This window comes from Reyranella sp., assembly GCF_030651995.1.
In the GTDB taxonomy this organism is placed as follows: domain Bacteria; phylum Pseudomonadota; class Alphaproteobacteria; order Reyranellales; family Reyranellaceae; genus Reyranella.
The window spans coordinates 1-57671 of record NZ_JAUSBN010000009.1; the positions used below are offsets into that span (position 1 = coordinate 1).

48 protein-coding genes and 1 pseudogene are annotated in these 57671 nt (G+C 67.2%); 32 read left to right on the forward strand and 17 right to left on the reverse strand.

All coding sequences use genetic code 11. The features are described from left to right. The 4 genes from Q7V45_RS02595 to Q7V45_RS02610 form a co-directional block, all read right to left on the reverse strand. Positions 1 to 521: ABC transporter substrate-binding protein (locus tag Q7V45_RS02595; protein ID WP_304846489.1), on the reverse strand; the 521-nt coding region annotated here is incomplete at its 3' end. Between the two features lie 65 nt (positions 522 to 586). Then, entirely contained in the window at positions 587 to 1471 is an 885-nt protein-coding gene (locus Q7V45_RS02600; protein WP_304846492.1) for an ABC transporter permease, read from the reverse strand. Further along, entirely contained in the window at positions 1468 to 2406 is a 939-nt protein-coding gene (locus tag Q7V45_RS02605; RefSeq protein WP_304846495.1) for an ABC transporter permease, read from the reverse strand. Before Q7V45_RS02605 ends, Q7V45_RS02600 begins: the two co-directional genes overlap by 4 nt. A 143-nt stretch (positions 2407 to 2549) precedes the next feature. After that, positions 2550 to 3284, reverse strand: coding sequence for an SDR family oxidoreductase (locus Q7V45_RS02610; protein ID WP_304846498.1), 735 nt, complete (start codon positions 3282 to 3284; stop codon positions 2550 to 2552). A 25-nt stretch (positions 3285 to 3309) separates the two neighbouring features. Between Q7V45_RS02610 and ubiE the strand changes: the two genes are divergently transcribed. The 10 genes from ubiE to rho all read left to right on the forward strand — a co-directional run bounded on the left by ubiE (position 3310) and on the right by rho (position 12173). Then, positions 3310 to 4107: a bifunctional demethylmenaquinone methyltransferase/2-methoxy-6-polyprenyl-1,4-benzoquinol methylase UbiE gene (gene ubiE, locus Q7V45_RS02615; RefSeq protein WP_304846502.1), complete on the forward strand. Its 798-nt coding sequence runs from the start codon at positions 3310 to 3312 to the stop codon at positions 4105 to 4107. Continuing rightward, positions 4108 to 5634, forward strand: coding sequence for a 2-polyprenylphenol 6-hydroxylase (gene ubiB / locus Q7V45_RS02620; RefSeq protein ID WP_304846505.1), 1527 nt, complete (start codon positions 4108 to 4110; stop codon positions 5632 to 5634). A 4-nt stretch (positions 5635 to 5638) separates the two neighbouring features. Further along, positions 5639 to 6379 carry a sulfite exporter TauE/SafE family protein gene (locus Q7V45_RS02625; protein ID WP_304846508.1) on the forward strand — a complete coding sequence of 247 codons (741 nt, stop codon included), beginning with the start codon at positions 5639 to 5641 and terminating at the stop codon, positions 6377 to 6379. 13 nt (positions 6380 to 6392) lie between these two features. Beyond that, a complete protein-coding gene (gene coaBC, locus Q7V45_RS02630) occupies positions 6393 to 7619 on the forward strand; it encodes a bifunctional phosphopantothenoylcysteine decarboxylase/phosphopantothenate--cysteine ligase CoaBC (protein WP_304846511.1) in 1227 nt (408 codons plus the stop codon). A gap of 15 nt (positions 7620 to 7634) precedes the next feature. Then, a complete protein-coding gene (dut, locus tag Q7V45_RS02635) occupies positions 7635 to 8117 on the forward strand; it encodes a dUTP diphosphatase (protein WP_304846514.1) in 483 nt (160 codons plus the stop codon). A gap of 17 nt (positions 8118 to 8134) precedes the next feature. Further along, positions 8135 to 8596 (forward strand): Rrf2 family transcriptional regulator, encoded by a 462-nt coding sequence (locus Q7V45_RS02640; protein WP_304846517.1) that lies wholly within the window; start codon positions 8135 to 8137, stop codon positions 8594 to 8596. Between the two features lie 36 nt (positions 8597 to 8632). After that, positions 8633 to 9067 carry a carboxymuconolactone decarboxylase family protein gene (locus Q7V45_RS02645; protein ID WP_296333097.1) on the forward strand — a complete coding sequence of 145 codons (435 nt, stop codon included), beginning with the start codon at positions 8633 to 8635 and terminating at the stop codon, positions 9065 to 9067. 143 nt (positions 9068 to 9210) lie between these two features. Then, positions 9211 to 9684 (forward strand): GNAT family N-acetyltransferase, encoded by a 474-nt coding sequence (locus Q7V45_RS02650; RefSeq protein ID WP_304846527.1) that lies wholly within the window; start codon positions 9211 to 9213, stop codon positions 9682 to 9684. Then, positions 9681 to 10589, forward strand: a complete 909-nt coding sequence (locus tag Q7V45_RS02655) for an NAD(P)-dependent oxidoreductase (RefSeq protein ID WP_304846529.1) — start codon at positions 9681 to 9683, stop codon at positions 10587 to 10589. The genes Q7V45_RS02650 and Q7V45_RS02655 overlap by 4 nt, the downstream gene beginning before the upstream one ends. A gap of 204 nt (positions 10590 to 10793) precedes the next feature. Beyond that, positions 10794 to 12173, forward strand: a complete 1380-nt coding sequence (gene rho / locus Q7V45_RS02660) for a transcription termination factor Rho (protein WP_304846532.1) — start codon at positions 10794 to 10796, stop codon at positions 12171 to 12173. A gap of 97 nt (positions 12174 to 12270) precedes the next feature. Here the strand turns inward: rho and Q7V45_RS02665 are convergent, their stop codons facing one another. Next, a complete protein-coding gene (locus Q7V45_RS02665) occupies positions 12271 to 13170 on the reverse strand; it encodes an NAD-dependent epimerase/dehydratase family protein (protein ID WP_304846535.1) in 900 nt (299 codons plus the stop codon). A 393-nt stretch (positions 13171 to 13563) separates the two neighbouring features. Here Q7V45_RS02665 and Q7V45_RS02670 point away from each other — a divergent pair, with 393 nt between their 5' ends. After that, positions 13564 to 16629 carry a calcium-binding protein gene (locus Q7V45_RS02670; protein WP_304846539.1) on the forward strand — a complete coding sequence of 1022 codons (3066 nt, stop codon included), beginning with the start codon at positions 13564 to 13566 and terminating at the stop codon, positions 16627 to 16629. 237 nt (positions 16630 to 16866) lie between these two features. On the opposite strand, the gene dinB is transcribed toward Q7V45_RS02670, so the two are convergent. From dinB to Q7V45_RS02685, 3 genes are read right to left on the reverse strand one after another with little or no spacing between them, the layout of a single operon-like run. After that, the gene (gene dinB, locus Q7V45_RS02675) at positions 16867 to 17946 is read right to left on the reverse strand and encodes a DNA polymerase IV (protein WP_304846542.1); all 1080 of its coding nucleotides are present in this window, start codon (positions 17944 to 17946) and stop codon (positions 16867 to 16869) included. Between the two features lie 54 nt (positions 17947 to 18000). Then, a complete protein-coding gene (locus Q7V45_RS02680; protein WP_304846545.1) occupies positions 18001 to 19362 on the reverse strand; it encodes an ATP-binding protein in 1362 nt (453 codons plus the stop codon). Next, positions 19359 to 20042: a response regulator transcription factor gene (locus Q7V45_RS02685; protein ID WP_304846548.1), complete on the reverse strand. Its 684-nt coding sequence runs from the start codon at positions 20040 to 20042 to the stop codon at positions 19359 to 19361. Before Q7V45_RS02685 ends, Q7V45_RS02680 begins: the two co-directional genes overlap by 4 nt. A gap of 159 nt (positions 20043 to 20201) precedes the next feature. Here Q7V45_RS02685 and Q7V45_RS02690 point away from each other — a divergent pair, with 159 nt between their 5' ends. Further along, positions 20202 to 20996, forward strand: a complete 795-nt coding sequence (locus Q7V45_RS02690; protein ID WP_304846551.1) for an alpha/beta fold hydrolase — start codon at positions 20202 to 20204, stop codon at positions 20994 to 20996. Positions 20997 to 21038: 42 nt separating this feature from the next. Here the strand turns inward: Q7V45_RS02690 and Q7V45_RS02695 are convergent, their stop codons facing one another. Next, on the reverse strand, positions 21039 to 22037 hold the full coding sequence (locus Q7V45_RS02695; RefSeq protein WP_304846554.1) for a tetratricopeptide repeat protein: 999 nt from the start codon (positions 22035 to 22037) through the stop codon (positions 21039 to 21041). Positions 22038 to 22161: 124 nt separating this feature from the next. Here Q7V45_RS02695 and acnA point away from each other — a divergent pair, with 124 nt between their 5' ends. From acnA to Q7V45_RS02725, 6 genes are all read left to right on the forward strand, one after another. Next, a complete protein-coding gene (gene acnA, locus Q7V45_RS02700) occupies positions 22162 to 24849 on the forward strand; it encodes an aconitate hydratase AcnA (protein WP_304846557.1) in 2688 nt (895 codons plus the stop codon). 20 nt (positions 24850 to 24869) lie between these two features. After that, positions 24870 to 25424 carry a DinB family protein gene (locus Q7V45_RS02705; RefSeq protein ID WP_304846560.1) on the forward strand — a complete coding sequence of 185 codons (555 nt, stop codon included), beginning with the start codon at positions 24870 to 24872 and terminating at the stop codon, positions 25422 to 25424. After that, positions 25424 to 26545, forward strand: coding sequence for an alpha/beta fold hydrolase (locus Q7V45_RS02710; protein ID WP_304846563.1), 1122 nt, complete (start codon positions 25424 to 25426; stop codon positions 26543 to 26545). The genes Q7V45_RS02705 and Q7V45_RS02710 overlap by 1 nt, the downstream gene beginning before the upstream one ends. 6 nt (positions 26546 to 26551) lie before the next feature. Then, positions 26552 to 27223 carry a nitroreductase gene (locus tag Q7V45_RS02715; RefSeq protein ID WP_304846566.1) on the forward strand — a complete coding sequence of 224 codons (672 nt, stop codon included), beginning with the start codon at positions 26552 to 26554 and terminating at the stop codon, positions 27221 to 27223. Positions 27224 to 27308: 85 nt separating this feature from the next. Further along, positions 27309 to 29246 carry an acetate--CoA ligase gene (gene acs / locus Q7V45_RS02720; RefSeq protein ID WP_304846569.1) on the forward strand — a complete coding sequence of 646 codons (1938 nt, stop codon included), beginning with the start codon at positions 27309 to 27311 and terminating at the stop codon, positions 29244 to 29246. An 8-nt stretch (positions 29247 to 29254) separates the two neighbouring features. Then, positions 29255 to 30598: an amidase gene (locus tag Q7V45_RS02725; protein WP_304846572.1), complete on the forward strand. Its 1344-nt coding sequence runs from the start codon at positions 29255 to 29257 to the stop codon at positions 30596 to 30598. Between the two features lie 34 nt (positions 30599 to 30632). On the opposite strand, the gene Q7V45_RS02730 is transcribed toward Q7V45_RS02725, so the two are convergent. Then, entirely contained in the window at positions 30633 to 31268 is a 636-nt protein-coding gene (locus Q7V45_RS02730; RefSeq protein ID WP_304846575.1) for a flavin reductase family protein, read from the reverse strand. Between the two features lie 10 nt (positions 31269 to 31278). Next, entirely contained in the window at positions 31279 to 32469 is a 1191-nt protein-coding gene (locus Q7V45_RS02735) for an NAD(P)/FAD-dependent oxidoreductase (protein WP_304846578.1), read from the reverse strand. Between the two features lie 66 nt (positions 32470 to 32535). On the opposite strand from Q7V45_RS02735, the gene Q7V45_RS02740 reads away from it, so the two are divergent. The 7 genes and pseudogenes from Q7V45_RS02740 (at position 32536) to Q7V45_RS02770 (ending at position 37717) form a co-directional block, all read left to right on the forward strand. After that, positions 32536 to 33114: an SCO family protein gene (locus Q7V45_RS02740; protein WP_304846581.1), complete on the forward strand. Its 579-nt coding sequence runs from the start codon at positions 32536 to 32538 to the stop codon at positions 33112 to 33114. A 76-nt stretch (positions 33115 to 33190) separates the two neighbouring features. Beyond that, the gene (locus Q7V45_RS02745) at positions 33191 to 34411 is read left to right on the forward strand and encodes a polyhydroxyalkanoate depolymerase (protein ID WP_304846585.1); all 1221 of its coding nucleotides are present in this window, start codon (positions 33191 to 33193) and stop codon (positions 34409 to 34411) included. Between the two features lie 105 nt (positions 34412 to 34516). Further along, positions 34517 to 34621, forward strand: a pseudogene (locus Q7V45_RS02750) (small-conductance mechanosensitive channel); the annotation flags it as partial. Positions 34622 to 34672: 51 nt separating this feature from the next. After that, positions 34673 to 35530, forward strand: a complete 858-nt coding sequence (locus tag Q7V45_RS02755) for a metallophosphoesterase (protein WP_304846588.1) — start codon at positions 34673 to 34675, stop codon at positions 35528 to 35530. A 75-nt stretch (positions 35531 to 35605) separates the two neighbouring features. Then, positions 35606 to 35992: a YciI family protein gene (locus tag Q7V45_RS02760; protein WP_304846591.1), complete on the forward strand. Its 387-nt coding sequence runs from the start codon at positions 35606 to 35608 to the stop codon at positions 35990 to 35992. Further along, positions 35989 to 37230 (forward strand): RNA polymerase sigma factor, encoded by a 1242-nt coding sequence (locus Q7V45_RS02765; RefSeq protein WP_304846595.1) that lies wholly within the window; start codon positions 35989 to 35991, stop codon positions 37228 to 37230. Before Q7V45_RS02760 ends, Q7V45_RS02765 begins: the two co-directional genes overlap by 4 nt. 76 nt (positions 37231 to 37306) lie before the next feature. After that, entirely contained in the window at positions 37307 to 37717 is a 411-nt protein-coding gene (locus tag Q7V45_RS02770; protein WP_304846598.1) for a glyoxalase/bleomycin resistance/extradiol dioxygenase family protein, read from the forward strand. 22 nt (positions 37718 to 37739) lie between these two features. Here Q7V45_RS02770 and recQ read toward each other — a convergent pair whose 3' ends face one another. Continuing rightward, entirely contained in the window at positions 37740 to 39557 is a 1818-nt protein-coding gene (recQ, locus tag Q7V45_RS02775; RefSeq protein ID WP_304846601.1) for a DNA helicase RecQ, read from the reverse strand. A gap of 158 nt (positions 39558 to 39715) precedes the next feature. On the opposite strand from recQ, the gene Q7V45_RS02780 reads away from it, so the two are divergent. Then, positions 39716 to 39955, forward strand: coding sequence for a DUF3309 family protein (locus tag Q7V45_RS02780; protein ID WP_304846604.1), 240 nt, complete (start codon positions 39716 to 39718; stop codon positions 39953 to 39955). A gap of 103 nt (positions 39956 to 40058) precedes the next feature. Next, positions 40059 to 40193, forward strand: a complete 135-nt coding sequence (locus Q7V45_RS02785; RefSeq protein WP_304846607.1) for a hypothetical protein — start codon at positions 40059 to 40061, stop codon at positions 40191 to 40193. 1 nt (position 40194) lies between these two features. Here the strand turns inward: Q7V45_RS02785 and Q7V45_RS02790 are convergent, their stop codons facing one another. After that, positions 40195 to 48735 carry a GH36-type glycosyl hydrolase domain-containing protein gene (locus Q7V45_RS02790; RefSeq protein WP_304846610.1) on the reverse strand — a complete coding sequence of 2847 codons (8541 nt, stop codon included), beginning with the start codon at positions 48733 to 48735 and terminating at the stop codon, positions 40195 to 40197. A 228-nt stretch (positions 48736 to 48963) separates the two neighbouring features. Between Q7V45_RS02790 and Q7V45_RS02795 the strand changes: the two genes are divergently transcribed. Continuing rightward, positions 48964 to 49317, forward strand: coding sequence for a hypothetical protein (locus tag Q7V45_RS02795; protein ID WP_304846612.1), 354 nt, complete (start codon positions 48964 to 48966; stop codon positions 49315 to 49317). 103 nt (positions 49318 to 49420) lie between these two features. On the opposite strand, the gene Q7V45_RS02800 is transcribed toward Q7V45_RS02795, so the two are convergent. From Q7V45_RS02800 to Q7V45_RS02810, 3 genes are read right to left on the reverse strand one after another with little or no spacing between them, the layout of a single operon-like run. Further along, a complete protein-coding gene (locus Q7V45_RS02800; protein ID WP_304846614.1) occupies positions 49421 to 50194 on the reverse strand; it encodes a short-chain dehydrogenase/reductase in 774 nt (257 codons plus the stop codon). Between the two features lie 12 nt (positions 50195 to 50206). After that, entirely contained in the window at positions 50207 to 51097 is an 891-nt protein-coding gene (locus Q7V45_RS02805; RefSeq protein ID WP_304846616.1) for an MBL fold metallo-hydrolase, read from the reverse strand. A gap of 24 nt (positions 51098 to 51121) precedes the next feature. Beyond that, positions 51122 to 52792, reverse strand: a complete 1671-nt coding sequence (locus tag Q7V45_RS02810) for a PQQ-binding-like beta-propeller repeat protein (RefSeq protein WP_370692546.1) — start codon at positions 52790 to 52792, stop codon at positions 51122 to 51124. 131 nt (positions 52793 to 52923) lie between these two features. Between Q7V45_RS02810 and Q7V45_RS02815 the strand changes: the two genes are divergently transcribed. The 3 genes from Q7V45_RS02815 to Q7V45_RS02825 are packed head-to-tail and all read left to right on the forward strand — an operon-like array spanning position 52924 to position 55194. After that, complete coding sequence (locus Q7V45_RS02815; protein ID WP_304846620.1) at positions 52924 to 54075, forward strand: CaiB/BaiF CoA-transferase family protein; 1152 nt, start codon at positions 52924 to 52926, stop codon at positions 54073 to 54075. 24 nt (positions 54076 to 54099) lie between these two features. Beyond that, complete coding sequence (locus Q7V45_RS02820) at positions 54100 to 54795, forward strand: EI24 domain-containing protein (protein WP_304846622.1); 696 nt, start codon at positions 54100 to 54102, stop codon at positions 54793 to 54795. A gap of 9 nt (positions 54796 to 54804) precedes the next feature. Beyond that, on the forward strand, positions 54805 to 55194 hold the full coding sequence (locus Q7V45_RS02825; RefSeq protein WP_304846624.1) for a hypothetical protein: 390 nt from the start codon (positions 54805 to 54807) through the stop codon (positions 55192 to 55194). Positions 55195 to 55208: 14 nt separating this feature from the next. Here Q7V45_RS02825 and Q7V45_RS02830 read toward each other — a convergent pair whose 3' ends face one another. Next, positions 55209 to 56699 (reverse strand): alpha/beta fold hydrolase, encoded by a 1491-nt coding sequence (locus Q7V45_RS02830; RefSeq protein WP_304846626.1) that lies wholly within the window; start codon positions 56697 to 56699, stop codon positions 55209 to 55211. 119 nt (positions 56700 to 56818) lie between these two features. Here Q7V45_RS02830 and Q7V45_RS02835 point away from each other — a divergent pair, with 119 nt between their 5' ends. After that, on the forward strand, positions 56819 to 57637 hold the full coding sequence (locus Q7V45_RS02835; RefSeq protein WP_304846629.1) for a LytTR family DNA-binding domain-containing protein: 819 nt from the start codon (positions 56819 to 56821) through the stop codon (positions 57635 to 57637). Positions 57638 to 57671: the final 34 nt, after the last annotated feature.

Sequence of the window (57671 nt, forward strand, 5' to 3'; positions counted from 1 at the left end):
TCCTTGCCGAGTGACTCCACGCTCTCCTTGTTGTGGATCGCGGTAGTGAACATGGTGAGGTTGAGCAGCAGGTCGGAGAACGGCTCGTTCAGCTCATACTCGACCGTGTAGGGATCGGCGGCGCGGATGTCCTTGAGATTGCCGGCGCGCCAGGCGAGCGGCGCCTTGAGCTCCGGGCTGGTCAGGCGCTTGAAACTGTAGACCACGTCGGCGGCGGTGAACGTCTTGCCGCTGCAGAAGCTGACATCGTCGCGCAGCTTGAAGGTGTAGAGCTTGCCGTCGGGACTGACCGTCCACGACTTGGCGAGGTAGGGAATCGCCGTCTTGCCGTCCCAGTCCATCGCCACCAGCGTGTCCTGGAACATGTTCACGATGTCGGAGGTCGGCGACCAGGTCGTGCGCTGGCCGTCGTAATGCGGCGCATCCAGCGACTTCATCATCCGCAAGGTCTGTGCCTCCGCCACGTGGGAGAGGCCCATTACGCCAAGCAACGCCGTTACGCCCTTCAGGAACTTACGCATCGCTTCCTCGCCTTGTTGTTGTTCAGTGCGTCACATCGGGACCCTTGTCGAAGGAGTGTGCAGGATCATGTCTGCAGCCTCGGATCGAGGACGTCGCGGAGTGCGTCGCCCAGAAGGTTGGCGGCCAGCACGATGACGAAGATCGCGAAGCTCGGGATCGTCGCGATGTGCGGCGCCATGAACAGGAAGTCGCGGCCCTGTGCGGCCATCATGCCGAGTTCGGCGGTCGGCGGCTGGGCGCCCATGCCGAGGAAGCCCAGCGCCGAGCCGATCAGGATGATCTGGCCGAAACGAAGGGTCAGGAACACGAAGATGGTCGAGATGCAGTTGAGCGTGAGGTAGCGCCAGATCAGCGTGCGGTCGGAGACGCCGACGGCGCGGCCGGCTTCCATGAATTCCTGGCTCATGATGCCGATCGCGGCGCCGCGCGCCACGCGGGCCACGTCCGGGACGGTCGCCACCACCAGCGCGATCACCACGGCGGTGAGGCCGGCGCCGAAGATCGCCGCCACCGCGAGGCCGATCAGGATCGCCGGGAAGGCCAGCATGACGTCGACCAGGCGCATGATCCAGCCGTCGAGACGGCGGTAGTAGGCCGCCAGGATGCCGAGGAAGCCGCCCAGGAACCCGCCGAGGATGACGCCGACCAGGCCGAGCATCAGCGTGTTGCGCGCGCCGTAGATGACGCGGCTCAGGATGTCGCGGCCGGTATTGTCCGTGCCGAACCAGTGCTCGGCGCTGGGCGGCTGCATCACCTTGGTGAGATCGGTGAGGTAGGGATCGTAGGGCGCGACCAGGGGCGCGAAGATGGCGGCCAGCCCGATCGTGGCCAGCAGCAGGGCGGCGATCACCGCCACCTTGTCGCGCGCCAGCCGGCGCAGGACGCCGGAGCGGGAGAAGACGCCGTTCTCTTCGGCGGGGGCGGGGGCATTGAGGGTTTCGACGCTCATGACCGCTGCATCCTGGGATCGAGATAGACGTAGAGGACGTCGACGATCAGGTTGATCGTGAGGAAGGCGATCGCGAGGATCATGATCGCGCCCTGCGCCGTCGGGAAATCGCTCGACACGATGGCGCCGACCGCCAGCCGGCCGACGCCGGGCCATGAGAACATCGTCTCGGTGACGACGGCGCCACCCAGCAGGAATGCAGCCTGAAGGCCGATCAGCGTGACCACCGGGATCATCGCGTTGCGCAGCGCATGGTGGATGATCACCACCGTCTCGCGCAGGCCCTTGGCGCGGGCGGTTCGCACATAGTCGGCGCCCAAGACCTCCAGCACGGCGGTGCGCGTCAGCCGCGCGATCGGCCCGATCAGGACGCTGCCCAGGGTCAGCGCCGGCAGCACGAGGCTCGGCAGGCCGCCGTCCCAGATCGGCCCGGTGCGGCCGGTAAAGGGGAACAGCCCCCACTGGAAGCCCATGTACTGAATCAGAACCAGGCCGATGAAGAAGACCGGCATCGACACGCCGGCGACCGAGACCGCCATGATCGCGCGGTCGATCAGGGTGCCGCGCTTCACGGCGGCGAGCGTGCCGAGGGTCAGGCCGAAGGGGATGGCGATCAGCATGCCGCCCAGCATCAGCTCGACCGTCGGCCCGATGGTCAGCGCAAGCTCCTCGCTCACCATCTTGTTGGAGATGATGGAACGGCCGAGGTCGCCCTGCAGCACGCGGCCGATATACTCGGCGAACTGGATGGGGATGGGGCGGTCGAGGCCGAGCTCATCACGGATCGCCGCAATGGTCTCGGCCTTGGCATCGGGGCCGGCGATGATCATCGCCGGATCGGCGGGCACCACCTGAAGGAGACAGAAGCACAGGAAGAGAACCCCGAGCAGCGCAGGGAACGAGATCAGCAGGCGGTGGACAATCTGTCTTCCCATACGCCGTCCTCGGACCGATTCGGCCAAGAGGAAGCGCGCCGGTTTCCCGACGTGTCTCGACGTTTCTCCCTGGCAGCCGCTGCTTCGGTCAGACCTGCGCGGCGTTCGTTATCCGGGAATTGTGCATGTGAATTTCCCGGATGTCACGCCCAGCCACCGGCATGCGGCAGGACATGTCCGGTAATGAAGCCGGCGCCGACGGAACAGAGGAAGCAGATCGAGGCGCCCAGCTCGTCCGACTTGCCGAGGCGCCCCAGTGGAATCTGTGCCGTCATCTTGGCCATCGCCTCGCTGTTGGCGAGAAGGGCCGGCGGAAAGTAGTCGGGGTTCTCGACATAGTTCGAGCCGACCGCGTTCACCGTGATGCCGTCACGCCCGAGTTCCTTGGCCAGCGAGGAGACGAGACCGTTCGCCGCCGCGCGCGCCGAGACATAGGGCGCATAGTTGGCGATGCCGCGCAGCGGCGCGGCCGAGGAAACGAACACGATGCGGCCCGACTTGCGCTTGCGCATCGAGGGCGCGACGAGCTGCGTCAGGCGGAACGGTGCCACGGCCATGACTTCCAGCGCATCGCGATAGTCCTCGATGCGCGCCTCGCTAAGCGGCGCGCGCAAGGCCGGATAGGCGTCGTTGTTCACCAGCGCGTCGATATGGCCGTGCCGCTTCAGGGCGAATTCGACCATCGTCGCCGGCTCGGTGGCCGAGAGGGCATGGGCGCCCGGGAATTCCGCCTCGTACTTGCGCCGTGCGCTCGGCGCCTCGAACGACGGATCATGCGCCAGAACGGTCGCGCCCTGGGCCAGGGCGACCCTTGTGGTGCCGTGCCCTGCGAATTTCTCGACGTTGGTGATCAGGATGACCCGGTCTTTCAGCAGCATGGCGATTCCTCTAGGTTGCGGCCCCATGGACCAAGCCCTTCCCGACGATCCTAGCGCAGCCCGCCCCGAGGGACAGGCCCCGGAGGGGCGTGCCTCCTTCGGATTCCGCGACGTGCCGGCTGCCGAAAAGGCCGGACTGGTGCGCGAGGTCTTCGCCAGCGTGGCCCCGCGCTACGACCTGATGAACGACCTGATGTCGGGCGGGGTGCACCGGCTCTGGAAGAACGCCATGGTCGACGTGGTGAACCCGCGGCCGGGCGAGAAGCTCCTGGACGTGGCCGGCGGGACCGGCGACATCGCCTTCCGCCTGCTGCGCCGGCAGGGCGAGCGGCCCGACGTCACCGTCTGCGACATCAATCCGGCGATGCTCGAGGTCGGGCGCGACCGCGCCGTCGACCGCGGCCTGTTGCAGGGCCTCACCTGGGCGACCGGCGATGCCGAGCATCTGCCGTTTCCCGACCGCTCGTTCGACGCCTATACCATCGCCTTCGGTCTTCGGAACGTCACCGACATCGACCAGGCCCTGCGCGATGCCTACCGCGTGCTGAAGCCCGGCGGGCGCTTCTACTGCCTGGAATTCAGCAAGGTGACGTCGGCGCCGGTCGGCCGCGTCTACGACGCCTATTCTGAGCGCGCGCTGCCTTTCTTCGGCAGGGTCATCGCCCGGGACGCCGATTCCTATCGCTATCTCCACGAGAGCATCCGTCGCTTCCCGCCGCAGCGTGAGCTGGCGGCGCGCATGCGGGCCGTCGGCTTCGAAAATGTCTCCTGGCGCGACATGTCGCTCGGCGTCGTGGCCCTGCACCAGGGCTGGCGCATCTAGATGTTCCGCGCGCTCCGCAACGGATGGCGCCTGCTGCGCATGGCGGTGAGCTTCGCTCGCCATGACGCACTGTTTCCGCTCGAGTCGCTGGGGATTGCGCCGGCGCTGATCGCCTGGGCGCGTCTCTTCGCGCCGCGCAACGACCCGCGCCGTCCGGGCGAGCGGCTGGCGGCGGCATTGCAGGACATGGGCCCGTCCTTCATCAAGCTCGGCCAGGCCCTGTCGACCCGCGCCGATCTGCTGAGCGAGGAAGTGGCCGCCGATCTCGCGCGCCTGCAGGACCATATCCCGGCGTTTCCCGGCACCGAGGCCCGCCGCATCGTCGAAAGCGAACTCGGCCAGCCGCTCGGTGCGATCTTCTCGAGCTTCGACGATGTGCCGGTGGCGGCGGCGTCGATCGCCCAGGTGCATTTCGCGGTCACCGCCGACGGTCGCGACGTCGCCGTGAAGGTGCTGCGGCCGGGCATCGACAAGGCCTTCGAGCGGGACCTCGACCTCTTCTATTGGGTGGCCGAACTGGTCGAGCGCACGCAGCCGCGCTTCCGTCGCCTGAAGCCGGTCGAATCTGTCCGTGCCTTCGCCGATGTCGTGCGGGTCGAGATGGACCTCCGCATGGAGGCCGCGGCGGCGGAGGAGCTGGGCGACAACTTCGCCGACGATCCCAACTACCGCGCGCCCCGCATCGACTGGGACCGCACCGCCGAGCGGGTGATGACCCAGGAGCGGGTCGACGGCATCCCGATCGGCGACCGGGATGCGATCATCGCCGCCGGCCACGATCCGCACGAGATCATGAGGAAGTGCGCCGAGGCCTTCTTCTATCAGGTGTTCCGCGACGGCTTCTTCCATGCCGACATGCACGGCGGCAACGCCTTCGTCGATCGCCAGGGCACCATCGTGCCGGTCGATTTCGGAATCATGGGCCGGGTCGATCAGGACACGCGCGGCTATCTCGCCGAGCTGCTGGTCGCCTTCCTGCGGCGGGACTATCGCGCCGTCGCCGAGGTGCAGTTCCGCGCGGGTTACGTGCCGCCCGACCAGTCGCTCGAGACCTTCGCCCAGGCCTGCCGCTCGATCGGCGAGCCGATCTTCGGCAAGCCCAGCCACCAGATCTCGATCGCCCGCCTGCTGGCGCAGATGCTGCGGGTCACCGAGCAGTTCGAGATGACGGTCCAGCCGCAGCTCCTGCTGCTGCAGAAGACCATGCTGATGGCGGAGGGCATGGGCACCAAGCTCAATCCCCACGTCAACATCTGGGAGCTGGCGCGGCCCTTGATCGAGGACTGGATGGTCACCCATTTCGGGCCCCGCGCCACGGTGGGGCGTGCCGCCGAGGATCTCGTCCAGGGCCTGCGCCGCCTGCCGCGCCTGATCGACAGTCTCCATCTGGTCGCCGAACACGAACGACGCAAGGCCGAGCGTGACGCGCTGCAGCCGCCGCCGTCCAGCCGCTTCTGGCGCCCGCGCTTCGCCGAACTCGTGGCCGTCCTCGCGCTCGTGGCTGCCATCGCCGCGTGGTGGCACTGACCCCGTGTCCACCGATCAAATCGTCATCGGGCTGGCGATCTTCCTGCTCGCCGGCACGGTCAAGGGCCTGGTCGGGCTCGGCCTGCCGGCCATTTCCATCGCGCTGATGTCGCTCTTCCTGCCGTTGTCGGAGGCGATCGCCCTGATCGCGCTGCCGACGGTGGTCACCAATGTCTGGCAGGCGTCGGTCGGCGGCCATTTCCGGCATATCGTGCGTCGCCAGTGGCCGCTGATCCTGCCGCTCACGGTGGTGCTCTACCTGACGGTCTGGCTGATCGGCCAGAAGGGACCCGGCTGGGCCTTCCTGGTGCTGGGCACGGTGCTGATCATCTACAGCACGCTCGGTCTGCTCCGCATACGGCTCACCATCCACGCCGATCTCGAGAAGCCGCTGGCGCCCATCATCGGCCTCGTTTCGGGCTTCGTGGCGGGCGTGGTCGGCGTGCCGATCGTCCCGTTGATGCCCTACCTGCAGGGGCTCGACATCAAGCCGGTCGAGCTGGTCCAGACCCTGGGGGTGGTGCTGTGCGCCACGTCCCTGACCCTGACGGCCTCGCTGCTGTTCTTCGGTGTGCTCGACGGGCCGCGTGCCCTCGTCTCGGGGGCCGCGATCGTGCCGGCCATCGGCGGCATGTGGCTCGGCCAGCGGATCCGCTCCCGCCTTTCGGTGGAGCAGTTCCGCCTGGCCGTGTTCTGGGCCCTGCTGGCCACCGGCCTCTATACTGTCGTGACCCGCCTCTTGTGATAGGCTGACCGCCATGTTGCACGGCAAGCGTATCCTGCTGATCGTCGCGGGCGGCATTGCCGCCTTCAAGTCGCTGGATCTGATCCGGCGGCTTCGCGAGCGCGGCGCCTCGGTGCGCTGCGTGCTCACCGAAGCCGGCGCGAAGTTCGTGACGCCGCTCTCGCTGCAGGCCCTGTCCGAGGACCGCGTCTACGGCGACATGTTCTCGCTGACCGACGAGAGCGAAATGGGCCACATCCAGCTCTCGCGCGACGCCGACCTGCTGGTCGTGGCACCGGCAACCGCCGACCTGCTGGCGCGCATGGCGGGCGGACTGGCCAACGATCTCGCCTCGACCGTGCTGCTCGCCACCGACAAGCCGGTGCTGGCCGCGCCGGCGATGAACGTGCGCATGTGGACGCATGCCGCGACCGTGGCGAACGTCGAGACCCTGAAGAAGCGCGGCGTCACCTTCGTCGGTCCCAACGACGGCGCCATGGCGTGCAACGAACACGGTCCCGGCCGCATGTCCGAGCCGCTCGAAATCGTTGCTGCGATCGAGGCGATGCTGGTGCGCGACCGGCCGCTCGCCGGCAGGCGCGCGCTGGTCACTTCGGGACCGACCCGCGAGGCGCTCGATCCGGTGCGGTTCATCTCCAACCATTCCTCGGGCAAGCAGGGCCATGCCATCGCCGGGGCGTTGGCCCAGCTCGGCGCCGAGGTGACGCTGGTGAGCGGACCGGTCTCCGTGCCCGACCCGCAGGGCGTGAAGGTCGTGCGAATCGAATCCGCCGACCATATGCTCGCGGCGTGTCTCGACGCGGGCACGCTCGACATCGCCGTCTGCGCCGCCGCCGTGGCCGATTGGAAGGCCGCCCGGCCGGCCACCGGCAAGATCAAGAAGCAGGCAGGCGCACCGCCGCCTGCGCTCGAACTGGCGCCCAATCCCGACATCCTGGCGACGCTCTCCAAGGTCGGTCCCCGGCGGCCGGTCCTGGTGGTGGGCTTCGCCGCCGAGACCGAGAACGTGGTGGCCAATGCCGTCGAGAAGCGCACCCGCAAGGGCTGCGACTGGATCGTGGCCAACGATGTGTCGCCGGCAACCGGCACCTTCGGTGGCGAGCGCAACACCGTGCATCTCATCACGGAGGCGGGCACCGAGGACTGGCCGCCGCTCGGCAAGGGCGATGTCGCCATGCGGCTCGCCGGCCGGATCGCGCGGCATCTCGCACAGGCAGGCAAGAAGCAGGCTGCGGAGTAATTCAACGGGGGGCCGATGACGGGCGTCGAGAGCATCGAGATCGAGATCGTGCGGTTGCCCCATGGGCAGGGCCTGCAGCTGCCCGACTATGCGACGGCCGCTGCCGCCGGGGCCGATCTGCTGGCCGCCATCGACGAAGATATCGAGTTGGCGCCGCTGGAACGCCGGATCGTCCCGACCGGCCTCTCCATTGCCCTGCCCCCAGGCTTCGAGGCCCAGGTCCGGCCGCGTTCCGGCCTGGCGGCCAAGCATGGAATCACGGTCGCCAACGCCCCCGGCACCATCGATGCCGATTATCGCGGCGAGGTCGGCGTCATCCTGATCAATCTCGGCAAGGAGCCGTTCCGCATCGAGCGCGGCATGCGAATTGCACAGATTATCATTGCCCGCCATGCCCGTGCCGTCTGGCGAGAGGTCTCGACCCTCGACGAAACGGCGCGCGGTGCGGGCGGCTTTGGTTCGACGGGAGTAACGGCCGGCTCGCTCAAGCGGGCCTGAAGAGGGACGAGAACGGGATGCCTCGCCTCAGCAAGAAGACGATGTTCGCGATCGAGGCGGTTCTCGACGTGGCATTCCATGTCGGCGATCACCCGGTGCGCAGCGGCGACATCACCGAGCGCCAGCGGATTCCCAAGCGGTATCTCGAGCAGGTCCTGCAGCATCTGGTGCGTGCCGGCATCCTGTCCGGCAAGCGCGGGCCGCGCGGCGGCTATCGGCTGGGCCGGGACAAGGGCAGCATCACCCTGGGCGAGGTCGTACGGGTGGTGCGCAACCTCGAGGTCGAGACCGAACCCAGCGACCCCGCGATCGGCTCGCCGCTTGCCCACGAGGTCGTGTGGCCCCTGTGGGAGAAGCTGCGCGAGGAGATGATGGCGCAGCTCGACAACGTGACCATCGAGGATCTCTGCCAGCAGGCGCGCTCCAAAGGGCTCAACGGCGCGGCGGTGCAGCCCCACGCAGGCCACGCGGCGATCTGATATACAGCTCCCCGATTTTATCCGGAGGAGCAAGACATGGCCAAGAAGACCGCAGTCGCGAAGGCGAAGAAAGCCAAGCCCGCGCCGCGCAACAAGAAGCTCTACGACGAGGGCATGAAGATGCGCAAAGCCGTGCTCGGCGCGGCTTATGTCGACAACTCGCTGGCCGGCGCCGCCGACGACGAGTTCATGATGGCCTTCCAGGACATCACCACCGAATACTGCTGGGGCTACGCCTGGACGCGGCCGGGCCTGTCGAAGAAGAACCGCTCGATGCTGAACCTCGCCATGCTGGCGGCGCTCAATCGCGGTCCCGAACTCAAGCTGCACATCAACGGCGCGCTGAACAACGGACTGACCAAGGACGAGATCAAGGAGATCTTCCTCCAGGTCGCGATCTATTGCGGCATTCCGGCGAGCCTCGATGCCTTCAAGACGGCGCGCGACGTGTTCAAGGATCGCGGCATCTGAACGCTCAACGGCCAAAGGTCCCTCGGCCTGCGGCCTCGGGATGACAAACGTGGCGTGAGGACCGGGGTGCGCAAAGCTCGTCGGTCTGGACGCACAATTGTGATCCCGAGCGTAGCGAGGGACCTTTCTCTCAGGGTGGTGCGATGACACGGGTGCGCAATGCGCAAGCCGGTGAGGCGGCCAGCCTCACCGCGCTCTGCCTGCGTTCGAAGGCGCATTGGGGCTACGACGCGGCGTTCATGCGGCTCTGCGTTCCCTCGCTCACGGTTGAGGAAGAAGCAATCTCCGAGGGTCGCGTGCTGGTGGCGACAGACGGGTCCGGCCGGACGGTCGGCACCGTCAGCGTCGGCCGAGACGGCGACGATGCCGAACTCGCGCTGATGTTCGTCGAGCCCTCGGCCATCGGCGGCGGGACGGGACGCCGGCTGTTCGAGGCCGCAGTCGCCTTGGCGCGAAGGCTGGGATACCGGCGCATGACCATTCTCGCCGACGTGAACGCTGCCCCGTTCTACGAGCGCCTGGGCGCCCGCTTCCTGCGAAACGAGCCATCGGATGCGATTCCCGGCCGCGTCCTGCCATTCTATGAATACGACCTCACGTCAGGAGCTTCGTCATGACCACGCTCACGCCTCCCGCCACCATCGCTTTCATCGGCCTCGGCATGATGGGCCGTCCGATGGCGAAACGCCTCGTCGAAGCCGGCTTCACGCTGCGCGTGTTCGATGTCTCGCAGAAGGCGGTCTCCGATTTCGTCGGCGCCCATCCCTCGGCGCTTGCCACGGCGTCGGCGAAGGCCGCGGCGCAGGGCGCGGCCGCGCTGATCACCATGCTGCCCGACGGCAAGATCGTGCGGCAGGCGGTCCTCGAAGGGCAGGACCCCGCGATCGACGGGCTCGAGGCGGGCGCGGTCGTCATGGACATGAGTTCGTCCAATCCGGTCGACACGCAGAAGCTCGCGAAGGACCTTGCCGCCCGCGGCGTGGCGCTGCTCGACGCCCCGGTGTCGGGCGGCGTCAAGCGGGCGATCGACGGCTCGCTCAGCATCATGGTGGGCGGCGCGGCCGCCGATCTCGAGCGGGCGCGTCCGGTCTTCGCCGCCATGGGCAAGACCATCACCCTGTGCGGGCCTGCCGGTGCCGGCCACGCGCTGAAGGCGCTCAACAACTATCTCTCGGCCGCCGGCCTCGTCGCCATGTGCGAGGCGCTGGTCGTCGGCGAGGCTTTCGGACTCGATCCCGGCACGATGGTGGACGTGTTCAACAGCTCGACCGGCAAGAGCAACGCCACCGAGGTCAAGGGCCGCCAGTTCGTGGTGCCGCGCAGCTTCTCCGCGGGATTCACGACCGCCCTGATGGCCAAGGACCTGCGCACCGCGGGCGATGTCGCCAACCACCTCAAGCTCAACATGCCGCACCTGAAGCAGGCCGTGGCCTACTGGACCGCCGCCGACGGCAAGCTGGGCAAGGGCGCCGATCACACCGAGATCTTCCGCTACGCCGAGATGCTGGCCGAAGGAGAGTGACGGGCCCGGCACACCGCCGCGGCTGAGCCAGTCTTTACAGGGCAGGGGGCGGCGTCTATACAGGTGCCACCTAGGGCCTCTGGCGTCGCCTCCCCGGCGGCAACTCGACGGGGCCCCTCCAGTACGACATAGCGCTGTTTTCAGGTTCGGCCGTTCCGGCCGCTGCAAGCGCGTGCGTCATTTCCCCCACCAGATCGAAGACCCATGAATCTCCAGGACCTCAAGAAGAAGAAGCCCCCCGAACTCCTGGCCTTTGCCGAAGAGCAGGGCGTGGAGGGTGCGGCGATGATGCGCCGCCAGGAGCTGATGTTCGCCATCCTCCAGAAGATCGCCGCCGCCGACCAGGCGATCTTCGGCGTCGGCACCATCGAGGTGATCCCCGACGGCTTCGGCTACCTGCGCTCGATGGAAGCCAACTACCTGCCCGGCGCCGACGACATCTATGTCAGCCCCCAGCAGGTCCGCAAGTTCGGCCTGCGCACAGGCGACACGGTCGAAGGCGAGATCCGCGCACCCAAGGACGGCGAGCGCTACTTCGCCATGGTGCAGATCAACAAGATCAACTTCGACGATCCCGACGCGCTGCGTCACCGCATCAACTTCGACTCGCTGACGCCGCTCTATCCCGACGAGAAGCTGAAGCTCGAACTCGACGGCGGTGCCGCCGCCATGGCGCCGGTCGTCACCGAGGAAGCGGTGGGCGGTTCGAAGGCGACTTCGTCGGGCCGCGTCGGCACGCGCCGCACCGGCACGCTGACCAAGAAGGCCGGCACGACGGCGCAGCAGCAGCTCGACATCTCGACCCGCGTGATCGACCTGATCGCGCCGATCGGCAAGGGCCAGCGCGCCCTGATCGTGTCGCCGCCGCGCACCGGCAAGACGGTGCTGCTGCAGAACATCGCGCACGCCATCACGGCCAACAATCCCGAGGTCTTCCTCATGGTGCTGCTCGTCGACGAGCGCCCCGAGGAGGTGACCGACATGCAGCGCACCGTGAAGGGCGAGGTCGTCAGCTCGACCTTCGACGAGCCGGCCAGCCGTCACGTCGCCGTCGCCGAGATGGTGATCGAGAAGGCCAAGCGCCTGGTCGAGCACAAGAAGGACGTGGTGATCCTGCTGGATTCCATCACCAGGCTGGGTCGTGCCTACAACACCGTGGTGCCGAGCTCCGGCAAGGTGCTGACCGGCGGTGTCGACGCCAACGCGCTGCAGCGCCCGAAGCGCTTCTTCGGCGCGGCCCGCAACATCGAGGAAGGCGGCTCGCTGACCATCATCGCGACCGCCCTGATCGATACCGGCAGCCGCATGGACGAGGTGATCTTCGAGGAGTTCAAGGGTACCGGTAACTCGGAAATCATCCTGGACCGCAAGGTCTCCGACAAGCGCACCTTCCCGGCGATCGACATCACCAAGTCGGGCACCCGCAAGGAAGAGTTGCTGGTCGACCGCGCGACGCTTTCGAAGATGTGGGTGCTGCGCCGCATCCTCATGCCGATGGGCGCGGTGGACGCGATCGAGTTCCTGCTCGACAAGCTGCGCACCTCGAAGACCAACCAGGATTTCTTCGGGTCGATGAATCAATAGCGCGACCTCTCGCCGCTTTGCCCTGTAGGGCAAAGCGGCTAGGGCGCGGGTGGGCGGCAGCGCTTGTCGTCGAGCGCGAGAGCCCAGGATCGAACATCTAGAGCGGCAGTTCGGCCTCGATCCAGGCCGTCGCGAACGCGTGTTTGGGCTGCCAGCCGAGTTCGTCGCGTGCGCGCTTGGCGCGGACGCGACTGTTGGAGCCGAACGTATAGGCGGCGCTGTTCTCCCCGAGTTCCTTCGCCGCCTCCTCGAACGGCCAGGCTTGCGGCGCGCCGAGACCGAGGCGACGAGCGATGGCTTCGCAGATGTCGCGATACGAGGCCTCGCCGTTCTCGGCGAAATAGAAGGCGCCCGCCGGCGCCTTTGCGAGGGCCAGGCGATAGAGGTCGGCCACGTCCTCGACATGGACGTTCGACCAGATGTTCAGCCCCTTCCCGACATGGCGCACCACGCCTGACGCCTTTGCCCGCTTCGCGAGGCCGGGGATCTGGGCGCTGTCGCGCGCCAGGCCAAGACCGTTGCCGTAGATCATGGACGGGCACACGACGATGGAGCGGACATCGCGACGGCTCGCGTCGCGGATCGTCCGGTCGATGGCGACCCGCGCCCGCTTCCCCGGCACGGGGTCGACGGGCGTGTCCTCGTCGTAGACCTTGTCCGAGGCTGCATCGCCATGGGCGTCGTCGGCCACGATGCTGGAGCCGCTGGTATGAATGAACGGCTTGTTCGAGCCGGCGAGGGCCTCGAGGAACGCGTCGACGGCGCCCCGATGGTCGCTGCTGGCGGTGTTGATCACCGCATCGGCGCGCCGGGCCTCGGTTGCGAGAAGCGCGGCATCGTCCAGCCCGCCGATGACAGGCTCCACGCCAAAGGACGCAAGCCTGCGGCCCTTCTCCGCATCGCGCACGAGTCCGCGCAGGCTGTGGCCGTCGTCGAGCAGGCGGCGCGCGAGGGTGTCGCCGATATAGCCCGTGGCGCCGGTCATGAAGATGTTCATGGTCAAGTCTCCTGAACCCGTACCTCCCAGATGAACCATTGAACTGGCTCGAGTCGAATCCATTTGAGCCATAGAATTCAGCGTCTTGCTTGATCGAAGTTCGACACGGTGGAGGCGGCGGAAGCACCGGGCAAATGGCGCTGGCTGTCCGCGGCTTCACCGGAACCCGAGAGAGTGATGGCATTGCCACTGTTCCAAGGGTTCATCCGCGGAATGTCGGGTTGAATCAAGGCAGTGCTCTCTTCCGGCTCAACCGGCGGGGTGTTAGCGTATGCGCGGGGTCGGGCAGGACTGGGGATGCCTGCCTACTTGGCGAAATTCGGTTCTGGCAAATTGTAGCGCGTTGTTGCCGATCGTTTCTTCGATGAGAGACACGACAGGGAAGGAACCGTTATGGCGACCATCAATGGCACGGCCAGCGCAGAGACGTTGCTCGGGACCGACGATGCCGATCTTCTGTTCGGCTTCGATGGCGACGATACGCTGAAGGGCGCTCGCGGTGCCGATCTTCTGAACGGTGGCGCCGGCCTCGATACCGCGAGCTACGACACCGCACTGACCGGCGTCACGGTCAGCCTCGTTGCGCCGGCTTCGAATACAGGCGATGCGGAGGGCGACACCTTCGTTTCCATCGAGAACCTGACCGGTTCGGCCTTCGCCGATGTCCTGACCGGCAACGACGTCGCCAACGTGTTGATGGGCGGCGGCCAGGGCGACATGCTGAAAGGCTTCGGCGGCCTCGACACGGCGAGCTATGCCAACGCCCTCGGCGGCGTGGTTGCCAACCTGACCGCGCCCGCCGGCAATACCGGCGATGCGGCCGGCGACAGTTACTCGTCGATCGAGAACCTCACCGGTTCCGGCTTCGACGACGTGCTGACCGGTACCGGCGCCTCGCCGTTCGCCAATGGCGTGAACGTGCTGTCCGGCGGCGGCGGCAACGACCTTCTGCAGGGCCTCGGCGGCGCCGATTTGCTGCACGGGGGCTCGGGGATCGATACCGCGAGCTATGCCAACGCCGCAGAGGGTGTCGTCGCCAGCCTGGCGGCGCCGGCCGGCAACACCGGCGATGCGGCAGGCGACAGCTACGTCTCGATCGAGAATCTGACCGGGTCGGCCTTCGACGACTCCCTGACCGGCAATGCCGGCGCCAATGTGCTGACGGGCGCCGCCGGTGGCGATGCGCTGAACGGCATGGATGGCATCGACACCGCGAGCTATGCCGGCGCGACGGCCGGTGTCGTGGCAAGCCTCGTTGTGCCGGCGTGGAATACCGGCGACGCCGCGGGCGACAGCTACCTTTCGATCGAGAACCTCACCGGCACGCTTTTCGCCGACACACTGGTCGGCGACGGCGGAGCAAACGTTCTATCTGGCCTGGATGGGGACGACGTGCTGCGTGGCCGGGCGGGTGCCGACGGATTGAATGGCGGGGCGGGCACTGACACCGCCGTCTATTCGGACGCCACGGCAGGCGTGGTTGCCAGCCTGACCGCACCCGCCGGCAATACCGGGGACGCGGCCGGTGACACGTATCTGTCGATCGAAAACCTGACCGGCTCGGGTTTTAACGACGTGCTGACCGGCAACGGTCCGGCAGGCGGCGGTTCTGGCGTCAACGTCCTGTCCGGACTGAGCGGTAGCGACGTGCTGCAGGGACGGGCCGGTGCCGATCTGCTGGACGGCGGCACGGGGGAAGATGCTGCCAGCTATGCCAACGCCACGGCTGCAGTTTTCGCCAGCCTGTCGACACCGGCCTCGAACACCGGCGAAGCGGCGGGCGACAGCTACGTCTCGATCGAAAACCTGATCGGTTCGGCCTTCAACGATACCCTCGTCGGGGACAGCAGCGCCAACAACCTGTCCGGACTCGGCGGAAACGACGTCTTGATGAGCCGCAGCGGCGGCAACATCAACTTCGACACCTACACCTTCTCCTTTGACATCGAAATCCTGGACGGCGGCGACGGAAGCGATACCGCGAGCTACGCGACTGCCACGGCGGGCGTGGAAGTCTACATGTTGAATCCGTTTTCGAATACCGGTGAGGCCGCCGGTGATGTGTACATTTCCATCGAGAACCTGACCGGCTCGGCCTTCGGCGACACACTGGGCGGCGATGCCGGCAACAACACCCTGAGCGGGCTCTTCGGCGACGACAAGCTCCTGGGCGATGCCGGCGCCGATCTGCTGAACGGCGGTACCGGTAACGATACGGTCGACTATTCAGGCTATGGGGCGGCGGTCGGCGTCGTCGCCAGCCTGACCAATCCCGCGATCAATACGGGCAATGCGGCGGGCGATACATACATCTCCATCGAGAATCTGATCGGCACGAACTCCAGCGATACCTTGGTCGGCAACGGCGGCGCCAATCGCCTGTACTCGAGATCGGGCAACGATTTCCTGTATGGCATGGGCGGCGATGACATCCTGCGTGGCGGCATCGGCTACGATACGTTCGACGGCGGCGACGGCAGCGACACTGTGGACTACAGCTGGCTCTCCCAAAGCGTGAACCGCGACCTTGCCCTGACCAGCTGGCAGCAATGGGACCTCTTCATCTCGATCGAGAATGTGATCGGCTCCGCCCACGGCGATGTCATCAGCGGCGACGGCGGTGTGAACGTGCTGACCGGCCTCGGCGGCGACGACGTACTGCGGGGCAGGGGCGGCGCCGATGTGCTGAACGGCGGGGATGGGCAGGATACCGCGAGTTATGCCGGCGCCCTGACTTCGGTCGTGGCGGATCTTGCCACCCCCGCCGCCAACGATGGCGAGGCTTATGGCGACACCTTCATTTCCATCGAGAACCTGACGGGCTCGTCCTTTGTTGACCTGCTCAAGGGCAATGCCAGCAACAACATGCTTACAGGCGGCGCAGGGGGTGACTTCATGGATGGCCGGGGCGGTCTGGACACCGCCGGCTATGGCAATGCGACGGCAGGAGTCACGGCGAGCCTGGCCAACCCATCGTTCAATACCGGTGATGCCGCCTCCGACTTCTACATCTCCATCGAAAATCTCAGCGGCTCGGTTTTCGCGGACAGCTTGACCGGTGCCAGCGGCGCCAACGCACTGAACGGCGGCGATGGCGCGGACATCCTGACGGGCCTCGGGGGCAAGGATACGCTCACCGGAGGGGCAGGGCACGATCGCTTCGTCTTCACGGCCCTGTCGGACTCGCTGGCGGGGGCGCCCGACCTGATCGTCGACTTCGCCACCGGCGATCTGATCGACCTGCACCTGATCGATGCAAACCTGGGCAGTAGTGGCGACCAGGCGTTCCACCTCGACGGGACGTTCGGCGGTGCCGGGGATATCCGGGTCTCGGCGTACGACTCCGTGCAAAACCGGACGGTGGTCGATCTCTACGTCGACAATAACTCCTCGGTGGATGCCCGCATCTGGCTCACCGGCGACCGCTCGAACCTGACGGAAGCAGCCTTCATTCTGTAGGTTGGCGCATTCACCCGGATGGTTTTTTCAGGCTTAAGACCGAAAGACCTTCGGCAGTCGGCTCGGGGCGCCTTCTAGCGCCCGTGGCGTCTGAAGTTGAGCTTCATCGACGGAGTCCAGTAAGAACGATGCTTGGTCGGTTGAAGTAAGCCAACTCGCAAGCTCTGCGGCTGTACCAACTTCGAACGCCTGGTCCAAATTTGCGTCGATCTCTTCGGTACGGATGAAGAATGCCTCCTAAAGAGCCAGGGTCATCTGCGGCGACACCGTGCGCTCCTCGCGCTGGTGCAGGTTATGGAGGGAGACGCCGAGCAGGCGCACTTTCTTCTCCAGGGGAAAGATGGATCGCACCAGTTCGCGCGCCGTGCGTTCCAGGACCTCGCGGCTTTCGACGCTTTCCTCGAGCGTGCGGCTCCTCGTCACGATCCGGAAGTCGGCATACTTGATCTTCACGGTCACCGTGCGGCCGACGATGCCGGTGCGCTCGCAGTAGGCCCAGACATCGCCCAGCACCGAGGCAACACCCTCTTCCACCGCCGCCGGCCGGTCGAGATCCTCCATGAAGGTCGTCTCCGAGCCGACCGACTTGCGCGGCCGGTTGGGGACGACGCGGCGCTCGTCGTGGCCGCGCGCAATAGCGTGATAGTAGGCGCCGGAACGCCCGAAATACTGCTGCAGGAACTCCAGCGTCTGCGCTTTCAGGTCGGCGCCGCTATGGATCCCCAGCCGGTTCATTTTCTCCGCGGTTTTCGGCCCGACGCCGTGGAAGCGGCCGACCGGCAGGCCTTCTACGAAGGCCGGCCCCTTCTCCGGCGGGATCACCGTCTGGCCGTCGGGCTTGCGATGGTCGGAGGCGAGCTTGGCCAGGAACTTGTTGTAGGAGATGCCGGCCGAGGCGGTGAGGCCCGTGCGCTCCAGGATACGCGCGCGGATCTCACGGGCGATCTCCGACGCGAGCGGCATGCCCTTGAGGTTGGTCGTGACGTCGAGATAGGCCTCGTCGAGCGACAGCGGCTCCACCAGCGGCGTGTAGTCGAGGAAGATTTCGCGGATCTGGCGCGATACTTCCTTGTAGACCTCGAAGCGCGGCTTCACGAAGTGCAGCTCCGGACACAGGCGCTTGGCGGTGACCGAGGGCATGGCCGAGCGCACGCCGAACTTGCGTGCCTCGTAGCTGGCCGCCATCACGACGCCGCGCTGCCGCCCGCCGACCGCGACCGGCTGGCCGCGCAGCGAAGGATCGTCGCGTTGCTCCACGGACGCGTAGAAAGCGTCCATGTCGACGTGGATGATCTTGCGGATCTCGGCTTCCGCCATGGCCCGAGTATAGGCCCGTCGTGGACCGAGGTCCCCCGGGTCGGTGCCGCGGCCTTACACCGGGCGAGCGGGTCGCAGTCGAAGCGTGAAGACCGCGCCTCCCCCGGGCCGGTCGTCGACCGAAATGGTGCCACCGTGCGCGGCGGCCACGCGGGTCACGATGGCCAGCCCCAGCCCGCGGCTCTCGGGCTGGGCCCGGTCGCGCCGCCAGAAGCGTTTGAAGATCTTCTCGCGCTCGGTACGCGGCACGCCGGGGCCTTCGTCCAGCACCCGGACCGTTCCGTCGGCGGCGACATCGACCTCGATCGCCCCACCCGCCGGTGTGTGGCGAATGGCGTTCTCGACGAGATTGCGAACCGCCCGGAACAGCGCTTCGGCATGGCCATGCACCCACACCGGTGTCTCGGCGCCGGTCAGGGCAATCGTTCTGTCGCTGTCGACCACGAGCGGCGCCATGAAGGCGACCGCGTCGGCACAGACGTTCTGCAGATCCGCCCTGGCGTTGCCGTCCACCACGAGCACCTCGAGTTCAGCGATATCGAGAACCTGGTTCACGGTGCGCGTCATTTTCACGATGTCGGTCTCCAGCGATCGACGCAGCGGCATGTCCTCCATCGAATCGACCCGGGCGCGCATGATGGCCAGTGGCGTCCGCAGTTCGTGCGCCATGTCGGCCGTGAATTCGCGTTGAGCGCGGAAGCCGGCCTCGAGCCGGTCGAGCGCCTGGTTGACCGCATGCACGAGCGGCACGATTTCGGCCGGCATCGACTGCTCCGACAGGCGGACATCGGTGCTGGCCGGCCCGATCGACGTCGCCGTTTCGGAAGCGGCGCGCACCGGGTCGAGGGCACGGCGGAAGATCAAGATGTCGATCAGCAGGAGGAGCAGCAGGATCGGAAAGGTGATCCAGGCGACGCGCGGAAGGAAGGAAGCGACGATGTCGTCGATGATGACGTCATGGTGCGCCAGGTCCTGTCCGACCTGTATCCAGTAGAGACGGTCGCCAATGGCGCGCGGTACGTTCACGCCGATGAGCGCCGGACCCTTGCTCCGACGCTGCATGAACGAGTCTTTCGTCAGCGAATCGTTGCCCGCCGAGAGCGGCGCCTCGTCCGGACGCGAGGTGAACAGCAACTTCCCTTTAGAATCGAGGATGGCATAGGCATAGAGGGCGTAGTCGCCGGAATAGATGGGCTGGGCCTCCTGCGGAATTTCGAGCGTGACGCCTCCATCGGGAGTGGGTCGCAGGAAGCTCGCGATCGTGAGGGCCTGGGCGCGTAGCGCGTCGCGGTGGAGGCCGTTGGCTGCCTCGTTGAGCAGCCAGTAGAGCGCCAGGGGGATCAGGATCGAGGTGACGCCGATCGCCACGACATGCAATGCGACCACACGCGAGAGGATCGACCGGAAGCGCCTCAAACGGTGGCCTTTTCCTCGGACAGCAGATAGCCGACGCCGCGAACCGTATGGATCTTCACGGTCGCGCCGCAGTCCGACAGCATCTTGCGCAGGCGGTGGACGTAAACCTCGACCGCGTTCGAGCCGACATCCCCCGACAGGCCGAACAGCTGGTCCTCGAACAGGCGCTTGGGGACCACATTGCCGCCCCGCCGCAGCAGGATTTCCAGGATCGCCGTCTCGCGGGCCGCGAACACCCGCAACGTGCCGTCGACGAAGACCTGCCGCCCTTCGGTCTCCAGCGAAACGTTTCCGAAGGACAGCTGGCGGCCGAGCAGGTTGCCGGGCCGGCGCAGCAGCGCCTGAAGGCGCGCCACCAGCTCCTCCATGGCGAACGGCTTCACGAGGTAATCGTCGGCGCCCGCCCTGAGGCCATTGACCCGGTCGCTCACCCCGTCACGCGCCGTGAGGACGAGAACCGGCGTCGAATCACCGCGTCCGCGGACGCTGCGCAGCAGCGTCAGACCGTCCTGATCGGGCAGACCGAGATCGAGAACGATCGCCGCGTAGCGCATGGCGGCCAGCGAATGCGCGGCATCGCCGGCATTGGCCACGGCATCCGCGGAGAAGCCGCTGCGCGCCAGGCCCTTGACCAGCAGGCTGACGAGTTCGTCGTTGTCCTCGACGAGAAGGACCCTCATGGGCGTCCACACTCCCTGGACGTATTGGCGATGGCCGCAATCCTAGCACGGCCGGCGTCGAGGACGCGCCATACAAGCTGCGGGTCAGGCTGCCGCCCGTCGCCTCGGACGGGAGGATCGCCGTCTTGACCGGCGGCTGAGGCGCCCTGAAAAGAGGCGATGCCCTCCGAAGACGTATTCATCGATCTCGGCGACCGCCGCCTGCGGGTGCGCCGCCTCACGCCGGTCCAGGATGACGGGCTCGATCGCACGGTGCTGGTCTTCCTGCATGAGGGCCTGGGCAGCATCGAGATGTGGCGCGACTTCCCCCAGAAGCTCTGCGACGCCACGCGCTGCGCCGGCATCGTCTACGACCGCACCGGCTACGGCCGCTCGAGCGCCTGGCCGTCCGATCCCGGCGTCCGCTACATGGAGATCGAGGCCGACCTCGTCCTGCCGCGCCTGCTGGCGGCACTCGGCATCGAGGATTGCGTGCTGGTGGGCCACAGCGACGGCGGCACGATCGCGCTGAACTATGCCGCGGCCGATCCCGAGCCGCTGCGGGCCGTGGTGACCCTGGCCGCGCACGCGATCAACGAGCCGGTCTGTGTCGAGGCGATCACCCGAGCCCGCGCGACCTTCGCCTCCGGCGACCTGCGCCAGAGGCTCGCGAAGTATCACGACGATGTCGACGGCGCCTTCCATCTCTGGGCCGACGCCTGGGTCGCGCCGGGCTTCGAGCCGATGGACGCCAACGGCAGGCTGCCGGGGGTCGTGGTGCCGGTGCAGGCGATCCAGGGCGAGGACGACGAATACGGCACCGAACTGCAGCTCGGGATCATCGCCGGCAAGGTCGGGGGCTACTGCGAGACGCGGCTGGTGCCGGACTGCGGCCACAGCCCCCATCTGCAGCGGCCCGCCCACGTCCTGGCGGAGATCACCCGCTTCGTGTCGCCGCTGGCGCTGCTGGGGTGAGGGGTTATTGATCAAGCTCCGTCGTCTCGACGGGGGTACTTGTCAAAGCCGCTTCAGCTCGCTGGAGGCCGCCCAGTTCAGCTCCGATACGGTGGGACAGCGCGCCTGGGCGAGCTGGAATTGTTCGCGGGCACGCTGCTTGTCGCCGCGGCGGACGGCGTCCATGCCGATGAAGAACGCGGCCGGGCACTTGCCGTTGGCGCGCTTGGCCCCGTCGTCGGACTCGGCGGCGACCTCGAGTTCGCCGGCCGTGCCCTTGCCCATCAGGAACCGAAGGATCGGGCCGGGCCACTCGTTCAGGCTCTCGGCCCCGACGTCGCGGACGAGGGTCGTGCGGGCCTCGCGCCGGGCACGGACCTGCGCCGCATAGCGCCACAGCAGCGGCGCCTGCTTCGACTTGAAATTGGGCCGGCCCGCAAGCGAGGCATCGAAATCGTCAGCCGCCGGCGCGTAGTTGCCGAGATTGAAATTTGCATGGCCGCGGTAGAACAGCGCCGATCGCCGCTCGCCCGGCGTCTGGGCGCCGGCGAGGGCCGTATCGAGCAGGCCGAGGGCACGCTGGAAGTCGGCGATCTGCATGTAGACCTGGGCCTGGGCGATCGTCAGGGACGGATCGCCGGGCTTGCGCTGCAGCGCGCTGTCCAGGGTGCGCAGCGCCGCCGCCCGGTCGCCGCCGCCCGCCAGGCCGGGCATCGTGCTCGACAGCACGACCTGCCAGTCGCCTGGCAGGACCTTGCCCATCTCGGCGATGTCCTTCTGACTGTCGGCCTCGCGGCCCAGCCGGCTCAGCTGGAACGCACGGATACTGAGATAGATGGACCGATCGAAGGCCGAGAGCTGGGAAGCCGACAGGATTTTGTTCAGCGATTCGAGGGTCGCGCCGCCGCCGCCGCCTGTCGCGCCGGGCAGCGAAGGTGCAGCAGGTCCGCCGGACGAAAAGCCACGCGCGCTGGGGTCCCAGGATTCGACCGCGTTCCGCTGCGCCGCCGCCTGCCCCGACAGGGCAAGACCCGCTGCAAGAACCCCAAATGCGTAACCCATTCGACGCCGCATGCGTCCAATCTGACACAACGGCCGCAAAGCCGCATCCGCCGATTGCCTGTGGAGGTGCATGCCCCTATTTTGCCCCACATCCGCAGAGAACCGACCTTCCAGGAGTGTAGATATGGCCGCCGCCCATCCCAATAGCTTCAAGGCTCGAAAGACGCTGAAGGTCGGTAGCCGCAGCTATACCTATTTCAGCCTGAAGGCGGTCGAGAAGGAGGTCGGCGACCTCTCCCGCCTGCCGTTCTCGCTCCGCGTCCTGATGGAGAACCTGCTGCGTCACGAAGACGGCACGACCGTCAAGAAGACCGACATCTCGGCGTTCGGGGAATGGCTGAAGAACGGCGGCCGGTCCACCAAGGAGATCAACTTCCGCCCGGCCCGCGTGCTGATGCAGGACTTCACCGGCGTCCCCGCCGTGGTCGATCTCGCCGCCATGCGCGACGCCATGGGCAAGCTGGGTGGCGACGCCAAGAAGATCAATCCGCTGGTTCCCGTCGACCTCGTGATCGACCACTCGGTGATCGTCGACAATTTCGGCAATTCGAGCGCCTTCGGCTCCAACGTGAAGCTCGAATACGAGCGCAACCTGGAGCGCTACCAGTTTCTGCGCTGGGGTTCGATGGCGTTCGACAACTTCCGCGTCGTCCCGCCGGGCACCGGCATCTGCCACCAGGTCAACCTCGAGTACCTGGCCCAGGTCGTGTGGACCAAGAAGGAAGGCAAGGAGACGATCGCCTATCCGGACACGCTGGTCGGCACCGACTCGCACACCACGATGGTGAACGGCCTGGCCGTGCTGGGCTGGGGCGTCGGCGGCATCGAGGCTGAGGCCGCCATGCTCGGCCAGCCGCAGCCGATGGTCATTCCCGACGTGGTGGGCTTCAAGCTCACGGGCAAGCTCAAGGAAGGCGCGACCGCGACCGACCTGGTGCTCACCGTCACCCAGATGCTGCGCAAGAAGGGCGTGGTGAACAAGTTCGTCGAATTCTACGGCGACGGTCTGGCGGACCTGCCGCTGGCCAACCGCGCGACCATTGCCAACATGGCGCCCGAGTACGGCGCGACCTGCGGCTTCTTCCCGGTCGACGAGATCACGCTGGGCTACCTCAAGACCACCAACCGCGGCCCGGCCGCCAAGCTCGTCGAGGCCTATGCCAAGAAGCAGGGCCTGTGGCGCTCCAAGAAGTCGCCCGAGCCGGTCTTCACCGACACGCTGTCGCTCGACATGGGCGACGTCGTGCCGAGCCTCGCCGGGCCGAAGCGCCCGCAGGATCGCGTGCCGCTCGACGACGCCGCCCAGCAGTTCGTCGCGAACATGGAGAAGGAATTCGACCGCAAGGACGACGGCAAGCGCATCCCCTGCGAGGGCACCGACTATGACCTCGGCCACGGCGACGTAGTGATCGCGGCCATCACCTCCTGCACCAACACCTCGAATCCCTATGTCATGCTGGGCGCCGGACTGATCGCGCGCAACGCGGTGAAGCTCGGCCTCAAGGTCAAGCCGTGGGTGAAGACGTCGCTGGCGCCGGGCTCCCAGGTCGTGACCGAATACTTCGAGGCTTCGGGCCTGCAGAAGGACCTGAACAAGCTTGGCTTCAACCTCGTCGGCTACGGCTGCACGAGCTGCATCGGCAATTCCGGACCGCTGCCCGACCCGGTCACCAAGGCGATCGGCGACGGCGACCTGGTCGTGAGCTCGGTGCTCTCCGGCAACCGCAACTTCGAAGGCCGCGTCAATCCGCTGACCCGCGCCAACTACCTCGCCTCGCCGATGCTGGTCGTGGTCTACGCGCTGGCCGGCTCGATGAAGATCGACATCACCAAGGATCCGATCGGCATCGGCAAGGGCGGCAAGCCCGTCTACCTGAAGGACATCTGGCCGTCGAACATGGAGGTCTCCAAGACCGTCGACAAGTTCGTGACGGCCAAGGCCTTCAAGAAGCGCTACGCCAACGTCTTCGAGGGTGACCGTTTCTGGCGCGGCATCAAGACCAAGCCCAGCCTGACCTACGCCTGGGACGACAAGTCGACCTACGTGCGCAACCCGCCCTACTTCGAGGGCATGGGCAAGACGCCGGCCGCGCTCACCAACATCACGGGCGCCCGTCCGCTCGGCCAGTTCGGCGACTCGATCACGACCGACCACATCTCGCCTGCCGGCTCGATCCGCAAGGACAGCCCCGCCGGCAAGTACCTGATGGAGGAAGGCGTCGAGGCCAAGGACTTCAACCAGTACGGCACGCGCCGCGGCAACCATGAGGTCATGATGCGCGGCACCTTCGCCAACATCCGCCTCAAGAACGAGATGGTCCCGGGCGTCGAGGGTGGCTTCACCCACCACTTCACGACCGACCAGCCCGAGCCGATCTACGACGTGGCGATGCGCTACAAGAAGGAGCACACGCCGCAGGTCCTGATCGCCGGCAAGGAATACGGCACCGGCAGCTCGCGCGACTGGGCGGCCAAGGGCGTCAACCTGCTGGGCGTCAAGGCGGTGGTCTGCGAGACCTTCGAGCGCATCCATCGCTCGAACCTGGTCGGCATGGGTGTGCTGCCGCTGCAGTTCAAGGACGGCATGACGCGCAAGACGTTGAACCTCACCGGCCGCGAGACCTACGACGTCAGCGGCATCGACGGCGAGCTGAAGCCCGGCATGGACGTGCCGCTTACCATCCATCGCCCCGACGGCGCGTCGGAGACGATCATGCTGACCTGCCGCATCGATACCGCGGAAGAGGTCGGCTACTTCAAGAACGGCGGCGTGCTGCACTACGTGCTGCGCAACCTGGCCCAAGCGGCCTGACGCCGGCGGACACGGGACCCATGGCGACGGGGCTTCCAGGCCATGCCGTCGCCATGGCCCGCAATAACATCTGGGCGAACCACCGGCTGCTGACGGCCTGCAAGGCGCTGACGCCGGAAGAGTTCGCCGCGCCGCGCACCAGCTTCTTCCCGTCGCTGCGCGCCACGCTCAATCATATCCTCTGGGTCGATCTCTATTACATCGACGCGCTGCACCGTGATCCGACGGTGCTGCAACGCTACCACGACCCGGTGCCCGACTTCCCCGACGCCGCCTCGCTCCATGACGCCCAGATCGCCAGCGACCGGCGGCTGCTGGCCTTCTGCGGGCGCCAGACCGACGCGAGTCTCGCCGAGGGCCTGTCGCTGCCGCGGCCCAACCGCACGCCGCCGCCGTCCAGCGTGATCTCGATCCTGGAACATCTCTTCCAGCACCAGACGCATCACCGCGGTCAGGCACACGCGATGCTGGCCGGGACGAGGGTGAAGCCGCCGCAGCTCGACGAGTTCTTCCTGGCCGGCGAGCAGCATCTGCGGCGCGACGAGCTGCTGGTGCTGGGGCTCGAGCCGAGCTGATGCGTCCGCGTTCCTCCTTCGCCGGTGCGGCCATCGAGGTGAGCGACCTCGCGCGCTCGGTGGCCTTCCATCGCCTGTGGCTGCCGATGCTGGGCTTCCATCGCGTCTGGGCCAGCCCCGACCGGGTGATGTGGTCGCGCGGCTACGACCACTTCGTGATGCGCCAGGCCAAGGACGGCATCTCCTATGGACCGGGTGCGCTGTGGCTCGCGGTCTCGGCCGAAAGCCGTGGCCAGGTCGACCAGGTGTTCGCCGAGCTGCGCGATGCCGGGGCGGAGATCATCCAGCCACCGCAGGAACTCGACTATCTCGCCCCCGGCTATTATTCGGTGGGCTTCCGCGATCCCGACGGCGTGCCCATCGAAGTCATGCACCGCTGGGACGACCTGCCCGACGTTCCCGATGCCGAGCCGGTGCGCGTCCCTGGTCACGGCGTCAGCCTGGGTGGCTATTTCTTCAAGCCGGTGGCCGGCCAGCCGCCCTATCCGGCGCTGATCCTGCTGCACGGCTTTGCCGGCCATGCCCACAACATGGTGGGCCTGGCACGCGCGGCCGCGGCCAACGGCTATGCCGCCCTCGCGCTGTCCCTGCGCGGCTGGCTGGGCTCGGAGGGCGAGAACGACCAGGGCCTGCGCCAGCCGCTCGACGTATTGGCGGCCATCGACTGGCTGGCCAAGCGCCCCCTGGTCGATCGTGACAGGATTGCGCTGGTCGGCGCCTCGATGGGCGGCCAGGTGGCGCTGCTCGCTGCGGCCCACAAGCCGCCGGTGCGCGCCGTCGCCGCCTTCTTCGCGCCCACGGATCTGGCGCGCTGGCGCGAGGCCAATCCCTACATGCGCGACTATCTCGACGATCTGTGCGGGCCCGAAGGCCTGCCGGTGCGCTCGCCGATCCTGCGGGTCGCGCAGATCGACGCCCCCGTCCTGCTGCTGCACGGCGACCGCGACGAGAACGTGCCGGTCGACCAGTCGCTCGCCATGGCCGAGGCGCTGCGCACTCATGGCAAGGAGGCCGAGGCCGTCGTGATCCCCGGCGCCACCCACTATTTCACCGAGCAGCAGAACGCCGCCGCGCGGCGCACGCTGTTCGACTTCCTGCGTCGTCACCTCACCCGGAGCTAGCCGTCCATGCGTGTGTCAGAAGCCGTCAATTCCCGCCGCTCCATGCGCGTCTTCAAGCCCGATCCCGTGGCCAAGACCGACATCGAATGGATCATAGAGAACGCCAACCGCTCGGCCTCGAACGGCAACCTGCAGCCCTGGAAGCTCTACGTGACCATGGGCGCGGCGCGGAAGCGACTCTCCGCGGCGATCCTGAAGGCCATGGACGAGGGCGATAACGGCCCCGGCGCCGAATACAACGTCTATCCGCAGGAATTCACGCCGGTCTACGACGCGCGCCGCAAGCTGGTCGGCAAGCAGCTCTACACCCTCCTCGGCGTGCCGCGGGGCGATGCGGCCGGCATGCTGAAGCAGTTCCGCAAGAACTACGAGTTCTTCGACGCGCCGGTCGGCATGATCCTCTGCGTCGAGAAGCGCATGGGCAACGGCCAGTGGATCGACTGCGGCATCTTCCTCGACCAGCTCATGCTGCTGGCGCGCGAGAAGGGCCTGCACACCTGCCCGCTGGCCGCCTTCAGCCGATACCAGCATGTGGTACGCCGCGAGCTCAAGATCCCCGACGACCAGACCGTGATCTGCGGCCTGGCACTGGGCTATGCCGATCCCGACGTGGCGCCCAACAGCCTGATCACCGACCGCGCGCCGATCCAGGACTTCACGACCTGGATCAGCGAGTGACGCCCAAAGTCGAATTGCCGAGCCCGGCGGCTGCGGGCTAGAACGCAGGTAATTCAAGGCACTAAGCCGAAGCCGGAGGAAAGCCATGGCTGATGAAGTGATCGCCGTCAGCGCGGACTGGGCCAAGCGCGCCTATGTCGACGAGGCCAGGTACAAGGCGATGTACGAGGCCTCGATCGCCGACCCCGCCAGCTTCTGGAACGAGCACGGCAAGCGGATCGACTGGATCAAGCCCTACAGCCCGGCCGCCGTGCGCGACGTCGACTATAGCGGCGACGTTCGCATCCGCTGGTTCCACGACGGCGTCTTGAACGTCTCGGCCAACTGCATCGACCGGCACCTCAGCCATCGCGCCGACCAGACCGCCATCATCTGGGAAGGCGACGATCCGGCGAAGTCCGAGAAGATCACCTATCGCAAGCTGCACGACGAAGTCTGCCGCATGGCGAATGCGCTCAAGGAACTCGGCGTCAGGAAGGGCGATCGCGTCACCATCTACCTGCCGATGATCCCCGAGGCGGCCTATGCGATGCTGGCCTGCACGCGCATCGGCGCCATCCATTCCGTCGTGTTCGGCGGCTTCTCGCCCGACAGTCTCGCCAACCGCCTGGTCGACTGCGACAGCAACGTCGTGATAACGGCCGACGAAGGCTTGCGTGCGGGCAAGCACGTACCGCTCAAGGCCAATTGCGACGAGGCGCTCAAGAAGGCGCCCGGCGTGAAGAAGGTCTTGGTGGTGAAGCATACCGGCGGCAAGGTCGACTGGGACGCTGGCCGCGATGTCTGGTGGCACGAGATCGCGGCGAAGGTGCCGGCCGACTGTGCGCCCGAGCCGATGGGCGCCGAGGATCCGCTGTTCATCCTCTATACGTCGGGCTCGACCGGCAAGCCGAAGGGCGTGCTGCACACGACCGGCGGCTACATCGTCTATGCGTCGATGACCCACCAGTACGTGTTCGATTATCACGACGGCGACGTCTACTGGTGCACCGCCGACGTGGGCTGGGTCACCGGCCACAGCTACATCCTGTACGGGCCGCTGGCCAACGGCGCCACGACCCTGATGTTCGAGGGCGTGCCCAACTATCCCGACACCAGCCGCTTCTGGCAGGTGATCGACAAGCACCAGGTGAACATCTTCTACACCGCGCCCACCGCCATCCGTGCGCTGATGCGCGAGGGCGAGGCGCCGGTGAAGAAGACGAGCCGCAAGAGCCTGCGCCTGCTGGGCTCGGTCGGCGAACCGATCAATCCCGAGGCATGGCTGTGGTATCACCGGGTGGTCGGCGACGGCCGCTGCCCGATCGTCGACACCTGGTGGCAGACCGAGACGGGCGGCATCCTGATCACGCCGCTGCCCGGTGCCACGGCGCTCAAGCCCGGCTCGGCGACCCTGCCCTTCTTCGGCGTGCAGCCGGTGATGGTCGATGCCGACGGCAACGAACTGCAAGGTCCCTGCACCGGCAATCTCTGCCTGATCAATTCCTGGCCGGGCCAGATGCGCACCGTCTATGGCGATCACCAGCGCTTCATCGAAACCTACTTCAAGACCTATCCCGGCAAGTACTTCACCGGCGACGGCGCCCGTCGCGACGAGGACGGCTACTACTGGATCACCGGCCGGGTCGACGACGTGATCAACGTCTCGGGCCATCGCATCGGCACCGCCGAGGTCGAGAGCGCGCTGGTCGCCAACACCAAGGTGGCCGAGGCCGCCGTGGTCGGCTTCCCGCACGACATCAAGGGGCAGGGCATCTACGCCTACGTCACCCTGAAAGCCGGCCAGCACCCCTCCGACGAGCTGCGCACGGAACTGGTCGCCTGGGTGCGCAAGGAGATCGGCCCGATCGCCACGCCCGACGTGATCCAGTGGGCGCCCGGCCTGCCCAAGACCCGCTCGGGCAAGATCATGCGCCGCATCCTGCGCAAGATCGCCGAGAACGATTTCAGCAACCTGGGCGACACGTCCACGCTCGCCGACCCGATGGTCGTCGACGATCTCGTGAAGCACCGCGGCAAGTAAGGAAGAAGATGGCCAACCCGACGATTACCCAGCTCGCCGCGGACCTGGCCGGCGGCCGTACCACCTCGCGCAGGCTCACCGAAGAGGCGCTGGCGCGCATCGATGACTCCAAGGGCGAAGGCAAGCGCGCCTTCGTGAAGGTCTGGAAGGACCAGGCGCTGGCCGCGGCCGACGCGAGCGATGGCCTGCGCAAGGCGGGCCTCGTGCCGTCGCCGCTCGCCGGCATCCCGGTGTCGATCAAGAATTTGTGCGACGTCGCGGGCGAAACGACGCTGTCCGGCTCGAAGGCGCTCGACGATGCCAAGCCCGCCGCCGTGGACGCACCGGTGGTGGCGCGCCTGCGCGCCGCCGGCGCGGTGATCGTCGGCAGCACCAACATGAGCGAGTTCGCCTTCTCGGGCGTCGGCTTCAACCCGCATTACGGCACGCCGGGCAATCCGGCCGACCGCACGCGCGTGCCGGGCGGCTCCTCGGCCGGCGCCGCCGTTTCGGTGGCCGACCGTATGGCTGTCGCGGCGCTGGGCACCGACACCGGCGGCTCGGTACGCATTCCCGCCGCGGTCTGCGGGCTGGTGGGCTTCAAGCCGACGGCGCGCCGCGTGCCGATCGACGGCGTCGTCCCGCTCTCGACCTCGCTGGATTCGATCGGGCCGCTCGCCAACTCGGTCGAGGATTGCGCCCTCGTCGACGCCGTCTTCGCCGCCGAGCCGATCTCGGTTCCTGACGCGGCGCCGCTCGCCGGACTTCGCTTCGCCATCCCGAAGCACTTCGTGATGGATGAGCTCGACGCGACGGTCGCGAAGGCTTTCGAGCGCGCCTGCAAGGCCTTGGCGGCCAGCGGCGTGAGGATCGAGGAGATCGATCTCGCCGAGCTGAACGAGCTGCCGGCCATCAATGCCAGGGGTGGGTTCGCCGCGTCCGAGGCCTATGCCTGGCACAAGGAGCTGATCGCCCGCCGCGGCCCGGACTACGACCCGTTCGTCCATCCGCGCATCATGCGCGGCAAGGACATGACCGCCGCCGATTACATCGAACTGCTGGCGAAGCGCGCCGACCTCTGCCGCCGCGTCTCGGCCATCACCTCGAACTACGACGCGGTGATCATGCCGACCTGCGCCATCGTGGCGCCGACAATCGAGGAAGTGTCGACGCCCGAGGGCTTCACCAGGAAGAACCTGCTGCTGCTGCGCAACACCACGGTCGGCAATTTCCTCGACCGCTGCGGCATCAGCCTGCCCTGCCACGCGGCCGGCGAGCTGCCCGTCGGCTTCATGCTGATGGGCGAGGCCATGGCCGACAAGCGCGTGCTCGCGATGGCGCGGTCAGTGGCGCCGGTCGTCGCGGGTCATTGATACCGCAGCAAGGGTCCTTCGCTCTATTGATCTCTCACTGAAACCGAGGATCGTCCGGACGCCGCATCTTCCAGACGTTCTCGACCGTCGTGTATTCGCTGTAGCCCAGCCGCGCGACCGGCTTCATCGCCAGGATGTCGATGCGGCCGTCCTTGATGATGGCGTCGTCGATGTGGATGCCGACCACCTGGCCCAGCACGATCGAGCCGCGCTTGGCCTCGTGACCCGGCTCTTCCGGCAGTTCGATCGTCTTCCAGTACTTGCACTCGAGCGCGACCGGTGATTCCTTGACCCGCGGCGGCTTCACGAAGCGGCAGGGCTCCGGCGTCAGGCCGGCGAGCTTCATCTCGTCGATGCCGTAGGCCACCATCGCCGTGGTGATGTTCATCTTCTCGCTCATCTCCGCGGTCACCATGTTGACCACGAACTCGCCGGTCTCCTCGGCGTTCATGCGGCTGTGCTTGGTCGGCGTGTCGCCGTAGGTGCCGGTGATGGCGAAATAGACCATCGGCGGGAACTCGCCGACGCCGTTGTAGAAGCTGTAGGGGGCGAGATTGACCCTGCCCTGGCCGTCGATGGTCGAGATCCAGCCGATCGGCCGCGGCACGATCAGCGCCTTCAGCGGATCCTGCGGCAGTCCATGGTCGCGCTTGGCGGCATCGTAGAACATCTGTCTTTCCTCACCCGAATTTCACTGGTGGTGTCTGCACTGTCGGCGCCGCCGCATCAAGGATCGCCTGCCGGTCGCCCGACCGCGGCGGATAGATGCGCTCGCGATTGATCAGCTCCTTGGTTCGCTTGGCCTTGGCGCCGCGCGACACCAGCTTGCGCTCCCAGCCCTCGGTGTAGAGCGCGCCCCAGGAGCCGAGATCGAGGATGGTCGTGTACCAGGCGATGGAAAGCGGCAACATCGGCCGCCCGAGCAGGTCACAGACCGCATTGTGGCCGGCGAAGCGGCCCATCGGCCGCGCATGCTGGCAGGACATGACGCAGCCATGGATGCCGTCGATCGGGAACGCCGCCGCGTCACCCGCCGCGAACTCGGCGTCGAAGCCCCTGATCTTCAATGTCGCATCGACCGGCAGGCGGTCGAGACGATCGCGCTCCACCGGGAAGGCCGCGGTGAGGGGATGGGCCCGCATGCCGGCACACCACACGACCGTTTCCGCCTCGATGCGCTCGCCGCCCTGCAAGGTCGCGCCCCCGGCATCGACGGCCGCGACCGACACGCCACCGCGCCTCTCGACGCCCAGTGCCTGCAGCGCCTCCTCGATGACCGGGACGGCCTGTTCGCCCATGTCCGAGCCGATGCGCGGCGCATGGTCGGCCAGGATGACACGCGGCGCGACAATGCCGGCGGCGCGCAGCTTGGCCGGCATCTCGGCCGCAGCCTCGATGCCGGTCAGGCCACCGCCCACGACCAGCACGGTCGAGCCGCCGGCCGGCAGCTTCGCGATGTGATCGTTGAGCCGCATCGCCGCTTCGTAAGTGTCGACATCGATTCCATGCTCGGCGAGGCCCGGTATCCGTGGCCGCGCAAGCCGGCTGCCGAGCGCGAAGATCAGCCGTTCGTAGCCGATCTGCTGCGATGTACCCGCTGCCTCGAAGGTCACCGTGCGTTTCGCGACGTCGATGCTGGTCACGGCGCCGTGGAGGCGTCGCACGCCGACCGGCGCCAGTACGTTGTCGAGCGCCACGCGCGTATCCGAGAGATCGGCCTCATAATTGCGCACGCGGATCGAATGCCAGGGCGTGTCGCTCAGCAGGGTGATCTCGATGTCGGCGCCCAGCATCTCGCGCGCCCGCGCGGCCGCCAGCGCACTCCACAATCCGGCGAACCCGCCGCCGAGTACCAGAATCCGGCTCGTCATCACGTGAGGTTGTGCGACGAGCGGTCCGGCTTGTCGAGCCGGCCGCGACGGCCCATGTTTCGCGCCATGTCACGCACCATGAAGGCGCTCCTCGGTGTCTGGATCGCGGCGCTCGTCGTTGCGGCCGGCTGGATCGGTTGGGATGCCACGCAGGGCGGGAAACCGTCGATCGGCGGGCCGTTCCAGCTCGTCGACCAGGATGGCCGCCCCTTCTCAAGCGATCAGCTCAAGGGCAAGCCGACGTTGATCTACTTCGGTTTCACCTATTGTCCCGACGTCTGCCCGACCTCGTTGCTGTTGATGGAGACGGCAGTCGAGAAGCTGGGACCGGACGCGGCCAAGAAGGTGAACGTCGTCTTAATCACCATCGATCCGGAGCGCGACACGCCGGAGCTGCTGAAGGGCTATGTTCCGAACTTCGGGCCGGGGATCATCGGGCTCACCGGAACGCCCCAGCAGATCGCCAATGTGGCCAAGGCCTATCGCGTCTATTACCAGAAAGTGCCCGGCAAGGAGGGTTCGCCCTACCTCATGGACCACTCCTCGATCGTCTACCTGCTCGATCGCAACGGCCGCTTCGTGACCCACTTCACCCATGACGCCAAGGCCGAAACCATCGCCAAGGCCGTGGGGCGCCTTCTTTAAGTCGTTGTTTTTACACGATTGTTGCGCCGCAATATGGACGTGACAAGGGCTCGCCGGAGCGTACAATCCGCGCCCCATGCTTTATCAAGCCTACGAAATCCAGCGGCAGCTCTCGGTCCCCCTCCGGGCGTGGGCCAACGCCCTCGAGCAGGTCTATTCCAGCCCCTACAATCCGTGGGCGGAAACCTGGGTCGGCAAGTCGATCGCCGCGGGCGCGGAGATCATGACGCGCCTCACCCAGAATTACGGCAAGCCGGCGTTCGGATTGAAGACGACGACGGTCGGCGACGAGACCGTGGCGGTCAACGAAGAGATCCTGCTGCGCAAGCCCTTCTGCCAGCTCCTCCATTTCCACCGCGACACCCCCCGTCGCGACCCCAAGGTGCTGGTGGTGGCGCCGATGAGCGGCCACTACGCGACCCTGTTGCGCGGCACGGTCGAGGCCTTGCTGCCCGACCATGACGTCCACATCACCGACTGGATCGACGCCCGCGAAGTGCCGCTCAGCCAGGGCAATTTCGCGCTCGACGACTATGTCGACTACGTCGCGGAGTTCTGCCGCTACCTCGGATCCGACGTCCACGTTATCGCCGTCTGCCAGCCCTCGGTGCCGGTGCTGGGCGCCGCCGCGCTGATGGCGGAGGCCAAGGATCCGCGCCAGCCCAAGTCGCTCACCCTGATGGGCGGCCCGATCGACACCCGCGTCAGCCCGACGGTCCCCAACGACCTCGCGATGCGCAACTCGATGATGTGGTTCCGGCATAACGTCATCTCGACGGTGCCGATCAACTATCCGGGCGCGCTGCGCCGCGTTTACCCTGGCTTCCTGCAGCTCACCTCGTTCATCAGCATGAACCTCGACCGCCATGTGAATGCGCACATGCGGCAGTTCGAGCATCTGGTGAAGGGCGACGACGATCCGGCGGACGCTCACCGCACCTTCTACGACGAATATCTCGCCGTGATGGATCTCAGCGCCGAGTTCTATCTCCAGACCATCGAGGTCGTTTTCAAGGAACACCTGCTGCCGCGCGGCGAATGGGTGAGCCGCGGCCGCAAGATCGATCCCTCCTTCATCGAGACCGCCCTGATGACGGTCGAGGGCGAGCTGGACGACATTTCGGGCGTCGGCCAGACCAAGGCGGCGCATGCGCTGACGCCCAACATCCCCGGCGCGCGGCACGTGCACTGGGAGCAGCCACGGGTGGGCCATTACGGCATCTTCAACGGCCGCAAGTGGCGCGAACAGATCATGCCACGCGTCCGCACCTTCATTCGCGAGAACGACGCCCGCTAGAGTCTTTCCGTCGTGAATTGAGCCGCAGAGTTCATGATCGATCGCTTCCTCATTCAAATGGGGAAGTGCCCCGTCATACGGGGCGATGGCGCCCGCTACACCGTCCTCGGCGCCCTGGGTCTCGCCATCGGCGTGGCGCTGCAGGGAACCCTGATCAACCTCGCGACCTGCATCATTCTGGTGGTGTTCCGGCCGTTCCACATCGGCGACCGCGAGCCGGCCGCTGTGGAGCGCCAAACCGGATAGGGCTAGCATGGCCCCATGACCGACCTGCCCGTCGCTGTTTCCGAATGGAAGCCCGCCCCCTTCGATGTGAAAGGGGAGACGGTGTTCGCCATCGGCGACGTCCATGGCTGTGCGCCGGAACTCGGCGCGCTCCTGAAGTCCATTGCCGGACTGGCCGGCGAAGCCAAGGGCCGGCGCCGGCTGATCTATCTCGGCGACATGATCAACCGCGGCCCCGACAGCGCCGGTGTCCTCGAACTATGGGCTCGGAACGAGGAGGCGCACGGGGTCGACCATGTCGACCGGCTGATGGGCAACCACGAGATCATGATGATGCTCACGGTCGTCGGCGGGCCGCACGCGCACAAGGCCGAGACCATGTGGCTCAGCAAGCGCATGGGCGGCCATATTCTCCTCGACGAGATGGCGGCTCGCGCCGGGCGCCCGGCGCCGCACGCCGACCAGGCGCTGCTGCACGACGCCCTCGGCGAGACGGTCGTGCACCGGCTGCAGGGCATGCGCTCGCATGTCCGGCTGGGCAACACGGTGTTCGTCCATGGCGGCCTCGACCCCCATGCCGAGCAAGACGAATTCCTCGGCAGGCCCTGGCTGATCTTCACCGAGGCGCGCTGGGCGTGGATCAATCACGGCTTCCTCGACTGGAAGCAGGGCTTCGGCGGCACGCTGGTGGTCCATGGCCACACGCCGCCCGACAAGCACACGGCGATCAGCGGCATGGAAGATCCGCACCTGTTCGAGGGCGACCGCCTGGGTCTCGACGGCGGCAGTGCGCGCACCGGTATCGTGACCGGCGCGCAGATCGAGGACGGCCGCTATCGCATCCTGAGGGCCGGCACTCCCTTCGAGACTCCCGTCTCTTCCGACGCCGGCTGAGCTGAAATAGTTCGGGCCCGCCTGTCGGCGAGAAGCTCGTTCCTGCGTCCTCTGTCCAACAGGAGCCGAAGATCCATGCTCTACGCCATCCTTTGCTACAACTCCGAGGAAGCCATCGGCGCGTGGTCCAGGGACCATCACGACGAGACCATGGCCAGGCTCTACGCGGTGAACGACAAGCTCGCCCGGCAAGGACGGCTGGGGCCGGTGGCCCGCCTCCTGCCGACGACGGCGGCCACGACCCTGCGCAAGGGGCGCGAGGAGATGGTGATCGACGGACCCTTCGCGGAGACCAAGGAACAGCTCCTCGGCTTCTACGTCATCGACTGCGCCTCGCTGGAGGAGGCGCTCGATACGGCGAAGGAACTCGCCAAGGCCAATCCCGGGACCGGCAGCTACGAGATCCGGCCGGTGGCCGAATTCCACCCCAGCCAGCTTCCTGAAAGCACGCCGGCCTCATGAACGATCTCGGCTGGATCGACCCGATTCTGGGCGCAGCCCGCCCCCGGGTGATGGGGGCGCTGCTGCGCTACTTCCGGACTCTCGATACCGCCGAGGAAGCCTTCCAGGAAGCCTGCCTGCGCGCGCTGAAGAGCTGGCCGCAGAACGGCCCGCCCCGCGATGCCGCAGCTTGGCTGATCCTGGTCGGCCGCAATGCCGCGATGGACCAGGTCCGCCGGCAGGCGAAGCAAACGGAATTGCCGGACGAGGCGGTGCTGTCGGACCTCGACGATGCCGAGGCCTCGCTGGCCGACCGGCTCGACGGCGAGCACTACAAGGACGATATCCTGCGGCTGCTGTTCATCTGCTGCCATCCCGAACTGCCCGCGACGCAGCAGATCGCGCTGGCCCTGCGCATCGTCTGCGGTCTCTCGGTGAAGCAGATCGCCCAGGCCTTCCTGGTGGGCGAGGCCGCCATGGAGCAGCGCATCACCCGCGCCAAGGCCCGCATCGGCAATGCGGGCGTCGCCTTCGAGACACCGGGCGCGCCGGAACGGGCGGAGCGGCTCGCCGCCGTTGCCGCCATGATCTACCTGCTCTTCAACGAAGGATATTCCTCGAGCAGCAGCCGCGAGGCCGAGGCGCGCAAGCCGCTGGCCGAGGAGGCGATCTGGCTGGGCCGCCTGCTGTTGCGCCTGTTTCCCGCCGAGCCGGAGATCATGGGCCTCACCGCGCTGATGCTCCTGCAGCGGGCGCGGGCGAAAGCGCGCTTCGACGGCGACGGCAATGTCGTCCTTCTCGAAGATCAGGATCGCAGCCTGTGGAGCCGGCCGCGCATCGCCGAAGGACTGGCGCTGATCGACAAGTCGATGCGCCACCGCCGGCCCGGCCCCTATCAGATCCAGGCCGCGATTGCGGCGTTGCATGCCCGGGCTCAACGCGCCGAGGACACGGACTGGGCCCAGATCGACCTGCTCTATGCCAATCTCGAACGACTGCAGCCCTCGCCCGTCGTGACGCTCAATCGCGCCGTCGCCGTCTCCAAGGTGAAGGGGCCCCAGGCCGCGCTCGAAATGCTCGAACCGCTCGGCGAGCGGCTGAAGGGCTATTTCTACTTCCATGGCGTCAAGGGAGCGCTGCTGGAGCAGCTTGAGCGGCCCCTCGAGGCCCGCGAGGCCTTCGGTCGTGCGATTGCGCTGGCCACCAGTCCGGCCGAGGCGGCGCATATCCGCCAGCATCTGGACCGGCTTTCCTGCTGAAAAAACTCCGGCTGGCGTGTCGGCTGCGAGCCCGGCCATTCGTCCTCGGCACGTGACATCAGCCAAGGAGACCGTCATGATCTCTGCCGTCCAGCCGCCTGTCCTCGGTGGCCCCTGTCCCTATCTTTCTGTCAGCAATGCCGCCAAGGCCGCCGAGTTCTATGTCGAGGCGCTGGGCGCCCACGAAGTCATGCGCATGCCGCCCGACGACAAGGGCCGCTACATGCACATCCATCTGGTGATCGACGGCGGATCGCTGATGCTGGCCGACGCCTTTCCCGAGCATGGCGCGCCGCTGGAGAAGCCTGCCGCCTTCACCCTCCACCTCCAGGTCGACGATGTCGACGCCGCCTTCGACAAGGCAGTGAAGGCCGGCGGCACCGTCGTGCTGCCGGTGCAGGACATGTTCTGGGGCGACCGCTACGGCCAGTTCCGCGATCCGTTCGGCGTTCTGTGGTCGATGGGCGCTCCGATCAAGAAGGGCTGACGGGCTTCGGTGTTCAACCCCGTCAGGACGCGCGAGGCTCCATGACGGCCAGGAATTCGGCCCCATAGCGTTCGAGCTTGGCATCGCCGATTCCATGAATCTCACGCATGGCGGCCAGGGTCGAGGGCCGGTGGGTGGCCAGCTCGACCAGAGTGCGGTCGGAGAAGACGACGTAGGCGGGCACGTTCTGCGCCCGAGCCAGCCGCGTGCGCAGCGTGCGCAGCGAGTCGAGCAGTTCGGTGTCGGCATCGCTCACGATCGGCGGCGCCGTGGCCCGCCCGCGGCGCTCCCCCTTGGACGTCGCCGACGATGCGATCTTGCGCAGCTCGACCTTCTGCCGACCCTTCAGGACGGCCCAGCCCTCGTCGGTGACCCACCAGCGTCCGTGCTCCATCAGGTCCTGGGTGATCAGCCCGACCGCCGAGAGCTGGCGGAAGATCGAACGCCAGTCGGCGGACTTGCGGTTCTTGCCGACACCGAAGGTCGGCAAGGCGTCGTGCTTGAATTTGGCGACATTGTCGGTGAGGTCGCCCGTCAGAATGGCGACGAGATGCTCCATGCCGAAACGTTCGCCGGTGCGCACGATGGCGGACATCGCTTTCTGGGCATCGATCGTCGCGTCGAACAGTTCCACGCCCTCGACGCAGAGATCGCAGTTGCCGCAGGGCTCCGACGCTTCGCCGAAATAGGCGAGCAGGGTCTGGCGCCGGCAGCGCGGCGCCTCGGCGAGCGCCAGCAGCGCATTCAGCCTCTGGCGTTCGATGCGCTTGCGCTCGTCGGAAGAATCGCCCTGCTCGATCTGCAGGCGGCGAAGCTGCATGTCGCCCAGCCCATAGAGCGTGAGCGTGTCGGCCGGCAGGCCGTCGCGGCCGGCGCGGCCGATCTCCTGATAGTAGGCCTCGACGTTGGACGGCAGGTCGGCGTGGCAGACGAAGCGCACGTCGGGCTTGTCGATGCCCATCCCGAAGGCGACGGTAGCGGTCATCACCAGCCCGTCCTCCTGCTGGAAGGCGTCCTGGTTGCGATCACGCACCGACTTCTCGAGGCCGGCATGATACGGCCGGGCGTTGATCCCCGCAGCCCTGAGGGTCTCGGCAAGCTCCTCGACCTTGCGGCGCGACGAGCAGTAGACGATGCCGCTCTCACCCGGATGGGCCTGCACGAAGGACAGGACCTGGCGTGTCGAACGCTCCTTCGGCTTGAACGCCAGCCGGAGGTTGGGACGGTCAAAGCTGCGCACGAACACGCGCGGCTCGGTGGCGAACAGTTTCTCGACGATGTCGCCCCGCGTCGGCGCGTCGGCGGTGGCGGTGAAGGCGAGGGTCTGCAGGCGGCCGCCGATCTGCCGCGCCAGATTGCCCAGCGTCAGGTACTCGGGCCGGAAGTCGTGCCCCCATTGCGAGACGCAGTGCGCCTCGTCGATGGCCATCATCGTGACCTGCGCCTCGGCCAGCATCTCGACCGTGTCGGGCCGCGCCAGGCGCTCCGGCGCGACATAGAGCAGGCGGAGCTCGCGGCGCCGCAGCAGGCCCATCACCCGCGCATTCTCGGTCGGCTCGTTGCTCGAATTGAGGCTGCCGGCCGCCACGCCGGCGGCGGTCAGCGCCTGGACCTGGTCGCGCATCAGCGCGATCAGCGGTGACACGACGAGGGTCAGGCCCGGTCGCGCGATTGCGGGAAGCTGGAAGCAGAGCGACTTGCCGCTGCCGGTCGGCATGACGGCCAGGACGTTCTCGCCGGCCAGCACGGCGCGCACGATTTCCTCCTGCCCGGGACGGAAGGCGTTGAATCCAAAAGCGGAATGCAGCAGCGCGCGGGCGTGGGAGAGGGGATCATCCATCGTCGGGGGCAACCTACCCCTGCGGGCCCGCCTGCGACCATGTGGAACGCCGTCGCTGGGGAGAGTTCTTCCCTTCGTACCGTACCGGATAAAGACCATTCCAAGGCGGAACCCGCACCCCCTGTGCTCGTTCATGTGCCAACAAAGAGGGGATACGCATGCTGGGATTGAGCCTCGCCGTCCTGTTGGCGGCGGCGGGAATCGTGGCCTTCCCGTGCTGGCGGCACAGCGCGGGGTGGGGGTTTGGCCCGAGTACCGTCGCCGGAGGCCTGCTTTTTCTGGTCGCAGCCTTCACCATCGGTGACCGTGTCATCCCTCATTCGCAGTCAGGGGCGTCGGAGCGCGCCCTCCCGCATCGCGCCCATTCGGTGGTGGCGCAGGGCGAGGCCCTCCGATAGCGGTCATCAATCGTACTTCGTCCATGAATGCGCGTAGGATCAACGCCATGGCCCGACGATCCGGAGATTTTCTCCGCCTCGACGCCAGGAAACCAACATTCCCATGTCCATGAAACATCGCCGCGGCAACCGCGAGACGAAGAAGCCCAAGCAGGACAAGGTCAAGGTCGTCGCGCCGACCTTTGCATCCTCCATGGCCTCCGCCGTGAAGCCGGCCGCTCCCGCCAAGCGCAAGTAGCTCAGCCCAGAGTCACCACGATGCTCCGCCGGGCGACCTCGTCGCTCAGGCGGATCACCGCCTTGCCGTCCGCCACCGGCTGCGTCGCGCCGTCTAACTCTAAGGCGACCACACCCCGGCTGACGCCGTCTGGATTGCGAACCACGATCTCATAAACCGAGCCGCGCAGGGTGAGGGTCATCTCGAAGCCTGGCCACGTCGTCGGCAGGCAGGGCGCGACCTCGAACCGGTCGCCCTTCACCGTGAGGCCCAGGATCGACTCGATGCCGGCGCGATGGAGCCAGCCCGCCGAGCCGGTGTACCAGGTCCAGCCGCCACGCCCGACATGTGGCGGCACCGAATAGACATCGGCTGCCGCGACATAGGGTTCGACCTTGTAGCGCAACACGCCGGCACGGGTCGCCGTGTGGTTGATCGGGTTGATCAGTGCGAAGACCTCGTGAGCCTTGTCACCCTGGCCCAGCGCCGCGAAGCCCATGATCGACCAGGCTGCCGCATGCGTGTACTGCCCGCCATTCTCGCGAATGCCGGGCGGGTAACCCTTGATGTAACCGGGATCGAGCGGAGTCTTGTCGAACGGCGGCGTGAACAGCAGCGCCAGCCGGTCGCCGCGATGCACGAGCATCCTGTCGAGGGCATCCATGGCCTGCGCCGCCCGCATGGGATCGGCCGCGCCGGAGATCGCGGCCCATGACTGGGCGATGGAATCGATGCGACACTCCTCGCTCGCAGCAGAACCGAGCGGCGTGCCGTCGTCATAGTAGCCGCGGCGGTACCAGGCGCCGTCCCAGGCTTCGCGGTCGAGCGCCGCCTTCAGCGCCTCGGCATGTGCGCTCCAGGCAGTCGCCCGACGCATCTCGCCACGGCTCTCGGCGACCGGTGCGAAGGCGCGGAGGGCCGCATACAGGAACCAGCCCAGCCAGACGCTCTCGCCACGTCCCTCTTCGCCCACCCGGTTCATGCCGTCGTTCCAGTCGCCGGTGCCGATCAGCGGCAGGCCGTGCGCGCCGGTCGCCAGGCTGAGATCGAGGCCGCGTGCGCAATGTTCGAACAGCGACGCGGTCTCGTCCGCTTGTTCCGGCTGAAAGTAGAGATCGTGCTCGCCCTCGCGCAGCGCCGGACCCTCGAGGAAGGAAACGGGCTCGTCGAGGATCGCGCCATCGCCGGTGGTCTCGACATAATGCGCGGCAACGGTGGCGAGCCAGGCCCGATCATCGGAGATGCGCGTGCGGACGCCCTGGCCCGCGATCGGGAACCACCAGTGCTGGACGTCGCCCTCGACGAACTGCCGCGACGCGGCGCGCAGGATGTGCGCGCGCGCCAGCTTAGGCATCGGCACGGACAGCGACATCGCATCCTGGAGCTGGTCGCGGAAGCCGTAGGCGCCGCTCGCCTGATAGAAGGCCGAACGGGCCCAGTAGCGACAGGCCAGCGACTGGTAGAGCAGCCAGCCGTTCAACAGGATGTCGGTCGCGGGATCGGGGGTCTTTACCTGTACCGTGCCCAGGACGCCGTCCCAGAATCCCACCGCCTCGCGATGCACGGCGGCCAGATCGGCAGCCCTGTACCGCGCAATCAACGCACGCGCCTCGGCCTCATCGGCCGCCTGGCCCAGGAAGCAGACGACCTCGTGCACGCCGCCCGGCTTCAGGTCGACAGTGGTCTGCAAGGCGGCGCAGGGATCGAGGCCGGCGCCGAGGCGCTGCGACAGCGGCAGATCGGCGCTGAGCGCGGCGGGATGGTCCATCCTGCCGTTGCGGCCGATGAATTCGCCGCGATCGCCCGTCCAGGCGGTCTGGCGCCCGGAGAGATCGGCAAACGCGACCCGGCCGCCATGATGGAGATTCCATCTGTTGCGCGCGAAGATCGCACCGGTCTCGCCATCCCGTTCAGTGACGACCGTGGGGCCGGAGGCGCCGCGAGCCAGGCCCAGGACCCACTCGACATAGGCGGTGACCGAAAGCCGGCGCGGCCGATCGGAGATGTTGCGAATGGTGAGCCGCGAAATCTTGAGGGAATCGCCCAAGGGGACGTATTGCAGCAGATCGAGGGCGATGCCGTTCGCCACCAGCTCGAACCGGCTGTAGCCGCGCCCGTGCCGCACGATATACGTCGCCTGCGCGAGCCGCACCGGCAGCGCCGTCGGCGTCCACAACTCGCCGCTGTCGAGGTCACGCACATAGAAGGCCTCGCCCGGCCGGTCGACCACCGGGTCGTTGGACCAGGGCGTGAGCTGGTTGTCGCGGCTGTTCTGCGACCAGGTGTAGCCGCCGCCGTCGGCCGCCACCTGAAAGCCAAACGACGCATTCGAGATCACGTTGATCCAGGGCGCCGGTGTCGACTGGCCGGGGCCGAGGACGGTGACGTACTCGCGGCCGTTGGGCGAGAAGCCGCCGAGTCCGTTGAAGAACTGCAGCGCCCCCAGCGCCACCGGCTGTGACGGCAATGGCTTCGGGCCGGCATGCGCCGCAAGGCCACGGCGGAGCGGTGGCGCCACGCCACGCGGCGACTTGAGGCGGTCGAGCTGGTCCGACAGGCTGCCACGGCCGCCGCGCATCACCACGCGGGCCAGGGCCAGCAGGAGTGCACGGGTCTCGGTCGAGATCAGATCGGTACGCAGGACGAAGACGGCGCCCGGTGCATCCTCGACCCCGAGATGGGTTCGGGACCGGCTGGCGCGAACCAGGGTCTCCAGCATGGATTGGAGATCCTGCACGTAGGAGGTGCTGCGCTCGTTCAGGATCACGAGATCGACCGACAGGCCCTTGAGTTGCCAGTACTCGCGTGCACGCAGGAGTTCGCGCACGATGCCGGTGTCCTCGATCTCCTCGACCCGAACCAGCACGATCGGCAGATCGCCCGAAATGCCTTGCGACCACAGGGTCGGCGGGGCGGCGAGGCCGCGCCGGATCGCGTCGGGCGATGAACGCAGTGCCGGATTGGCGTAGAGCACATGCCCCGCCAGACGCTGAAAGTAGCTCGCCTCCACCGCATCGATGTCGAGATGGCGAAGCTGAACCTGCGCCTGCGTCCAGGCGAGGGTCGTGGCGCGCGTGAAGGCATTGACGTCGAGATGGCGGTCGATCGCGTCGAGCAACGATTCGCGTGACGATGCCACCATCGTCCAGAAGGCGATCCGCGCCCTGCCGCCTGCGGGTACCCGCAGGCGCCGACGGAGCGCAAACACCGGATCGAGGACCGACCCGACCGTGCCGGAGAGCCGGCGACCATCGGTTGCCGCGATGGCGTCGCCGATCTCGTTGCCGCGACCGATGAAACGGGCGCGATCCGTCTCGACCTCGATCTCGCCCACGGCCACACCTTCCACCACCGTCAGGTGGGCCGCCCACAGTTCGGGCTCGCCCGGCCCGCGGCGCCGTCGCGTGGCCAGCAGTGCGCCGGTGGCCGGCAGATATTCGGTGTGCACGAACATCTTCGAGAAGGCCTGATGCGCCGCATCCGCGCCGCGCGGCGCCAGCACGATTTCGGAGTAGGACGTCAGCTCGACTGTACGCGGCACGCTACCGACGTTGGTCAGCGTGACGCGCCTGACCTCCGCGTCGTCTTCCGCGGAGACGACGACGTCGAGGCTGGTGACCAGCGTGCCATCGTGGCGAACGAACTCGGCGCGATCCTCCGCGAACATCACTTCGTAGCGATCGGGGGGCTGACCACACGGCTGGGCGGTGGCCGACCAGACGGCGCCGTTCTCGACGTCGCGCAGGAAGATGTAGCTTCCCCAGTCGTCGCGCGTCGTGTCCTCGCGCCACCGGGTCACCGCCTGGCTGCCCCACTGACTGTAGCCGGAGCCCGCCGCCGTCAGCATGACCGAATAGCGTCCGTTCGACAGGAGATGAACCGAGGGGCTGGGGGCGTGCGGATTGCGCAGGCGCCGCACCAGCGCCGGCTCGGTATCTCTCGCCAGCGCGCTGGCGCCGACTTCCTCGGCGCGCGGATGGGCGACCGCGACATCGCGCGGCGCCCGCTCCTGCAGCAGCAGCTCCGTCGCCTGGACTCCCGGCTCGGCATGGAAGCGTGATCGCATCACGCCGTCGAGCAAGGCGTTGGCAATGGCGACCACTGTCATGCCCTGGTGATGGGCCATGTAGGCAAGCACGAGCGCACGCGACTCGCCGTCCGGCAGGCGCGAGGGCGTGAAATCGAGCGCCTCGTAGAAGCCGTAGCGACCGCGCGCTCCGATGGCGGCCAGCCGTCCGAAATTGGCGGCGGCCGCCGCGGGATCGATCATGGCGGCCAGGCCGGTGGCATAGGGCGCAATGACGAGGTTCTCGCTCAGGCCGCGCTTGAAGCCGAGCCCGGGCACGCCGAAGTTCGAATACTGGTAGGTGAATTCCTTGTCGCGCGCGTTGTAGGCCGACTCCGATATCCCCCATGGCAGCCCGAGTTCGGTCGCGTATTGGATCTGCCGGCGGACGACGAGGCGGTTGGTCCTTTCCAGCAGACTGCCGAACGGCGCACGCATCACCAGCGACGGCATCAGATACTCGAACATCGATCCCGACCACGAAACCAGGGCCGCGCTGTGGGCGACCGGCGTTACTTCGCGCCCCAGCCGGAACCAGTGTCGTGCCGGAATGTCGCCCGCCGCGATGGCGACGAAGCTGGCCAGTCGCGCCTCGGAGGCAAGAAGGTCGTAGCAATTGACGTCGAGTCGGTCCTCGGCGACCAGGAAGCCGATCGACAACAATCGGCGGCGCTCATCGAACAGGAAGTCGAACTCCATGGCACTCGCCATGGCGCGCGCGGATGTCTCGAGCGTGAGCAGGCGACGGTCCAGATCGTCCCTCATCCCCTCGGTCCGGGCGTCGCGATGATGGCTGGCAATCGTGCGGTGAGCCGCCTCGATCCAGAACAACATGTCGGCGCTCTCCGGATCGGCACGCTCGCTCGCAAGCGTGCGTGCGAGATCCACGGCTGTCGCCGCCAGCGGCAGCACCGCTTCGAGTCGGAGGGGCGCCTCGGACAGCGCCGCCGCCAGCCCGTCGAACGCCCGAACGAGTTCGGGCCGCGTGACGAGATGGGTGCGGCGATCGTCAGACAGCGCCGCCAGAGCCTCGCGGGCGAGGTCGAGACTGTCGGAAGCGCCGCGCGCGCCATCGGGCTGCGCCGCGCCTCGTATGCGCCAGGCGCCACAGGCGTTGGCCAGCGCGATCAGGTGTCCGGCGAGGTTGCCGCTGTCCACCGTCGAGACGTAGCGCGGCTCGAGGGCACGCAGATCGCTCGTGTCGTACCAGTTGAAGAAGTGTCCGCGAAACCGCTGCATCCTCTCCATCGTCGCGAGGGTGGCCTCGAGGCGCTCCACCGCCTCGGCGGTGCCGATCCAGCCGAACTCGCGGGCAGCCGCCGTCGACAGGAGCAGCAGACCGAGATTGGTCGGCGATGTGCGATGCGCCACGACGGGAGTCGGTGCCTCCTGGAAGTTGTCCGGCGGCAGCATGTTGTCCGCCTCGGTGACGAACGTCTCGAAGAAGCGCCAGGTCTGGCGGGCAATGAGGCGTAGCGAGGCCGCCTCGGCGGGCTTGATTCGCAGGCTGCCGGCATCGCGGGGCGGGCGGCTCACCCAGTCGGCGACCGCGGGCGCCAGCAGCCAGGCCAGCACGAACGGGACGGCGACCGGCATCGCCGCCGCGGCGACGAGCCAGACCACGCCGGCGGCAACGAGCGCGACCACGACGCTTCCCGCCATCTTGCCGTAGAGGCCAGGCCACCCGGCCCGGACGCTTTGCTTGGATTGGGCGGCGGTGATCCATTCGAGGAGTCGGCGATGGCTGACCACGAGCCGGAACAACGTCCGGCCGATCGCGTCGGCCATCAGCCAGGCATGGTGACCCAGGAAGGTGACGAGCAGGGCGGTCTGCAAGGCAGCCGAGACGGCGTCGCTCCACAGCGCATCGAGATGACTGCGGGCGGTCACCTTCGCATGGCGCGGGAACAAGGCCGCTATTGCCGGCAGGAGCGTGGGCAGCGCGATGACCAGCAGCACGAAGCCCGTCCAGACCAGCGCGGCGGCGAGGGGTAGCGTCCAGCCCGCCAGCAGGGAGAGGACGGCCGCCGGCGCCGACAGCGTGCGACGCAGATTGTCGAACATTTTCCAGAAGCCGATGGCGGGCAGGAACTCCGCCCGCGCCCCGGGTCCCGTCGATTTCACGAGTCCCAACATCCACGGCAGAAGCTGCCAGTCGCCCCTCGCCCAGCGATGCTGGCGCGCCGCTGCCACGTCGTAACGCGCGGGAAACTCCTCGACGACCTCGATATCGGAGGCAAGGCCGGAGCGCGCGAAGGTCCCTTCGAACAGGTCGTGGCTCAGCATCATGCTGTCGGGAACGCGGCCCCGCAGCGACGCCTCGAACGCGTCGATGTCGTAGATGCCCTTGCCCGAATAGGAGCCCTCTCCGAACAGGTCCTGATAGACGTCCGACACGGCCGATGCGTAGGGATCGATGCCGCTGTTGTTGGAGAAGACGCGCTGGAAGCGCGAGCCCTCGGCACCGACCGGCAGCGAGGGCGTGACGCGCGGCTGGAGCACGCCGTAGCCTTCGACCACGCGGCGCCGGGTCACGTCCAATCGCGGCCGGTTCAGAGGATGGGCCATCTTTCCGACCAGGCGGACGATCGCGTCGCGCGGCAGGCGCGTATCGGAATCGAGGGTTACTACATAGCGCACGTCCGCGGGCAGCGCCCGGCTGGCGCCCGGCGCGACGACGAATGTCGTGCCTGTCGAACCGCGCAGCAGATGGTTGAGTTCGTGCAGCTTGCCGCGCTTGCGCTCCCAGCCGATCCAGGCGCCCTGCGCGTCATTCCATCCGCGCCGGCGATGAAGCAGGAAGAACCGGTCGACCCCCTGTTCCGCCGGATAGCGGCGGTTGAGGCGCGCGATACCCTCGACCGCGGTCGCGAGCAGGGCCGCGTCCTCAGGCATCGATTCGGCAGGCGCGTCCGTCCAGTCCGACAGCAGGGCGAAGTGAATCGCACCGGCCGGGTTGGAGAGGTGGTGGACCTCGAGGCTCTCGATCTGTTCCTCGATCGTCGCCTGCGTGGTCAGCAGGGTTGGAATTGCCACCACCGTCCGCAGATGCGCCGGCACGCCATTGCGCAGCTCGAGGCCGGGTAGCAGCGTGGCGCCAAAGCCTCCGGTGATCAGTCGGTTGACCAGGAGGAGCGCCGCATCCACCGCGGGCAACAGACCCGCGGCGGCCATCCCGAACAGCAGCGGCCCCTGGAGCCCCAGCAGCGACAGACCCAGCAGCGGCAGCAGGAGGACGATGGCGGCCGTGACGGCAACGCCCGCGACATAACCCGCCAGGCCGGTCCGCAGGAGCCGCCGCCGCACGGTCAGCCCCCTGGTGCGAAAGCCAACCGACCGTTCGAAAGCCCGGCGGCCGCTGCCGATCAGATGATAGCCAGGCTCGCGCCGCCGGCTGTCTCCGTCGTCGCCGACGGGGCAGTTCGCCGCCACGGCCAACGCGCGCCGGGCGATTTCCGGCTCGTCGAGCGCCGTGCCACGCGCAATCTGCTCGATGGCGGTGCGATAGAGGTTGCGGGTCGCAAAATCCATGTCGATGAAGACACCGCCGGTTCGCAGCACGTCATCGACCGGGCTCACCTCCTCGAAGAGCTTCGCCCAATCGACGTCGGAGACCAGCCGCATGCTCGTGATGATGTTGCGGACCGTGACGTTGGTCGCGCCCTGCAGCTGATGCTCGCGCCGTACCAGCTCGTCGGCGCTCGTCCCCTCGCGCGCCAGGCGCTTCTCGAGCCAGCCGACGGCCGGGGTCGTTTCGGGATCCTGGTCGCGCAGGCGATGGACGAGCTGGACGGCGAAGCCTTCGGAGAAGCCTGCTCGGTCATAGGGCTGGAGAGCCGCGGGGTCCGCCGCGTGATCCTGCAGCCCCAACAGGCGATTGGCGACGAGATCGGCCTGCTCGCGCTCCGCGCGCCGGTTGACGATGCGGCTGGCCGAACGACGCAGGTTCTCGACCAGGACGATGCGGAGCGTGATCGCGACGGCCCACAGCTCGCCGATGGTCAGCGGTTGGACCGTCTGGTACGCGCGCACGAAGCGGGTGAGCGTCTCGGGATCGAAGCGACTGTCGGTATGCGCCACGAAGGCCCACGCCAGGCCGAACACCCGCGGATAGCCGGCCAGGGGCCCTTCGCTGAGCTTGGGAAGCTGACGATAGTAGCCGGCGGGCAGGTCGGTACGGACCTCGCGGACCTGCTGCTCCACGAGATGGAAGTTGTCGAGGAGCCATTCGGCGGCGGGTGTAACCGTCCGGCCGGCATCGACGGTGGCCGCAATCGAACGATAGGCGTCCAGCAGTACGCGTTCGTTGTCGCGCAGACGGACGACGAGCGACTTGCCGGTGGTCAAGCCGGCATGGACGGGCTGGCTGGCCGCGAGGCTTTGGGCATGTTGCTCGAGCCGCTCGATGCCGAACAGCTCGCTGCGGATGGCGTCTTCGTCTGCCCGAATGGAAGCGGGTCGCGCGCGCCCGAAGGCGCGCCACGCGAACGATTTCAAGGAAATGAGGCCTTTCAGGCTAAGGCGTGCAAGCGACGAAAATTGATCTCGCGCACGCATGAAGCGCCCTCCGGCAAGCGGGGCCGCTATGAACGGTCTTCTACAGCAAACGGCCAGCGGCGACCAATCGCGCCAGCAGCGTCAACGCGAAACCTTCCCAACGGTTCCAGGGGACTATTCAAACTCTTTTTGCTATCGCTTTCCGGAGATCATCACGGGAGACCGATCATGCTTCGCGTTGTCACCTTGGCCGCCGCCGCACTCGCGGTCTCGGCCTTCCCCGCCCTGGCGCTCGACTGCCCCAAGCCGCAGCCGACGGCGAAGCCCGGAATCCTGAAGGAAACCCCGGCCCAGATGGCGGCCGTCGGAAAGCAGCTTGCCGGCGCGGACAAGTTCAACGCCATCGCCTCGGCGACGGCCGATCTCCGCATCCGCTATCCCGGCGTCGAGAGCGCCGAAGTGGTGAACTATCTCGTTACCGCCTACTGCCCGGCCGTGGCCGCCGACAGCAAGCTGAGCGAAGCGCAGAAGAAGGCGGCCGTCGACGGCTTCGCCGCCCAGGTGATGCGCCAGGTCTACTAGGCTGAGCGAAGCTCAGCCCCAGGAGCGGCAGGCCGCGGCTTGATTACAAGCCGCTAAGCCTTAGGCAATGTCCGAGAGCGCCGAAGGAAGAGCGACCACCCGACTAATGGCGGGCCGCCTGCCCGCCATCGAGGGTCATGACCACGCCGCTGATGTAGCTGGCGCGGTCGGAGGCCAGGAACACGGCGAGGTCGGCGACCTCGTCAGGTTCGGCGGCGCGGCCGAACGGCATGTGCTTCGTCAACTCCGCCCAACGCTCGGCATCACCGAACTTCTTCTCGGCCTGTTCGCGCAACCGCGTCAGCATGCGGTCGGTGCGGGTGGCCGGCGGATTGATTCCCACCACGCGCACGCCGTGATCGACACTCTTCGACCCGACCGCGCGGGTGAAGGCCATGACACCGGCGTTACCCATCGTGCCGGCGACGTAGTCGTAGTTGAAGCTCTCGCCGGCGAGGCCGATCACGTTCACGACCACGCCCGCCTTGCGCGCGTACATCTTCTCCAGCATGGCGCGGGTGGCGTTCACATAGCCGAACACCTTGAGATCCCAGGCTTCGCGCCACCTGGGTTCGGTCATGCCGAAGACGTCACCCTGCGGGATGGCGCCGGCATTGTTTACCAGGATGTCGGCATGGCCGACCGCCTCGACGACGCGGCGTGCGGTGTCACCGTCCGAGAAATCGGCGGGATGGATCTCGACCGGCACGTTGTGGCGGGCGCGGATCTTTTCTCTCGCCGCTTCCAGCGAGTCCTTCGAACGCGAGGCGATGTGCACCGTGCAGCCCTCGGCCGCGAAGCCCATGGCGCAGGCGAAACCGATGCCACGGCTGCCGCCGGTGATGAGCACGGTCTTGCCGGAGAGCTTCATGTCCATTGGTCGTTCTCCCTAGAGCCGGTAGACGCTGTCGATGGCGGCGCGTCCATCCTCGGTCCTGACCCGTCCGTCCTTCACCATCTGGACGAGATGCGCCAGCATCGAGCGGCCGGCCGCCGGGTGCAGATGGACCGGCGTGTCGGCATAGTTCTTGGCGACCATCTGCGGGATGGTCTGCGGACCGTCCTTGAGACGCGCGATGATCTGCGCCTCGCGGCCCAGCCGATGATCGATATAGGCCTGCACGAACGGATTGGGATCGCGGATCTCGGCGCCGTGCGTGGGGATGTAGAGGCTCTCGTCGCGCGGCAGCAGCTTGCGCAGCGAGGCGAAGTAGTCGGCCATGTTGCCGTCGGGCGGCGAGATCACCGCCGTCGACCAGCCCATGACATGGTCGCCCGAGAGCAGCGCCTTGTCTTCCTTCACCGCGAAGCAGAGATGGTTGGAGATGTGGCCGGGCGTATGGACGGCCTCGACGTTCCAGCCGTCGCCCTGGATCACGTCGCCGTCGTTCAGCTTCACGTCGGGGGCGAAGGAGAAATCGCCCTCCTGCTCGGCCGTCACGCCTTCGGGCGTCGGATGCGGCCCGTAGCTGTAGACCTTCGCGCCCGTCGCCTTGGCCAGCGCCGGCGTCGCCGGCACATGGTCGACATGGGTGTGCGTCACCAGGATATGCGTCACCGTCTCGCCGCGCAGGGCGCGCAGCACCGCATCGATGTGTTCCTGATGGTCGGGCCCGGGATCGACGACCGCGACGTTGCCGTGGCCGATGATGTAGGTGCCGGTGCCCTTGAAGGTGAACGGGTTCGGGTTATTGGCGACGACCCGCCGGATCAGCGGCGTCACCTCCATTGCCGTACCGTAGTCGAACTTGAAGTCCCTGATGAACGGAATGCCGGCCATGTAAGCCTCTCTGGAGTGCGCCGACTACGGCGGCGTCAATTTGTAGAGCGAGTTCCGGATGTCGGAGCTGACATAGACGATGCCGGTGCGGCCGACCGCGACGCCGGTCGGCACCAGGGCCGGCGGTCCGCCGGGGAACGGCGCCAGGCCGATGTCGAGGTTGGAGGCGATCACCGTCTTGGCGCCGGTTGCGGGATCGATGGCGACGACCCTCTTCTGGCCGACTTCGGCAACATAGAGCCGGCCGTCCGGCCCGAGGTCGATGCCCTCCGGACCGGTCAGGTTGTCGGCCACCACCCGGCGCGTGCCCGCGGCGACGTCGATCTCGGTGACGACGCCGGCCGAGATCTCGGTGACGTAGATCAGCGGGCCCGCCCCGTGCACCATGGCGACCGGACCGCGCAGCTCCTTCATGACCGTGCTGCGCTCCTTGCCGTCGGCGCTCACCTTCACGAGGTTGCCGCTCGCCAGCTCGGCCACGTACATCGTGCCGTCGGCGAACTCGACCGCATCGACGGGCGCCGCGAATTCGCCGAGGGTCGCCACCAGCTTGCCGGTCTTGCGGTCGACCTTCTCGACGGTGTTGGAGAACCAGCTCGACAGCAGCACGTTCTTCGGCCCGACCGAAATGCCGATCGGATAGGCGTGCGTCTCGCCATGCACGCGCAGCACGTCCGTCACGTCGCCGGTGGTGCCGTCGACCTTGCGATAGCTGAACACGTCGGCCACATGCACCGTGTCCTTGCCGCCTTCGCTGGTGACGGCGAGGTCGGTCGGGACGGCGAGCTTGCCTTCGACGATGGTACGATGCGCGCCGGTGTGCTTGTCGACCAGGTAGACGCCGTTGTCGGTCATCGAGGTCACGAACAGCCGGCCGCGCGAATCGAAGGCGAGATTGTCGAGGCCCGGCTTCATCGAGGCGACCAGCTTCTTGGCCTTGCTGGTGAGGCTCACGCTCCAGATGCCGCCGGTCCCGGTGTCGACGACATAGACGTTGTCGCGGTTCTGCGGATCGATGTTGGCGGCGGCCGGCGTCTTGAAGCCGGAAGCTATCACTTCGGCGGCGCCGGTCTCGAGATTCACCTTCACGATCTCGCCCTTGAACCAGAGCGGCCCGTAGAGGAAGCCGTCGTCCTTGTGCACTTCGAAACCGTTGAGGCCGCCCAGCTTCTCGGCGATGCGGCGCAGTTCGTTGCGCGCCAGCGGCTTGAAGTCGGGCTTGTCGACGTTCCTGATGTCGATCTCGTAGAGTGCGTCGCCGAGGAAGACCTCGGAGACGAACAGCCGTCCGTCCTTGCCGAACGCGAGCGAGTTGGGGCCGGTCATGCCGTTGGCGACCTCGATGGTCTTGCCGTTCGGCTTGCGGACATAGACCTTGCCGATCAGGAACGCCGTCCACGCCATCGTGCCGTCGTCGGCAAAGGCGATGTCGTCGGCCATGCCGGTCGGCGGATCGATCACGCGGTCGACCTCGCCCGAGTCGACCTGCACGCGATACAGCGTCTGACCGATCACCGAGCCGGCAAAGAGCTGGTCGTCCTTGTTGAAGGCAAGCCCGTGCACGCCATGGAACCAGGAGCCCGGCACCAGGAACTGCTGGCTGTACTCCCTGGGCGGCGGCGCTTCGGCCTGCTGCGCCCACGCGCCACTGGTTACGCCGAACGCAAGCACCGCCGACGCGACAATGCGGCCCAACCCCATCCCGTTTCCTCCGACCGACCCACTCGCGGCGCGGACTTTAGACCGCGTGACAGGTTTTGTAACGCCGAACCCTTCCGCTACCATCAGGCTTCGACAGAAGAACACTCATTCTGCAGGAGGAAATCATGGCAGGCCCGCTTAACGGACTGACGATCGTCGAACTGGCCGGAATCGGTCCGGGCCCGATGTGCTCGATGATGCTGGGCGACATGGGCGCCGACGTGATCCGGGTCGACCGCACCAAGGCGCATGTCATGGACCGGCTGGCCGACCCGAAATTCGCGGTCCACAACAGGAGCCGCCGTTCGGTCTCGGTCGACCTGCAGAGCAAGGCGGGCGTCGAGGTCGTGCTGCGCCTGATCGAGAAGGCCGACGGCATGACCGAGCCGTTCCGCCCCGGCGTCGCCGAGCGGCTGGGCCTCGGGCCCGATGTCTGCCTCGCCCGCAATCCGAAGCTCGTGTACGGCCGCATGACCGGCTGGGGCCAGGAAGGCCCGCTCGCCAAGGCTGCAGGGCATGACATCAACTACATCGCGCTGACCGGCGCCCTGCACGCGATCGGCGGCAAGGACAAGCCGATGCCGCCGCTCAACCTGGTGGGCGATTTCGGCGGCGGCGGCATGCTGCTGGCCTTCGGCATGGTGTGCGGCCTGCTCGAGTCGCAGCGTTCCGGCAAGGGCCAGGTGGTCGACGCCGCCATGGTCGACGGCGCGGCCCTGCTGCTGGGCGGGATCTACGGCATGGCCGGGGCCGGCCTGTGGAACGACGAGCGAGAGAGCAACATGCTCGACGGCGGCGCGCACTTCTATGGCACCTACGAGACCAAGGACGGCAAGCATGTCTGCATCGGCTCGATCGAGCCGCAATTCTATGCGCTGCTGCTCGAGAAGACCGGCCTGAAGGACGAGCCGCTGCCGGCGCAGATGGACCGCAAGGCCTGGGGCCAGCTCAAGGAGCGGCTGGGCGCCATCTTCAAGACCAGGACGCGCGACGAATGGTGCGCGATCATGGAAGGCACGGACATCTGCTTCGCGCCGGTCCTCAGCATGAAGGAAGCGCCGTCGCACGCCCATGCCAAGGCGCGCAACGCCTATGTCGATGTGGCCGGCTTCCCGCAGCCCGCTGCCGCGCCGCGCTTCTCGCGCACCAAGGAGGGCGTGAAGGGCCCTGCGGCGAAGCGCGGCCAGCATACCGACGAGATCCTGTCCGAACGCGGCTTTTCGGCCAAGGAGATCGGCGAACTGAAGGCCGCCGGTGTCGTCGGCCCGCAGGCCTGATGTCACATTCATGATGGGACGCCCATGATCCGTGCCTTCGAACTGGCGGTGCAGCAGCTTGGCGACCCCAAGCTGCGCGTCATCGTCTGGCAGTCGCTGGCGCTGTCGCTGGTGCTGCAGGTCGCGCTGGGCGTGCTGGCCTGGTGGGGGCTGCAGTCGCTTGCGACCTTCCAGTGGTCGTGGGTGAACGAGACGATCCGCTGGCTCGGCGGTGGCGCCGTGGCGGTCCTGGCGCTGATGCTGTTCCCGGCCAGCTTCGGCATCGTCATCTCGATCTTCATGGAGCGGATCGCCGACATCGTCGAGGCGCGGCACTATCCGCAGCTCGGCCCCGCCCGCGGCATTCCGCTCTGGACCGGTCTCTGGTCGGGCATCGTGTTCCTGTTCACCCTGCTGGCGATCAACCTGGTGATGCTGCCGTTCTATGTCGTGGCTCTGTTCGTCGCCGGGTTGGGCGCCGTCCTCTTCTATGGCGTCAATGGCTGGCTGGCCGGCCGCGAATATTACGAACAGGTCGCGTTGCGCCGGCGCGACCCGGCCGAGGTCAAGGCCTGGCGCAAGGCCAATGCCGGCACCCTGTGGCTCACCGGCATCGCCATCGTCTTCCTGGGCACCATCCCGATCCTCAACCTGATCGTGCCGGTCCTCGGCGTTGCCGCGATGGTTCATATCGCACAAACGCTGAAGCCGCCCCTTAACCGGCCGATGACGCCGCGTTAAAGTGCGGCCATGAAATCTGTATTTGGGGCACTCGCGGCTGTCCTTCTGCTGGCCGGCTGCCAGACCGGCGGCCCTCAGGAATATTCGCTGGGCGCCGGTGAGAAAGGCGTCTTCAGCTCACGCAACGCCGGCTCGCCGATTCCGCCTGAGCGCATCAAGGGACTGGACGAGGCGCAACTGGTCGCCTTGTTCGGCGCGCCGCAGCTCGACCGAAAGGACGGAACGGCCCGCGTGCTGCGCTACAAGTCGGACGCCTGCACCCTCTTCGTGTCGATGTATCAGCGCGACGGCCAGCCCTTCAAAGCCGAGTTCGCCGACGCCTACGACACCCATCTGCGGCCGCTGCCGCCCGACCAGTGCGCCGGTTCCATCGCGGCACAGAAGAAGCGCGTCGCCTGACATTGCGGTCAGGTTCAGGTCCCGCTTTCCCCTGACAGCCGCCGCCACAGCGCGGCGATGGCTGCGCAGGCCCGCTCCCGGGCGATCATGTCGAGATGGCCGAGGCCTGGCACCACTTCGACTGAAATGCGCGGATTGAGGTCCTTGAGTAGTGGCGCGTATTGCTCCGCCCGGAACAGTTCATCGTTCTCGCCGACGGCAATGATCATCGGCCGGTCGATGCGCGCAATCTCGCGCCGCCAGTCTCGGCTGAGCTGAAGCCCCGAGGCGAGCCGGAAGGAATAGACCGGGGTGCGAGTCTCGCTCGGCGCTGACCCCGTGGCGAAGCGCACGACCGGCAGACCCTGGAACCAGGGCATGCCGAAGCCGTCGAGGATCGAGAGCGCGATTACGCGCGGCACGGCCACGCTCACCCAGCCGCCGGAGGCGGGGCGTGTCGTGGGGGCATCCTGCGCGATGTAGGGCGAGATCGCGAGATAGGCATCGAAGGCCTGCCGGTTGGCGCCGCTGGCCGCGCGCAGCACGAAGCCGCCGCCGGAGGAGAAGCCGATCAGCGTCTTCTGGAGTCCGGGCTTTGTGAGGCCAGCAGCCTCGAGGAAGTCCATGAGATCGTCGTCTAGCTGATTTCGATACGAGGTGTCGCCATTGGCCGTGCCGCTGCCGCCATGGCCGCGCAGGCTGATCGAATAGACCGTGGCCCCCGCCGCCTGCAGCGCCTGCGCCGACTTGTGCATAGAGATGTTGGTGCCCGACGAGCCATGGACCAGCACGACGGCGCGGTCGGGGCGGGCCGGATAGACCCGGTAGGCGAGCGACGCACCGTCGCGCGCCGCCACGCGCCGCACCGGAGGAAGCTCGGCCATGTTCCAGGTCGACATGCCGGGCAGCGAATCGCCCGCGAGCAGGCGCGGCAGTTCACCGGGACTGCTGAAGGCAATGACGCCGCCGAAGCCCGCAGCCACGGTCAGCAGGAAGATCGCCGGCGCCCAACGGAGCCGCCGGATCCAGCGGCTGGACCTAGCGCCGACACCGCCCAACCAGCCCAGGCCGATGCCGGCCACGAAGCCGCCGACACCGCCGGCCAGGGCGATCCAAGCCGGATCGGCACGAAGCGCGGGCGCCATCCCGAAGACAACGCCCAATGCGTAGCGGACGGCGAAGATCGAGATGCCGAAGACCAGCATGAACCAGCCGCCGGCGATCTCCAGCCGGCCATCGTCGAGGCGGTGCACGGTGCGGCGGCGGCCCAGCAGGTCGCCCAGCGGCAGGGCGACGGCCAACGCCACCAGCCAGGCGACCATGGCCAGCGCAGGCTGGGCGGCCTGACCAAGTCCGACGAAGGACAGGACCAAGCCGACGACCGGCAGGATCGCCAACCGCCACAGCGGGAGCGTCCGGGCGCGCAGGCCGAGCACCCCCAGCCAGACCACGAGCATCATCAACGGCCACACCCAGAGGGGCGTGTTCGTGACGATCTGGAAGAGGATCTGGAACGGCTGCGACATGACGGGCTCCGCGGATGACGGCGTTGCGCTCACCTTCCGTGCGGCGCCGGTTCCGATCCATCGTCGCTGCGTGGAAGTGCTGGCGTTTTTCGCGATCTGCCGTCATTCATCCGTTCACGATGCGCGAATCGCCCTACGTCCGGTCGCTCCCGTACCAGCTGCTGCCGGTACTTGGCATCGCCGTCGTCCTGGCCGTGCTCGGACCGTTCGGGACCTACGAGCGCATGGACCTGACGCAACGGCTGGCCCATTTCGGGATCATCGGCGCCCTGAGCTGGATCCAGGTCGTCCTGCTCGCCGCCTGGTTCGGCACCATCGAGCCGATCGACCGCTGGCCGGTCGCCGGCCGGATGACCTTGGTCGGCCTGCTGGCGGCGGTGCCCAGCACCTTCGAGGTCATCGTCGTCCATTCATGGCTGGTGAAGCCGATTCCGCTGTCGCTGGCGCCGAAGCTCTATCCGGAGAATGCCTTCCTGACGGTGGTCGTTTCGGTGATGATCGGTCTGTTCGTCGAGCAGCGCCTGCGCGCCAAGGCCGACGCCGAGCGCGAGCGAGTCGCCGCCCTGCCCGTACCCGCCGCTCCGGAGGCCAGCTCAGCCCAGTCCGCCACCCCCGACTTCCTGCGTCGGGTCCCGCCAGCCCTGGGCCGCGACCTTCTCGCCCTCGAAATGGAGGACCACTATCTGCGCATCCACACCGCTTTGGGCAGCGACCTGGTGCTGATGCGCCTGCGCGATGCGCTGGCGGAGCTGGGGCCTGACCGCGGGCGGCAGGTTCATCGCTCGTGGTGGGTGGCGGAGGGCGCGGTCGCCTCGGTGGATCGAAGCGCCGGCCGGCTCGTCCTGGTCCTGCGCAACGGCCTGCACGTGCCGGTCAGCAAGACCCATCGCGACAGCGTCAGGGAAGCGGGCTGGCTTACCAACACTTTGTCATCCTGAGCGAAGCGAAGGATCTCGCGTCGGCTACGGAATC

Excerpts from the sequence above, each read along its gene's own strand:
- Q7V45_RS02695 (WP_304846554.1), bottom strand. The coding sequence starts at position 22,037 with ATGGGTTACGCATTTGGGGTTCTTGCAGCGGGTCTTGCCCTGTCGGGG.
- Q7V45_RS02665 (WP_304846535.1), bottom strand. The coding sequence starts at position 13,170 with ATGAACATCTTCATGACCGGCGCCACGGGCTATATCGGCGACACCCTC.
- dut (WP_304846514.1), top strand. The coding sequence starts at position 7,635 with ATGACGGGCGTCGAGAGCATCGAGATCGAGATCGTGCGGTTGCCCCAT.
- Q7V45_RS02735 (WP_304846578.1), bottom strand. The coding sequence starts at position 32,469 with ATGACGAGCCGGATTCTGGTACTCGGCGGCGGGTTCGCCGGATTGTGG.
- Q7V45_RS02690 (WP_304846551.1), top strand. The coding sequence starts at position 20,202 with ATGCCCTCCGAAGACGTATTCATCGATCTCGGCGACCGCCGCCTGCGG.
- Q7V45_RS02740 (WP_304846581.1), top strand. The coding sequence starts at position 32,536 with ATGTCACGCACCATGAAGGCGCTCCTCGGTGTCTGGATCGCGGCGCTC.
- Q7V45_RS02795 (WP_304846612.1), top strand. The coding sequence starts at position 48,964 with ATGCTTCGCGTTGTCACCTTGGCCGCCGCCGCACTCGCGGTCTCGGCC.
- coaBC (WP_304846511.1), top strand. The coding sequence starts at position 6,393 with ATGTTGCACGGCAAGCGTATCCTGCTGATCGTCGCGGGCGGCATTGCC.
- Q7V45_RS02705 (WP_304846560.1), top strand. The coding sequence starts at position 24,870 with ATGGCGACGGGGCTTCCAGGCCATGCCGTCGCCATGGCCCGCAATAAC.
- Q7V45_RS02610 (WP_304846498.1), bottom strand. The coding sequence starts at position 3,284 with ATGCTGCTGAAAGACCGGGTCATCCTGATCACCAACGTCGAGAAATTC.
- Q7V45_RS02605 (WP_304846495.1), bottom strand. The coding sequence starts at position 2,406 with ATGGGAAGACAGATTGTCCACCGCCTGCTGATCTCGTTCCCTGCGCTG.
- Q7V45_RS02755 (WP_304846588.1), top strand. The coding sequence starts at position 34,673 with ATGACCGACCTGCCCGTCGCTGTTTCCGAATGGAAGCCCGCCCCCTTC.
- rho (WP_304846532.1), top strand. The coding sequence starts at position 10,794 with ATGAATCTCCAGGACCTCAAGAAGAAGAAGCCCCCCGAACTCCTGGCC.
- ubiB (WP_304846505.1), top strand. The coding sequence starts at position 4,108 with ATGTTCCGCGCGCTCCGCAACGGATGGCGCCTGCTGCGCATGGCGGTG.
- Q7V45_RS02830 (WP_304846626.1), bottom strand. The coding sequence starts at position 56,699 with ATGTCGCAGCCGTTCCAGATCCTCTTCCAGATCGTCACGAACACGCCC.
- Q7V45_RS02655 (WP_304846529.1), top strand. The coding sequence starts at position 9,681 with ATGACCACGCTCACGCCTCCCGCCACCATCGCTTTCATCGGCCTCGGC.
- ubiE (WP_304846502.1), top strand. The coding sequence starts at position 3,310 with ATGGACCAAGCCCTTCCCGACGATCCTAGCGCAGCCCGCCCCGAGGGA.
- Q7V45_RS02670 (WP_304846539.1), top strand. The coding sequence starts at position 13,564 with ATGGCGACCATCAATGGCACGGCCAGCGCAGAGACGTTGCTCGGGACC.
- Q7V45_RS02685 (WP_304846548.1), bottom strand. The coding sequence starts at position 20,042 with ATGAGGGTCCTTCTCGTCGAGGACAACGACGAACTCGTCAGCCTGCTG.
- Q7V45_RS02725 (WP_304846572.1), top strand. The coding sequence starts at position 29,255 with ATGGCCAACCCGACGATTACCCAGCTCGCCGCGGACCTGGCCGGCGGC.
- Q7V45_RS02645 (WP_296333097.1), top strand. The coding sequence starts at position 8,633 with ATGGCCAAGAAGACCGCAGTCGCGAAGGCGAAGAAAGCCAAGCCCGCG.
- Q7V45_RS02710 (WP_304846563.1), top strand. The coding sequence starts at position 25,424 with ATGCGTCCGCGTTCCTCCTTCGCCGGTGCGGCCATCGAGGTGAGCGAC.
- Q7V45_RS02785 (WP_304846607.1), top strand. The coding sequence starts at position 40,059 with ATGTCCATGAAACATCGCCGCGGCAACCGCGAGACGAAGAAGCCCAAG.
- Q7V45_RS02770 (WP_304846598.1), top strand. The coding sequence starts at position 37,307 with ATGATCTCTGCCGTCCAGCCGCCTGTCCTCGGTGGCCCCTGTCCCTAT.
- dinB (WP_304846542.1), bottom strand. The coding sequence starts at position 17,946 with ATGGCGGAAGCCGAGATCCGCAAGATCATCCACGTCGACATGGACGCT.
- Q7V45_RS02600 (WP_304846492.1), bottom strand. The coding sequence starts at position 1,471 with ATGAGCGTCGAAACCCTCAATGCCCCCGCCCCCGCCGAAGAGAACGGC.
- Q7V45_RS02640 (WP_304846517.1), top strand. The coding sequence starts at position 8,135 with ATGCCTCGCCTCAGCAAGAAGACGATGTTCGCGATCGAGGCGGTTCTC.
- Q7V45_RS02730 (WP_304846575.1), bottom strand. The coding sequence starts at position 31,268 with ATGTTCTACGATGCCGCCAAGCGCGACCATGGACTGCCGCAGGATCCG.
- recQ (WP_304846601.1), bottom strand. The coding sequence starts at position 39,557 with ATGGATGATCCCCTCTCCCACGCCCGCGCGCTGCTGCATTCCGCTTTT.
- Q7V45_RS02765 (WP_304846595.1), top strand. The coding sequence starts at position 35,989 with ATGAACGATCTCGGCTGGATCGACCCGATTCTGGGCGCAGCCCGCCCC.
- Q7V45_RS02715 (WP_304846566.1), top strand. The coding sequence starts at position 26,552 with ATGCGTGTGTCAGAAGCCGTCAATTCCCGCCGCTCCATGCGCGTCTTC.
- acnA (WP_304846557.1), top strand. The coding sequence starts at position 22,162 with ATGGCCGCCGCCCATCCCAATAGCTTCAAGGCTCGAAAGACGCTGAAG.
- acs (WP_304846569.1), top strand. The coding sequence starts at position 27,309 with ATGGCTGATGAAGTGATCGCCGTCAGCGCGGACTGGGCCAAGCGCGCC.
- Q7V45_RS02745 (WP_304846585.1), top strand. The coding sequence starts at position 33,191 with ATGCTTTATCAAGCCTACGAAATCCAGCGGCAGCTCTCGGTCCCCCTC.
- Q7V45_RS02820 (WP_304846622.1), top strand. The coding sequence starts at position 54,100 with ATGATCCGTGCCTTCGAACTGGCGGTGCAGCAGCTTGGCGACCCCAAG.
- Q7V45_RS02825 (WP_304846624.1), top strand. The coding sequence starts at position 54,805 with ATGAAATCTGTATTTGGGGCACTCGCGGCTGTCCTTCTGCTGGCCGGC.
- Q7V45_RS02835 (WP_304846629.1), top strand. The coding sequence starts at position 56,819 with ATGCGCGAATCGCCCTACGTCCGGTCGCTCCCGTACCAGCTGCTGCCG.
- Q7V45_RS02805 (WP_304846616.1), bottom strand. The coding sequence starts at position 51,097 with ATGGCCGGCATTCCGTTCATCAGGGACTTCAAGTTCGACTACGGTACG.
- Q7V45_RS02760 (WP_304846591.1), top strand. The coding sequence starts at position 35,606 with ATGCTCTACGCCATCCTTTGCTACAACTCCGAGGAAGCCATCGGCGCG.
- Q7V45_RS02800 (WP_304846614.1), bottom strand. The coding sequence starts at position 50,194 with ATGGACATGAAGCTCTCCGGCAAGACCGTGCTCATCACCGGCGGCAGC.
- Q7V45_RS02780 (WP_304846604.1), top strand. The coding sequence starts at position 39,716 with ATGCTGGGATTGAGCCTCGCCGTCCTGTTGGCGGCGGCGGGAATCGTG.
- Q7V45_RS02815 (WP_304846620.1), top strand. The coding sequence starts at position 52,924 with ATGGCAGGCCCGCTTAACGGACTGACGATCGTCGAACTGGCCGGAATC.
- Q7V45_RS02650 (WP_304846527.1), top strand. The coding sequence starts at position 9,211 with ATGACACGGGTGCGCAATGCGCAAGCCGGTGAGGCGGCCAGCCTCACC.